The following is a 57,671-nucleotide window of genomic DNA, read 5'->3' as shown; positions in this document are numbered from 1 at the left end:
ACCGTCTTGAAGTAAAAAACGGTGAAAGCTTCGAAGCAAAAATAGCCCGGATGAGCTGTGGCACTGCAAAAGATCACGTTAAAAATAATTTCAAATATTTAAAAAAATAAAATAAACCTCTACAAAACTTTGCGACTCTGCGTCTTTGCGAGCTTTTATTTCACAAGTCCTATATTTTCAATACTTTCGATTTAGCAGAAAATGACAACTCCATTGCTAAAAACAGAAATACTTTTGAAAAAAATATCATCATGGGCTTCAAACATTTCTTAAAAATGCGACAAGGACAGCTATTTATTGGCATCATCCTTTTAGGCTTAGTTATCAAACTAGCCGAATCCGGTTATTTATTTGGTAAATGGTTGTTTAATTTTTTAAACGGATAGGATGAGAAACATTATTACAATACTGCTTTTTTTAATGACTGTTCCTGTCGCTGTGGCCCAAAATTCAAATCTGATAAACGGTTATGTTTATACTCAGGACAAAAAGCCTTTAGCCGGAATCACCGTCGTTTTAGTCACTACAGACAATGAAGATCCGGTAAAAACCAGCATCACTGATTCCAATGGAAAATATGAATTTGAAGGAATAAAGTTAGATCGCTTTCGTGTTCTTATACAGCATCTGGGTTTTGAAAAACATATTTCAGATGCCTATGAACGTAAAGCCGACGGACAAGAATTGCCTTCAATATCCTTACTTGAGTCCAGCAATACGCTTAACGAAGTAACCATTACGGCACAAAAAGCATTTGTTACCCAAAAAATCGATAAAATTGTTGTGCGTCCTGACGCCTTGATTACCAGTGCCGGACTCACAGCTCTTGATGTTTTGGAAAGGGCTCCGTCTGTTACGGTAGATATGAACGGAAATATTTCCATCAGAGGCAAAAATGGAGTAATGGTACTCATTGACGGAAAGCCTTCCTATCTTTCTGCCCAGGATTTGGCTAGCTATTTAAGATCGATTCCTGCATCCAATATTGAAAACATGGAGATTATGACCAATCCATCTGCAAAATATGATGCCTCGGGAAATGCGGGAATTATTAATATAATCCATAAAAAAAATACTGCCAAAGGCTTTAATGGAGGGCTAAATCTTTCTTATGGGCAAGGCAAGTATATGCGTACCAATAACAGTTTTAATTTTAATTACCGCATACAGAAATGGAATTTCTTTTCTAACCTTGGATTGGGAAAAAACAACAGCTACCAGGATCTAACCATCAAAAGAGAATATTTTACTCCGGAAGGCGAAAGAAGCTCTGCTTTCATCCAGAATTCCTATATCACTCCGGAAGGAAAAAGTAACTCGATAAAATTGGGAACCGACTTTTATGCGACCAAAAAAACAACTTTTGGTGCTTCTTTTAGCGGATTTTTAAATCCATCAGAAAGAAATACTGCTAACAATGCTGTTGTATATGATGGACAGATGAATCCTGTAAACACCATACAGGCAAGAAATCCGATGGATGTCAAATTTAGAAACAGGAGTTTTAACCTAAACATGAACCATCTGATCAACGACAAAGGACAGCAACTCACCGTAAACCTTGATAATATTGTTTATCGGTCAGAAATATCGCAAAAACTGCTAAACAAAGTATTTGATACCGATGGACAAACCGTCTCAGACACCCGACTTGATTCAGAACTGCCATCCAAAATAAAAATCTATTCCGGAAAAGTAGATTATTCAGGAATTCCATTGTTGGGCGGTCAAGCAGACCTGGGAGCTAAAAGCAGTTATGTACACACCAGCAATATAGCAGACTTTAGTGATGTTGTTGGCAATACCAGCACACCAAACTATGAGTTTTCAAACGATTTTACCTATAAGGAACAAATCCATGCTATTTACGCCAATTATGCCAAAGACTTTAAAAACATATCCATACAGGCAGGATTACGAATGGAACATACACGTATCAAAGGCCATCAGGCAGGAAATCCTACCGTAGCCGATTCATCATTCACTATAAATTATACCAGCCTATTCCCTACCTTATTCATCCAATATAGAGCCGATACGCTTCAGAACAATGTGATAGGGCTTTCACTTGGCCGAAGAATTGACCGTCCCAATTACAAAGACCTGAATCCTTTTACCTATCCGATGGATCGTTTTACCTTTTATGGTGGAAATCCATATCTAAAACCGACATTTTCTTATAATGCCGAACTCTCGCATACCTATAAACGTTATCTGACAACAACCTTGTTTTACAGCTATATCGATAACCTGATTTCTGAAACCAACGAACAGAGAGGTACCATCTATTACAGCAGGCCCGGTAACTTCGCCACACAGATAGCTTATGGAATTTCTTTAAATGCTACTTTCAAATTATATCCGTGGTGGACATTACAATGTTATGCCGCTGCTTCTGATAATTCATTCAAAAGCAAGATGTATACGGAAGATATTGACGATTCCAAATGGAATTGGGTCGTATCCCCTACAAACCAGTTCACCATCAATGATAAATGGAGTGCCGAGCTTTCAGGACAATACCAAAGCAAGGCCTTATCAGGACAATTTCTAATCTCTCCTATCGGTTCCGTCAGAGCTGGCGTGGCCATGAAAATGCTAAACAACAAAGGAGCACTAAAACTTAATGTTTCCGATGTTTTTTATACCAATCAGGTCGAAGGCGAAATACGAAACATCCAAAACGCCAAAGCTTCCTGGTTCAGCTATCTGGATTCAAGAGTCGTGACACTATCCTTCTCCTACCGATTCAGCAAAGGAGATAATGTAAAAGTCCGTCAATCAGGCAGTGCTGATACTGAGCAAAAACGTGTGAAAGTTTAGTTGTTTCTGGGGTAAAAAGGTACTAAGGCGCTAAGGTTCTGAGGAGCTAAGGTTTTATTTTTATGTATCAAGAGATAACTTTTAAAGTAAACTTTTTGTTTCTCATAACTGCTCAATCTGTGTAATTGTTTTAATCTGTGGCTTAGGTAAAAAGAGGTAATAAGGTGCTGAGTGTATGCTTTTGCATATAAAAGAGTAAGTTATTGAAAGTAATTTTTTTTATATGTTTTTATTTGGAGCAAAATCCTCTGCCACTATCAACTAACCACTATCAACTATTAACTATTAACTATAGAGGTGCTAAGGTTCTGAGGTAATAAGGTTTTGCTTTTTGCATATATAAAGAGTAAGTTATTGAATATATTTTTTATTTGAAGTAAAATTGCCACTATCGACTAACCTCTATCAACTATCAACTATAGATGTAACATTTTAAAATTAGTAAGACCAATAGGGTAAACTACTTTATCATGTTTAACCGGATTTCAGAGCAAAATTTCAAAAAGATAAGTCTGCCCCGTGAGAGCAGTCTGGTAAACTATTCTACTTTTAATGAGCTTTCAACCGATTTGCTTTTCAGGAGCTTTTCTGTAAAATTGGTTTTGGAAGGCTGTGAATCTTATAATGTTGACGGACATACCTTCAACATTCGCAAGGGCGAGTATTTGCTGGCAAACAGCCAGGCAGGCGGAAAACTGACTATTGGCAGTAACAGTCCCGTAAAAGGTTTATGCATTGATATTGCGCCAAAAATCATGACCGAAGCCGTAGTAGGCCTTTTCTATCCGTCGCATACTTCCTATGAACCGGGTTTGGATGATTTTTTTACAACTGCAAATTATCCTGAAAACAAATATGCCATAGATAATAATAGATTGGGAACCTGCCTGCAGCAAATCAGCAGTCAGGTTCTTGCCAATACCACACATGGTTTTGAATTTTCAAACGAATTCTTTTATGGACTGGCCGAAGCCATCGTAGCAGACCAGTATCAGATATATCCGCAAATCAACAATATCCGTTCTGTAAAACTACAAACCCGAAAAGAACTCCTTAGAAAAATGCTTACAGCCAAGAAGTTTATGGATTCCGATTTTGTTTCTATTGATTCTGTTGAAGAAGTAGCCATGGTATCAAACATGTCTGAATATCATTTTTCACGCCTATTCCGCCAGGTCTTTAAAACAAGTCCGCATCAATATCTTCTTCAGAAAAAGCTACAGCTGGCTTGCACACTGCTAAAACAAAAACAACGCCTGAACATTACTGATATAGCTATTGCTGTAGGCTTTAATGATCTGCCAACATTCAGCAAGCGTTTTAAAAAGGAATTTGGCGTTTCTCCCTTGACCTATCATACGATTAGCTAACCAAAATAGCAGGATTTGACAAACCCAAAAATGGCATTCCTCCTAGCTTTACAAAAAAATGTCTCATCCATGAAATACCTCTACCTTATTCTTTTAGCGTTTGCCTGCCATGCTACAAACGCCCAACAACTCCAACGCAAAGGAAGTCTTGGAGTATCCTACTATCAAAATGTTCCTGATACTTTAGCTAAAAAGCTAAACTACACCAAAGGTGCTATTATAAAACAGGCTATTGCGGGCACAACCGCACAAGCTATTGGCCTTAAATCAAATGATATCGTCACGCATATCAACACGGTTGCTATAGAAGTTCCGCAACAGATAGCCCAGATTGCTAAAAATCTTCGAGAAAATCAAGCTATAGAAATAATCGTAATAAGAGACGGCAAACCACTGACTCTTAAAGGCAACGTAATAGGACGTCCAAAAGAAACCAGTCCAACTGCTGATGTGGTGTATGGAGATTTTGCTTATAAAGGCGGTTATGTTCGTACCATATACAAAACCCTAAAAAACAAGAAACCAATCGGGACTATCTATTTCCTACAAGGACTTCCCTGCTATTCGATGGATAATTTTCAGGAAACCGATATTACCAAAAGAGCTATCGATGCTATGGTCGAAAGAGGATTTGCAGTATATCGGATAGAAAAAGGCGATATGGGTGATAATATAAATATGCCGCCTTGCGAGCAGATGGGTTTTGATGATGAAATGGAAATGTATGATGCCGGCTATAAGAATCTTTTAAGCCTGAAAAATGTCGATTCATCCTCCCTATTCCTTTTTGGGCATTCTATGGGCGGAATTACGGCTCCGCTATTGGCTGAGAAATACCAACCAAGAGGTGTGGCAGTATATGGCACAGGCTTTAAACCATGGCAGGAATACCTGTTTGATGCTTTTCTGATACAATCGCAGTATTATGGTGAAGACTTAGGTGAACTGAGAAACATTCTTGAAAAATTCAAACCTCATATCTATGATTACTTCTACAACAATAAATCGGTAGAGGAAATCGTAAAAGATCCCATCGGACTCATGGCTTTCCAACAAGTTATGGGATATGATGCCCGAACAGGTTTGGTAGCTTCAGGAAGACATCCGAAAACCTTTAAGGAAATGAACTCGAAAAAGCTTGTTGAAGCATGGGGCAATTATGAAAATGACGTCCTGGCCATGTATGGAGAAGCTGATATAGCTGCCGTTCATCCAGATGACCACATAGCACTTATCGAGTACATCAATAAGAAACATCCGAAAAAAGGCACCTTTTGGCTGGTACCAAAAACCACCCATAATTTTGAAGAGATCGGAAGCATGGAAGAATTTATAAAATGGCAGGAAAAGCCACAGGAATTTTCTGTGTACGCAACCAACCATTTTAATTATAAGGTTTTTGACTATACCTGCGACTGGATGAAAGAAGTCTTAAAAAAAGAATACAAGAAAAAAGCAGCTCCTTTATTTAGGGATGCCAGTGATAATCTTCCTGACATTGGAGCACGAAGCGCCAGCATGGACGTAAAAGCTATCGATATTGATAAGGACGGTGATTTGGATATTATACTAGCTAATGAATTCCAACCTAATACAATATTGATTAACGATGGCAAAGGAAATTTCACCAACGAATCAGAAAAGAGAATGCCACAACCTATTCATGATAGCGAAGACATTGCTGTAGCTGATTTTAATGGTGACGGACTAATGGATCTTGTTTTTTGCAGTGAAGACGATAAAGTGCATGAATATTACCTCAACACAGGCAATGGGTATTTTAAGGAATCTCCTTTCAGGTTGCCCGATTCAGAAGCCAATGCAGTACTGACAGCAGATTTAAACGGTGATAAAAAGCCGGACCTGATTTTTGGCAATAATGGAAAAAACACAATCCTGATTAACAAAGGCAACGGCGATTTCACTATCGAAACCGACCGTCTACCAGACATTAGCAGAGTTACGCAAGACCTGGCATTGGTTGATATTGACAAAGATGGCGATTTAGACCTGTTTGCAGCCAATGAAGATGGCAATGTTCTGTATCTGAATACTGGCAAAGGTTATTTCAAAGATGTAACCCTCACCCATCTTCCTGCCGGAATTGATATGGAAACCCGTAAGGTAAGTTTTGCCGATGTTGACAAAGATGGTGATATGGATCTTTTCTTGTCCAACGTAAATTTCAGAGGAACAAAAAACCCGCAAAACCGTTTGTATATTAACAATGGAAAAGGAAAATTCACTGATGAAACAAGCAAGCGTCTGCCAGAAGATTCAGACCATACTGCCGATGCAATATTTGAAGATTTAAATAACGACGGCTATCCGGATCTGATTATTGGAAATGTATTTGGCGGTTATGTAAAAATATACCTGAACAATAAAGGTACTTTTTATGATGCAACCGAAACCATCTTAGGAAAACAGTACAAAAGAGATGCATTAGCTATTATTTGCAGTGATTTTAATGGTGACGGATTAAAAGATATTTATATCGCAGACCGTAACAATCCGTTGATTAACAAAAAAGATATATTGCTGATAAGAGAAAGAAAATAAAGTATTGATTGAACAGAAAGCAAATAACCCGTTGACAAATCAACGGGTTATTTTTATATCACTCCTCACCACCTATCTCATCAGCATTTTACAATCTGTTCAATTCCTCAGAATTACCTGACTGGCGCTCGCTTGTTTTCAGATTGCTGTTACCAAAACGGTAGGTCAATGAAAAACGTACACGCTGTGTGTCCCAAACATTTTTAAATTCCTGAGTTACACCATACATATTCTGTTTTGAATATTCACGCCCGTTAAAAATATCGGTTCCGCTAATGGCCAATTCTAATTTTTTATCAAGCATTTGGTATTTTACCGTAGCATAAAATTTAGCATAAGGTTTTAAGCTTGAATTCTGGTAGGTCTCTCCAAAATTCTGGAAATAACTAACACTCAGGAAAAACGTTTTGTTTTTGTTTAATGTAAAATCATTGGTTGTGAAAAAAGACGAAGACGCTCCTTTATTTCTTCTGTCAGAAACCGCAATGTCTGATTCTGAGTAACTCAAGTTAAGGTTGTTTACACTTGTCCACCATGGCGTTGGTTTTGCCGTATAACTCTGTGTAAAACTAAGCATGTCCTCATTCACATAATTCATCCAGATATAGTTGTTCTGTTTCGTCTCCGGATTCAATATAGAAGCCTGGTTTACGCCATCTTTCATACTTGAAAAACTAAGTCGGGAATCCAATGTCTTATACGTAAACGTTACTTCAAAATTATGTGTAAATGATGGTCTTAAAAACGGGTTTCCTTCATTGTAGCTAAATTCGTTATTAATCGTACGGAAAGGATTCAGGCTTTCGTAACTCGGACGACGGATACGACGGGAATAATTAAATCCAAGGCTTTTGTCTTCTGTAAACTGGTGCAAAACATACAACGTAGGAAACAATTTAAAATAATCATTCTTATGTCGGTTATTAGCTTCTCTTGAAAATCCATCAGTTTGGGTAGCTTCTACACGTAAGCCTGCCTGGATATTCCATTTCTCATTGAATTTTTTGTTTCCTGAAATATAAAGCGCTTCATTCTTTTCAGTGTATTCAAAATAATTTGACAGGTTGGTATCATATACCATTTCACCATTTTCATCCTGCTTAAAGGCATTAATCAGGTTATCTGATTTGGAGTTGGAAAATCGGGCACCAGCTGTAAAATCAGCAACTTTAGTAGGTAATTCGAAATCTACTTTAGCTGATAGGTTTTGTATTTTAATATCTACATCATTGATACCAGCATGTCTAGAATTGGCAATCTGTTCGTTTGCCGGCGTGTAGTTAGCGTAAGCATATTCATTGAAAGTTGGCGTGTGATAGTTTACAAAATCAACATCTACCATTACTTTTTTACCCAGAGTATCCAATTTATATTCTGAATATAGATTGTAAATCTGCTGATAGGTTTTATCATTTGAGGCCGCATTATTCTTCATGAATTGCTGAATCGCACCACCTTTTTTATCGAAAATAGTTGTAAGCTGTGGCTGTTCGTCCGTAAACTTAGAAGTATAGGCCGAAACTTTGGTGCCTATTGTCCATTTTTTAGACAGTTGATAATCCAGAGCCAATTGCCCGTTCAAATAGCGGTTATTACCTTTCGAGCTGCTTTCATTCTGCCAAAAAGCATCCGTATAATAAATATCATTATCCCATTTGATTAAAGAGCGTCGTATTCCCGTGCTAAGAGAGCTTCTTAATGTCAGTTTATTCTTTTGCAGATTGAACGCCGTATTGTATTGTTGCGTATTTCTTTTTCCACGTTGATAAGCCCCACCAAATAAGGCATTCCAGCTGTCTTTCTTAACTTTTTTGGTAACAATATTGATAATACCACTGTTGCCTTCTGCCTGATATTTAGCTGGTGGCGTTGTGATTACTTCAATTTTTGATAAATTGGATGCACTGATACTTTCCAGATAATTCATCAATTCCGCCTGTTCCATATAGGTAGGCTTGTCATCGATTAAAACCATAACCGAATTTTTACCCGAAATACTGATGCTTTCCTGTGTTACGGTAACACCCGGTGTAGTTCTAAGAGCGTCTATAGCTGTACCTCCTGCAGACGAAGTTGCATTGGCTACATGATATACAAAACGGTCTGCTTTGCGTTCCATCAGTTTTTTAGGAGCTTCAATTACTACCTCATCCAATTTTGTTTTGCTTTCAAAAGCAATCACTCCCAAATCAGTATCGCTCTTTAACGCAAGCTCTTGCTTATGCACCGCTTCATCAAAATATAAAATTTCTAAGCGGTAATCGCCTGTTTGTGCTTTTAAAGCAAAAGAACCGTTTTCGGCAGTCTTGCCTTTAATAGTATCTTTAGCTATTAATAAGACGTCATAAAATGCTGCAGGTTCGCCATTGGCGTGTGCTATACCTTTTACTTCATGCGTCTGTGCAAAAAGAGAAGTAGTAAGTAAAAATGTAATCCAAACTAAAAAATGTGCTGATGTTTTCATGTGTATTATTTTTCAGCAAATCTTCGACTTTTACCGTTTTTATTTTTTTTATTTCGACCAGCCCGGCAAAAAATCCGACCAATGGGTTGGTCGGAGAAAAACAGGTGTTTGTCGAAAAAAAGTTTTTTCTTATTCGTTAATGCTCTACTTTTCCACTCTCAAAAAATAGCCCATACAATGAAGAAAAAATATGTGATTTTACTACACCTTTTATTTTGGATGTACTATATAATGCAGGATTTGGCTGTATATAACCTCGAAGAAAATACATTTACTTTTCCTATACTGTCTTTCGATTTTAAAACTCCAGGAAACGCATTAACATACTCTTTTACAGGAATTTATATTTTTATTTTTTATTTGAATTACTTAATATTTATGCCAAGGTTCTTCGATGTGAAAAATATAAAACGTATTATACTGTCGTTTTTCGGTCTGTTTGTCATTTTTATCGGAATGCGCTATTTGATAGAAGAAGTTTTGTATGACAAATGGCTTGGTTTCCACAATTATTACAAGGGAGTAACTATTTCTTATTATATCTATGACAATCTATATTATAGTAGCCGCCCTATCATGGCTTCTTCTGTCTTGTGGTTTATTGTAAACATGCTACGCCTGCAAAAAGAACAGATAAGCTTGTTGGAAAGCAAGCGTGAAACAGAAATCAATTTCCTGAAATCGCAAATCAATCCGCATTTTATATTTAATACCCTAAACAATATTTATTATCTGGTATTCGAAAAGTCAGAAAAAGCACTTCCGGCTGTGGAGCAATTGAGCGGCCTGATGCGTTATATGACTTATGAAAGTCAAAACGAAACTATTGCATTGCAACGCGAAGTAACCTATATAGATGATTTTATCTCACTAGAATCAATGCGGATTTCAGGTGATGCGCAAGTAATTTTCAAAAAGAATATGGAAAACCCGGAATGCCGCATACCGCCTTTGTTACTGATTCCGTTTGTAGAAAACGGCTTTAAGCACGGTATTCTGAATAATCCGGAACAGCCATTTACTATTGAACTGACACAAAATAAAAATCAGCTAATTTTACAGACACAAAACAGCATCAACAATTATAAAAAAGACCATCAGTCGGGCGTTGGCATCGAAAATATAAAGAAGCGACTGCAACTGTATTTTCCTGACAAGCATTCCTTAAATATTACCACAAAAGAAAACATGTATTCCGTAAAATTAGACATCACACTATGAAAACCATTCGCTGTGCAATCCTAGACGATGAACCTATGGCAGTGGCTTTGTTGTCAAAATATGTAGAAAAAATTTCCAATTTTGAATTGGTTAAAGCCACAACCAACCCATTCGAGATACTGGAACTTATAGCCAAAACAAACATCGATGTTTTATTTATCGACATACAGATGCCAGAACTTACGGGCATACAGATGATGGAAATGTTGGGCAATAAAACCAAGTTTGTAATTACTTCTGCCTACAGCGAATATGCTCTGAAAGGCTACGAACATAATGTGGTCGATTATTTATTAAAACCGATTTCATTTGACCGTTTTTATAAATGCATACAGAAAATAGAATCCCTTTCACAAGAAAAGCCAACTCCGACTGTAGAAGTTGCGCCAAAAACCGAAGAAAAGCCGGATGAATTTTTATTCATAAAAACCGATGGCAAACTGGTAAAAATAAACCTGAATGACTTACTGCTGGTTGAAGGCTTAAAAGATTATCTGTATTTGCACTTAAAAAACGAAAAACTTATCGTGCTGGACACGCTGAAAGAATTTGAAGCAAAACTGCCGGTATCAGATTTTATGAGGGTACACAAATCTTATATCATTCGGCTTGACCAAATCGAGACCATCGAACGTAATAGGGTATTTATCCAAAAAAATATTGTTCCTATTGGTGAAACCTATAAGACTAAGTTTCAAGATTGGGTCAAAAGCTTCCTTTAATAGTTTATAGTGGATAGTTGGTAGTGTTTAGTTGAACTCACTTTATCAATTATACATTACCAACTATCCACTATCCACTAAAAACTATCCACTGTCCACTATTATCTGTCCACTATTATCTGTCCACTAATTTTTTAATGATGGTAAGTAAGGCTTTGCGGTTTTTGGCTTCGTGATAAAATTTGGGGAGCTTTTCGAGCAGGGTAAAATGTGTGCGGTCTTTGTGTTCGCGTAGTGTTGCTGAAATATACTGTTCGAGATAATTCAGGTGTTCACCGTTAAAAGCAATAAATACATCATTTTTAAATGGATGTTGCAACCAGAGTTCAGCATCAAAATAAAGGTGTGCAGCCATACTGGTAAGAGCTTTTTGACCAGCATATAAAAACTCCATTGATGTTTCCTTATTATAACCACAGCTCAGGCAATACAATCGGGCTGATTTGTTTTCAATATTGGCTTTGGCAATAGCTTTTTTACTGCACGAAGGACAAACTACCCAAACCCCTTCATAGAAGCTGGAAATGGTTTTGTTTTGGTCTGAGAAACGGTTTTGCATAGTTCTTTTTAGTGGATAGTGGATAGTTTATAGTGGATAATGTGTCGGTCAACTAAAAACTATCCACTATCCATTATTATCTATTAACTTAGTGTTAGAATACAGACCTAAAATTAAGAAATTTGAGACTACCTTTATGAATAGTTTTTAGTTGATAGTGGATAATGTGTAGTATAAACTAAAGACTACCAACTAAAAACTATTATCTATCAACTAAAAACTATCAACTAAAAACTATCCACTATCAACTATTATGGTATAAATGCTTATATTAGCCTATAGAGTTCCCATCTCCTACAAATCAACTTAGAATAAACTTTGGCTATATGAAAAGACTAACGTTTTTCTGTCTATTGTTACTATCATGGAACTTAGGTTTTGCACAATCCTCTGAATTAAAAAAAATTCAGACTTCCCTACCGCAAATCCGCGATAGCCTGAAATATGTTGATGCCCTGAACCGCATGGCAATACTACTTTATGAAAAGAATGTCGACAGTACTTTTTATTATACCCGTATCGCCCGTGAAATTGCTGATCGCCATGATTATAAAAAAGGCAGGGCTGATGCCATGAACAATCTGGGAATCTTTTTTGATATCAAAGGCAATTTTCAGATGGCTTTAAAGTATTACAATAAGGGATATACGGAATATAAAAAACTAAAAGATTCTGTCAATTGCGTACAATCCTTGATGAATATTGGCATGGTATATCAGGAAATGGGCAAATACGACCGCTCCCTGCAACGTTATGAATTGGCTTTCAGGCAGTCCAAAAAGCTTCGTAACGACTCTATCAGATCTTTGGTCATTTATAATTATCTGCTGTCCTATCCGAAACAGTTCAGCAAGGATTCCACCTGCTATTATATTGATATTGCCAAGCAAATCGCCACCAAATACAAAGACGAACGAACATTAGTTGCCATAAACCAGCTTGTAGCAGATGATCTGATTAGCCATGGCAAACGAGACGAAGGACTTGCTTTGCTTAAAGAGACCATTACGACTGCCATCGATAAAAAACTGTTTTATGTGTCTATGGATATGCTCATTGATATGGGAAAGCAACTGGAAACTACAAATCCAGAACAAAGTATAGCCTATTTTAAACAAGCTTTGTCTATTGCAGAAAGTAACGACTATATATATTATAGCGAAATCTTAATGCGAAAGTTATTTGAAATTTACGATGCACGTGGTGAATATGCGACGGCGGCAATCTTTAGTAAAAAACTAATTGAAATACACGATAAGGAAGCCGCATTAAACAGTGAATCTGGAATAGATTATATTGACTATGCACTCAAAGACGAACAGGTAAAATCGTTGGAAAATCGTTATTCCTATCAGCTGACTTTGTCAATATTGGCCTGTGTTGCCTTTATATTGGCCATTTCCATGATTTTTTCTATCCGTAAACATTTACAACGCACCAAAGAGCAAAATAGCCAAATGAAAAAGGCCTTAAGTGCATTGGAACATAGCCAGGCAGACAATACCCGTATGATGCGGATTGTGGCACACGACCTTCGCAATCCCATAGGAGGAATATATTCTCTTGCCTCTATGATGTTGGAAGAACCCGACAGAACTGAAGAAGATAGGGCTATGCTCGATTTGATGAAAACATCGGGGCAAAACTCATTAGATTTGGTGGACAACCTGCTACAATTGCAGTTTAGCAGCGAACAGTTAAAAAAAGAACCCGTTGATATTGCAGAAATGCTCAAATATTGCGTAGCACTGTTGAAAAGCAAAGCCGATGTAAAACAACAACAACTCAGCTTAGAAATTGTACCGGCAACAGTAACCGCCAGCCGTGAAAAACTCTGGAGAGTGGTCAGCAATCTGATTGCCAATGCTATTAAATTCAGTCCTAATGGAGCCAAAATCAAAATTAAAATGATGCCAAAAAAACAAGGTGTACGCATTTTGGTAAAAGACGAAGGTATTGGAATACCCGCAGAAATGGGTGAAAAAATCTTCGACTTATTTACTGAAGCTAAAAGACCCGGTACAGCTGGCGAACAGCCTTTTGGTATGGGATTGGCAATTTCAAAACAGATTGTCGAAGCTCATAATGGTAAAATCTGGTTTGAGAACAATGCAAGCAGCGGGACAACATTTTATATAGATCTACCTTTTACTTAGTTGATAGTTGGTAATGGTTAGTTGATAGTGGTTAGTTGATAGTGGTTAGTTGATAGTTGATAGTTGATAATGGTCAGTCGATAGTAGTAAGTAGTTACTTTCTCTTTAACCTTAGTACCTCAGAACCTTAGTACCTTAATTCGAAACAATCAAATAATAATTATCCAAATCTCTCAATGTAAACTGCATTTTAAGCGAATTTTCATTATAATGGATTTCCTTTTCAATAGCAGCATTCACTTTTTGGGCATTTTCAAATACTTCCTCAAGATTGTCGACCCTAAAAAATAATATCAATCCGTTTCCTGCTTTTTCACTGTTATGCATTGTGGGATGATCGTGTTCTCCCCATTTATGCAGACATAGCACTACATTATCCTCACTTGTCAGAATTTCAAAAACATCCCCACCATGACTGCTTTTACAGCCTAATAAGCTTTGATAAAACTCAGAGCTCTTACAGACATCTTTTACTGCGATTATTGTTTCGGTTTGTACCATTCTGATTTTTGTTTTAAAACGATGTCTAATTTACAAAAAATGAAAACAAGGTTAATCTCTACACGGACAAATATCAAACAAATTATTGCGACTAAATTGCAATAATAAAATTATCTTTTTACATTTGTTATATCAAAAAAGCAATCTAATGGCAGAATTTTGGGAAACAAATTTTAACGAAAAGCGGGAAATGTGGGGATTAGAGCCAGCAAACTCGGCCATAATTGTAAAAGATCTTTTTGTAGCAAAATCCATTAAAAAAGTACTCGTTCCGGGAATTGGTTATGGCAGAAATGCACAGGTTTTCAGGGAAAGCGGAATGGATGTAACCGGAATAGAAATATCAAAAACAGCAATTGAATTAGCACAGAAACATTACGGAAATGACATGGTTATCCATCATGGTTCTGTAACCGATATGCCATTTGATGCTATTCAATACGATGGGATTTATTGTCATGCATTAATTCACTTATTAGATGAACAACAAAGAAAAAAGCTGATTCAAGATTGCTTTTTACAATTAGCTAATGGCGGCTATATGGTTTTTACAGCTATCTCTAAACAAGCCCATACCTACGGAACCGGAGCTTATATCAGCAAAGACCGCTACGAAATCTTTCAGGGAGTCCAGATGTTTTTTTATGATGAAGAATCCATACAAGCTGAATTTGGCAAAGCCGGATTATTTGAAATCAGGGAGATAACAGAAAACTTTCCATTTTACTTAATCTTGTGCAAAAAGACACTGTAAAGAGTTTTATAAAGAAACTATTTACTTTTTCTCCATATATACAGTAAAATAGCGCTGTAGACAGATATCAGGGAGCAGACTAAAGCAAACAATTCAAAATTGGTTTCAGGAAATGTTGCTGACCTCACAAGAAAAATCCCGGATACAATCGCTATGATAAATCCTGTACTATAAGACATCAGTATTTTCTGGGTTCTATTACTAAAAATGCTTTGTATAGTAAAATCAGGTTCTTGATTTATAACTAATGCATGAGTTTCATCAAACCGTATATCTAGTTCTTCTTGCAGTTTTGTAAGCGTATAGGAACGTGCGTTTACTTCTCCGTTTTCTATTCTCTGAATAGATCGCAAGCCAATACCGCTACGTTCCGAAAGCTGATTCTGTGTCCATCCTCTAGCAATTCGTTGTATTTTTATAGACTCACCTATTTTGTTTTTATCATAAAACATGCTGACGACATTTGGACGCCATATCAAAATGGCGTGCGATTACTCTAAAACAAAAATATAAATTTGCGACATCTTCATCACTTTTAATTTGCTTATATGCTGGGATTGATCCTATTATTGTCTATAACCTATGGTTTGAGTTATTTTTACCATAAAAGCCTTTCCGATACTATTGGTCTTATACCGAATCGTAAAAAAATGCTTTATTTTTTGGCTGGCTTTCTCCTGGTCTCGACCATAGCCCTGTTCAATTGTTTTATTGAAAGCAGTCTTATTTCTGCCGAATGGAAACTGAATAATCCGATCAATTTTTCTTTGCTAGCAAAAGCGGCCTGGTACTTTTTTATATCGGTATTTACTGAAGAACTCATTTTTCGCGGTATTCTTCTCTATATTTTAATCGAGAAGATTGGGGCCAAAAAAGCTGTCCTTGTTTCTGCAATGATATTTGGTATCTACCATTGGTTTTCTTATGGCATGTTTGGATCTGGTATAATTCCTATGCTTTATATTTTTTTTATCACCACATTAGCAGGCTATGTATGGGGAATTGCTTTTACTAAATCTAAAACCTTACTGTTACCTTTGGGATTTCATTTTGGATGGAACCTCATCAATTCATTGTTTCGGAAATCACAACCTTATGGCGAAATACTATACCATCAGGTCAACAAAGCGACACTTTCTGACCTCAACAATTTATTTGTTTCACTCTTTACGGGAATATTCCCAAGTATTTTGATGTATTTGGCGGTATATCTGATGTTTAGAAAAAAGAAAGTTTTATAAAAAAATCCCTTCACTTTCGCAAAGGGATTTTCAGTTTTTCCAGTTATACCTGATTATTGTTTTACAAATTTTTTATCAAGAGCCTGTCCGTCTTCCATACGAAGTTTTAAAAGGTAAACACCCGATGACAAATCTCCTATCGGAATTTTATTTTCTTCAAACGTTACAGATCGTACCAATTGTCCGGTCATAGTATAAATTTCACCTGACGCTACTTTATTTTGCGAAGCCACAAACAATCCGTTTGTTGCCGGATTCGGGTATAAAGAAATAACGCTTTCCATACCATGCTCCTCTACACCTAAAGTAAGACCGTTCAAGACAATTATTGGACGTGTTCTCTTAGCCTGTACTGAAGTAGCTGCAGTACCTCCTGTATAATTCAATGGAGGATTAAACGGATCTGCATTATCAGCAGCAGTATCTGTTCGAATCATCAATGATGTTACATTAGTAGTGGCCGGAATCTGGTAAAACAACGTTGTATTTCCATCATCGCCAGGTTTGTTTGCATCTACAGTAATAACAAGATTATCTGTTCCATTATAAACAAAAGGCGTACTGAACGTAAACGTAAGCGTAGTTCCAGTTTGTGTAAAAGAACCATTTGTTACTACATGGCTATGGTCTGAAATACTAATCCAATCGGCTCCCGAAGTACCAACTACAGGACTGTAGGATGATCTTGTCGTGTGTCCTATCCATACGTCAATCATTGTATTCGAATTAAGCAAGGAATTGGTGTTATTGACCTTGAAATCAATAGACGTAATTGTTCCCGCAGTACCTATCTCCGAAGCCATATAGATGGTCTGTGACAACGAAGTGGAATAATAAATCGAAATGGGAGTCGATAAACCTGCGTTACTGTCAGTCAATGTTCCGGAACCGATGGTTACCTGTCCAAAAGAAAAAAATCCTGACAAAAGTGTAATAAAAAGTAAAGTTTTTCTCATAATTCACTGTTTGATTGTTAATTAACAGTAAATATAAAAAGTATTTTGATAAACAATAACATAAAATCCTAAATCAAAAACCTTAAATCCTAACTCCTAAATCTCAAATCATAAATCATAAATCTCAAATCATAAATCCCAAATCATAAATTTCATCTCCCAATCTGTACCCATTAAAAAACATATTTCTGTATCTGTAACCAAAAATAAAAGCTTCCTACCTTTACTTTACTAAAGAGTAAAAATCATGGAAACGCCCTTAACACATCAGGAAATACTTCAGTTTACGGAAGTATATCTTTCCGACATTGCTACATTAAAAACAATTTTCTTTCAGGCATTTCCTCAAAACCAGAGCATTACTCCTGCTTTTGGTGTGCCTTTTCTGGTAGCCAAAAAAGAAAACGAAACAGTAGCCTTTGCCAGTCTTACGCTTAACGCTAAAGACGGAATCGACTTTAACATCTATAATAACCCTATAATGACAGAAGAAGAAAAATTAATCTTCGTATCTTTCGTTACTAACTACATTAAAAAGCAGGATACGGGTAACTACCATAATCCTGAGCAATTAAAGAACATGATAAATAAGATACTGCAATGGCTCAACTAAATCACAGTACCACAAGTGGGAAAAAAAGAAAACATGCAGAAAATCTCAAGGAAACGCTATATCTGAAGATTGCCAAAATCATTGAAGAACAGATACAAAACGAAACCCTGCGTTTAGGCGAAAAATTACCGTCAATACGCAGTGCACAGAAACTATACAATGTTAGTATCAATACCGCCAAACAAGCCTATCTGGAACTTGAAAGTCGATCGTTAATCGAATCACGTCCAAAATCAGGCTACTATGTCAGCAAGACTTCACAACGTAAGCTTGCCTTGCCTACTGTAGCTAAAATTAGCGGTACTGAAAAAGAGAAAACACCGGAAGATCTTATCGACAAAGTATTTGGTACTATTGCCAAATCCGATTTTACTCAATTTGCCTTGGGAATACCCGGCAAAAACTTCCTTCCGCTGGCCAAACTCAATAAAAGCCTTATCAACACCATTCGCCGCAGAAACGATGGAGGCACTAACTATGAACCAGTGCAAGGCAATGAGCATTTGCTCCGTGAAGTTGCAAAATGGGCACTTGTTCTGGAAGGCAAAATAACAGAAGATGATTTGGTAATTACCTCTGGCGCTATGAATGCCATCTATAATGCCCTGATGGCCGTAACCAAACCCGGTGATTCTGTAGCTGTAGAAAGTCCTGTTTATTTCGGTTTTTTGCAAGCCATACAATTGCTTGGTTTAAAAGCTGTAGAGATTCCAACCCATCCTATTTTTGGAGTTGACCTCGATGCACTGAAAAAAGTACTTCCCAACATCGCAGCCTGTTGTTTTGTTACTAATTTCAATAATCCACTAGGGTTTCAGATGCCAGACGAGAACAAAAAAGAGTTAGTACGGCTCATTACCGAATATAACGTTCCACTAATAGAAGATGATATTTATGGTAATTTATTTTTTGGAGCCGAACGCCCAAAACCTTGCAAGTTTTATGATGAAGCAGGACTTGTTTTATGGAGCGGATCTGTTTCTAAAACCTTAGCACCAGGTTATCGTGTAGGCTGGATTGCTCCTGGTAAATTTAAAGACAAGATTATTCGTCAAAAACTGGTACAGACAGTATGCAACCCATCGCTCTATTCTGATGTTATTGCTGACTTTTTAGAGCATGGCCGATATGACCATCATCTCCGTACCTTCCGAAACAAGCTATATGCCAACTACCAGCAAATTCAGCGTGCCGTAGAAACTTATTTCCCGGACAATACTAAAATCTCCCAGCCAAAAGGAGGCTTTATGTTGTGGCTTGAATTAGACAAGCGCATCTGTACCGAAGATCTTTATGATGCAGCCGGAAGCCAGAAAATTAATTTTGCACCCGGAAGAATGTTCTCTCAATACAATCAATACAATAACTGCATGCGTCTCAATTATGCTCTGGAATGGACAGACCGGGTTGAAAACGATCTGGAAAAACTAGGAAAACTAATAAAAAACAGCATTTAAAATACACATAAAACTCCCCTAATGAACAATAATAAAGAAAAAGACAACATCAGGATTGTCACTTATGAGCCCCAATACCAAGAAGCTTTCAAATCCTTAAATACAGAGTGGATTTCAAAATATTTTGAAATTGAAGCCGCAGACACTATCGCATTAGACCATCCAAAAGAATATATCCTTGACAAAGGCGGTGAAATTTTTATAGCACTTTTAAATAATGAAGCTGTAGGTGTTTGCGCCATGATTAAAATGCAGGACGACTTTGATTATGAAATGGCAAAAATGGCCGTAAGCCCAAAAGCACAAGGAAAAGGTATTGGATTACTGTTAGGCAGATTCGTAATTGATTGGGCAGCTCAAAATAATGCTACGACAATCTATCTGGAGAGTAATACGCAATTGGAACCCGCAATTAATCTCTATTACAAACTGGGATTTAAGGAAGTAAAGAGAAAAAACTCGCCATACAAACGGGCCAACATACAGATGCTCTTAAACCTGGAGAACAAAGATTAAAACCCTAAACCATGATAGGATAAGTCTTTTATAAAACCTGATCGATTCGTATCAAACGGAACCTTTCATCATTTTTTATAAAATCTTCCATCATTGCAGCATGACCCGCTCCAACGATGATTACGATATTCTTATCCGTTTCTGAAACCTGATTTTGTATGTTCGCATACATGATCAGGTTTCTTTTATACCAGGCAGCGACCAAATCCGGACCAAAAAAATCAGGCGACTGGCTAATTCGATTCAAAAAAGATATATATAAGCCTTTGTTTAGTTCATACTGTTTTGGCGAATTCAAGCATAATAAAACTTCTTCCAGTTTTTTAGAATCCAGACAGGAATTCGTATAATCAGACAATTCGGCAATTTTTGCTTCATAGTCAGAAAAATTAAAAGTCTTACTCTCTGCCAATTTTGATTGAATCAAATCGAATCGGATGGGTACTTCGTCATAATCGATAGCATAAATTGAATCATTACCTGACTTTTTTGCCAAACGGAATCCAAATTGGAACATTTCATTCTCACTATAAAAACGCTTATAAAAATCTTTTTTGATAGTATCTAACTGATAAAAAGGCTTGTCATTTTTATAAAGCGAATACAGTTCGTTAAGTCGTTTACCTTCAGAAAAAGAATACTCTACAAAAACCTTACTTGGATTATATTTTTTAATAATCTTAGCCGTAATCTGTTCCAATGCTTCTTGATTTTCCTTATCCAGAATATTTCGCTCCTTCATTTTTCCCTGATCAAATCCAGGGTTATTAAAATGATAAGTCCCAATTAGCAGGACATTCGTTTTAGCTATTTTCTGGGAAAAACCTGTACTAAAAGATAATAGCAATAAAAAAGCAAAGAAACGCTTCATAGGAATTCTTGTTTTTGTGTGTTTTTGGAGTGCAAAAATATAGACTCCAACCAAAAAACAAAAGGATAAAAACCAGTTATCCGTCAAATAAACCAGTTATCCGTCAAAACGACCAGTTATTACTTTTCAATTGCTTTGGTAGCTTGGAATAAACAACTTTATCGCCGTTTTATTTCAAATAGCCCCTATTTAACTATACGCCCGGTTTTCTTCATCAACCCCTGATAAGAATGCAAATAACACAAGTTACATTGTCCACTAACCCGATCGTTATTGTTATCAAAACGTTCACAAAACAAATTCCTATGAAAAAAATTATGTTTTCTATGATGGTCTTTATTTTTTTAAGTTATCATGCAAATGCGCAGGCACCTCCCAATGACGATTGCACTGGTGCAGTAAATCTAAACGTAAATACAGATCTTTCCTGTACGTTAAAAACTTCCGGAACGCTATCAGGAGCTACAAATTCAAACGTTATAAGTAGTATGGGGTTTACTCCCAGAGATGATGTCTGGTATACTTTCACGGCCACTACTCCCTTTCACAGAATCAGTCTGAAAAATGTAGAAAACAATGCTCAGTTAGCCGTTGAAATTTTTAATGGAGCCTGTGGACAGCTTAACTCTTTAGCCTTTGGTGAAAATAATTCAACTCCTACTCCGCAATTAATCATTGGAACCACTTATTATGTTAGAGTATTCAGTAGAGGAAATCCTTCAAGCAGTACTTTTGAAATTTGTATTAATACACCTCCTCCTATAACAAATGACGAGTGTTTAGATGCCACTGTATTGACCGTAAACTCGGATCTCACCTGCACATCAACGACTTCAGGACATCTTATGGGTGCTACCCTTACAGACACAAACTTTATGGCAAATGGCGACGTGTGGTATTCTTTTACTGCAACAGCACCAACTAACAGAATAAGTCTAAGCTATGAAGATAATGAAGCTATGCTTTCATTCGACTTTTATACAGGAAATTGCGGAGCTTTGACAAATGTTTCAGATAGTACTCCTAATCTGATTCCAGGTGCCACTTATTATATAAGAGTTTTCAGTTATTCAGAAGTACCTATCGCAACAACCTTTGACATTTGCGTCCAAACACCGCCTAGGCCCAATAATGATGACTGTACCAATGCAATAGCCCTTTCAGTAAATACTGACCAATCCTGTACCTTAAAGACCTCAGGCACAGTAATTGGTGCTACACGTTCTGTGGAAAACAGTGCTATTCCCGGAATATTAAATGATGTATGGTATACTTTCACAGCTACTGCCACAACCCATAAAATAAGTTTTTTAAATTTAGAAGAAACAGAAAGAAATGGAGTCGGCTATGAAGTTCTGGAAGGAAATTGCGGGCAATTAATAAGTATTGACAGTTCTCCATCTGGTAAGATTTCGTCACTGACTGTAGGAAACACCTATTATATAAGAGTATTCAGCATCCCGCAATATATATCATGGTCCTTTACTTTTGATATTTGTATCAGCATACCTTTACCTCCACCTGTCAATGATGAATGCTCAAATGCAATTACTCTTGCCATAAATCCTGATACATCGTGTACCCTAAAATCTGCAGGAACAATTGATGAGGCTAAAGATTCAGGGGAAGGAAGTAATATGTTGGGAGCTCCAGACGATGATATATGGTATAAATTTGTGGCTACAGCAACGTCACATACAATCAGTATTCTGGATATTGAAGGTGATCCTGCTTATCTTATTTATGAACTGATGCAAGGAATCTGTGGTGGCCAGTTGGGAAGTATCTATACAACTTTCCGGCAATCAAGCAAAATTTCTGGGCTAACTATTGGCGAGACCTATTATATAAGAGTTTTTAGCAGTGATCAAGGTGTGAACTATACTACTACTTTTAACATTTGTATCGCATTACCTCCTCCTCCTCCTGTAAATGACAATTGTCAAAACGCAATAAATCTTCCAATAAATCCTGATGCATCCTGTACGCAAGTAATTGGCGGAACAATAGCAGGAGCCACAAATTCTTTAGAAGATGGTAGTGGTGAAATTGGTACACCTGATGATGATGTATGGTACAGATTTGTAGCTACATCAACTTCACATAAGATAAAACTTCAAAATGTAGAAGGAGAACAAACTGATCTTATCCTTGAAATACTTCAAGGTTCCTGCGGCGGACAATTGACAAGTATCAACATTAGTGATCGCTATGAAATCTTTATTTCTGACCTCATTATAGGAAATACTTATTATATAAGGGTATTTAGTTCTGATGTTAACACCATAGGTTCTTCCTCTTTTGATATTTGTATCACCACAGAACAGCGTCCTCAAAATGACAACTGTTCAAACGCTATAGCACTGGCTGTAAATACCGATTTATCCTGTACTTCAAAAGTCACTGGTACTTTAGTAAATGCTACCTATGAAGCCAATATTGGACAAGCAAGAGATGATGTATGGTATACATTTGTTCCGACTGCCGAAAACCATGAAATTAAAATTAGTCCACCAGGATATTCATGCCAAGTATATCGTTTTGATGGAGAATGTCAAGCTGAGGGAAATGAAACATTAATCCATGAAAGTCGAGAAGGGGCTGTCATAGCTTATGGTATGACTGTCGGAAACATCTATCTTGTAAAAGTATTTAGCTGGTGGACTATTAGTGATACTTTTGATATATGTATAGGAACACTGGCTCCAGCTCCGCCAAACGATCAATGTATTAATGCTACAAATTTACAAGTCGCAACAAGTCAAGAAGCAGGAGTATTCAATGCTACCACTGAAGGCGCTACTGATTTTTCTTATCTCCCAGCCGATCCTTTCTGTACTGATTATAACGGCGGAGATGTATGGTTTTCTGCCATCATACCTTCTGGTGGAGAACTCAATATACAAACAGGCACTCCCACAAATTCCACCATGTCTCCTTTCGATTCAGGAATGGAAGTTTTTTCTGGAGACTGTAATGTATTAGATTTGATAGAATGTAACGACAATATATCACCTACGGAAGTAAATTCTAAAATCACACTCACTAATAGGACTCCAGGCGAACAGATCTATATAAGAGTATGGGAAATTAGTAATGAAAATCCAAGACCTTTTACAATTTCAGCATGGAGTAATTCACTGAAAACTCCTGATTTTAAGGCAAATAAATTTAAAGCCTATCCAAATCCGGTACAAGATATACTGAATCTATCCTATGACCAGATCATTACAGCTGTCAGGATTTATAATGCTTTAGGACAAATTATAGCTTCTAAAGAAATTAACGACAAAAAGGGCAACATCGACCTATCTAATTTAGCAGCTGGTCCATACTTGGTTCAGATAAACAGTGACGGGATTTCAAGAAGCATGGCAATACTAAAAAAATAACACACAACATTTTGTATGATTAAAGGGCTGCTACTATAGTAGCCCTTTTTTTAATGTAAGTATATTTTGCCAGGAAATATCCCGGAATTGTATTCCCAATAATTTTAAAAAAGCAAAAATAGGTTTCCAAACATCCCATTTTTTTATTTTTTAGCAAATAAAAACAAGTAATAGCCTACACTTTTTGATTCCGTTTGCGTAAATTTGCGCTGTGAAAAAAATGGCATCTATATTCGCACTGTTTATGCTCCTGAAGCCTGTGCTTCCAGTCATCGAATATGCCGTTAATTACGATTACATCGCAACCGTTCTCTGTATTAACAAAGACAAGCCGGAAATGAAATGTAATGGTAAATGTCATCTGATGAAGGAGCTTGCCAAATCTTCTCAGGACGATAGTGATCAGCCGAAAGAAAAAAGATTCATGTCTTCAGAAAGTCATGTCCTTTTTTTTGAAGAAATCCTTGATTTCGGTCTCACTCCTGTAAAAAGCACTTTGGCCAACCAAAGTTCCAACACCTTCTACTCCAATCTGTACACTCACTTGGATGGCAGGTCTATCTTCCGTCCTCCCGTTTTTTAAATCTTTGATACAATCCTGAGAAGCCTGTTCGCAGCCTTCTGACTTATTTCTCCGCAAAAAACTTGCGGGGCCAATACTCTTATATCAAATTTTTAAAAACACATCATGAAATCATATATTAAAAATATAGCAGTACTTTTTGCTTTTACCCTATTTGTAACCTCTTGTTCCAGTGACGATGACAGCAAGCCTGTAGAAGGAACCTTTGGCGATGTCGAATTATTTTTTGACAACGGTGTATCGGGAGACGCACTAACGCTTGGAAACTCTTATACCAATTCCAATGGAGAAACTCTTACGTTAGAACGTTTTAACTATATCGTAAGCAATTTTGTGCTTCTTAAAGAAGACGGCAGCCAATTTGCCTATCCAAAAGAAGACAGCTACTTTATTATTAGTGAAGAAGCCGGAACCTTTACCGTACACTTAGAAAACGTGCCGGTTGGGGATTATAAAAAAATCAAGTTCGGTATTGGTGTTGACCAGCAGCGTTATCTGCAAGGAGAAACTGCTCAGCAAAGTTTCTGGGATTTGGCCGCCATCAATAACATGACATGGACCTGGTCTACAGGATACCGTTTCGTTAACTTTCAAGGTACTTTTACTGCTACCGGAGGCGATGGTGTTTCAAGAAGCTTTATGGTTCATCAGGGAAGCAATACGGCTACTGATAACTATAGAGAAGTCACCCTTAACCTGCCTACAACAGCACGTGTAAGAACAGGAGAAATGCCAAACATTCACCTGAAAAGTGATGCCAATGTTATTCTGGACGGAGACAACAAAATTGCATTACGTCAGAACATGAACCAGGCCGGTACTGCTGCCAGCATTATGGGAGGAGAAAACCTCATCAAGATTGCGGAAAACACTAAAAAAATGTTTACGGTAGACCATGTACATAATGGTGCCGGAACACACCACTAGACCTTCGCATTACTAAACTAAAAAAGAAGAGTCCGGTCGGGGAATTATCCCCGGCCGGATACTCCCTATATGCTAATCTGGAAAATTCCAGGCAAAAACTAATACAATGAAAAGAATAGCGTTCTTTCTGATACTGCTATCCGTTTTTTCATGTCAAAACGACGATAGCAATTATACTGAAATTAATCAGCCGTTGGATTTTATAGTCCCGGCTAACTTTCCTGAGCTTGCACAAGACATCAGCCGCAATTTTCCTACTCAAAAAGGATTTGAATTGGGAAGAAAACTCTTTTATGACGGGCGGCTTTCAAGAGACGGCACTGTTTCCTGTTCTTTCTGTCATGAACAGTCATCAGCTTTTACCCATCATGGGCACGATTTCAGCCATGGTATTGATGACCAGGCCGGAATCAGAAACGCTCCTGCCGTGCAGAACATGGCTTTCCAAAGTGAATATTTTTATGACGGCGCCTCTAACAGTATCGAAATGCTCTCGATAGTGCCCATACATAATCCTGTTGAAATGGATGAAACACTGGAAACTATTGTATCAAAACTCAGACAAGATCCTGTTTATGTAAAGCTGTTCGCACAGGCGTTTGAAAATAAAGAAGTCAGTTCAGGCAATATGCTCAAGGCACTCGGCCAATTCATGACGATGATGGTTTCTGCTAATTCAAGATACGATAAATTCGTACGCAATGAGCCACGTGGTACGCTTAGCAGCCAGGAATTGCAAGGACGTGCTTTATTTCAGTCCAACTGTGCCACTTGCCACAAGACCGATCTTTTTACAGACAATTCGTTTCGCAATAACGGTTTGCAGCCCAATCCTAACTTAAATGACTTAGGCAGGGAAATCGTGACCGGATTTCCTCAGGATCGTTACAAATTTAAAGTTCCAAGTCTTAGGAATGTGGACCTAACCGCTCCTTATATGCACGATGGTCGTTTTGGTTCGTTGCAATCGGTATTGAATTTTTATTCCAGTGGAGTACAAAATACGCCTAATCTGGATCCACAGTTGCAACAACATCCAACGTTGGGCATACCGCTCAACCAGACAGAAAAAGAAGCCATCATTGCATTTCTGAAAACATTAACCGATGAAGAGTTTATTCAAAACCCGCTCTTCTATTTCCGTACTTAAAAACGGAAACAAAAATAATAGTATAATGAAAAACACATTCCTTATCCTCGTGCTATTCTTTCTTATGGGGAATATAGCCGAGGCACACACCGAAAAAGATTCTATTTATTATCCGTTCAGAAACTACAGTATTTTTTTGGGAGATGACTGCGATGCCTGCGGATGCTCAGCCAATGGCGGAAGCATGGGATTCAGTTCTATGCTCAATAACAATTTCGTAGGCATACGCTATATCCATCAAAGTTATAAGAGTCGTGACGGTGTCTTTAACAATTCTCCCTGGATAGACGAAAACTTCAATACTGCCCAAATCTGGACAAGAATACCCTTAGGAAAACGAATTGAAGTGATGGGCTTGGTTCCTTATCACTTTAACAATCGTGAAAAGACTACCGGAAAAGAAGGTATTGACGGAATAGGCGATATAACCGTAATGGGGTTTTATACGCTTTTTGGAACTAAAACGGACAGTGCAACTGTACTCCACAAATTCCAATTAGGAGCGGGTATAAAAGCACCTACCGGAAAATACGACAGTGCCAATAATGGCAGTATTAATCCGAGTTTTCAGCTTGGAACCGGAAGTTGGGACTATATGCTGGCTTCTGAATATACCGTAAAAAAGAACAATTTGGGACTTAATGCCATACTCAACTACATTTTTAAAACCGAAAATGAGAAAAATTACCAGTTTGGTAATCAGTTTAATTACGCAGCAACATTGTTTTATAGCGCAAAGATTGACAACCTCAACGTAGTACCACAATTGGGACTTGCCGGTGAAAAATATGAAGATAACAAAGACCATGGCGAAAATGTTCCGCTTACGGCTGGTGACATCTTGTTTGGTAAAATGGGTGTAGAAGTAGGATTCAAAAAATTATCCTTGGGGCTAAACACCATGCTTCCTATCAACCAAAACCTGACGGGTGGCAGAGTTGAAGCCAACTATCGTTGGTCAGTCAACCTGAACTACTCTCTTTAGTAGCATACTGCTTAAATCCTGGCTGTTGATTTCTCTGCACAGAATCAATAGCTGGGATTTTTTTAATTCTCTATCATCTGTTTTAAGATTACTGTAGCTTCGTCTTTTAAAAATCTTTATTTTAGCTATATAATTTGGCAATTGCATAAAACTCTACGGTGATGAGAAACAAGTCCTTACTGATTTGCCTGCTTTTTTTCTTTTGCACTTCGGCATGGTCACAAGCCACGATAAGCAATTATAAAGTCTTTCTGGCAACTGCCAGTTCCGGGTCAAAAAACCTGCTCATCATCCGAAAATTCGAGCAATACGGAAACACCAATTATCTTGCTGTAGACCTCAACACCATGGAAACACAAATCCTTAGAGGCGACAAGCTAAAAACCAATGGTATCAACTGGCAAAAATTATATTCCGACTATGCCTCTACTTCTTATATAAAAGCATTGGCTTATGCCAAAAATCAGTCTTTTGCGTTACAGGATGCCGGAATAATACACGGCTGGCCTAAAGAAAAAGGCATAACGTTGACCATCGATTTGTGTCCGTCTCACAAACCTCTTGACAGAATCATCTTTACTTCGCTAATCTCTGAATTCGGGAAAATTGAAAAGCCGGTACCCATAGCACTTTCTATTACAGGCCGGTTTATGCTCGATCATTCCGATGATATTGAATGGCTCAAAAGTTTGGAAACAAAAGGCGATATCGATATTACCTGGGTAAACCACACCTATAATCACCATTATGACCCAAAAATACCATTAGCAGAAAACTTCCTTTTGGAACCGGGCACTAATATTGACTTTGAAGTTTTGCAGACAGAAATTGCCCTGATTGAGCGCCAACTATTGCCATCGGTCTTTTTTAGGTTTCCGGGACTTGTTTCAGACAACAGTGTTACCAACAGTATCATCAATTACGGACTGATTCCAATAGGCAGCGATGCCTGGTTAGCAAAAGGACAAAAGGCAAATGCAGGAAGCATCGTCCTGATTCATGGAAATGGGAACGAACCTGTAGGCGTAACTGATTTTATCAAGCTGCTTCAATCCGAAAAACAAGAAGTATTTAATAAACAATGGCTGCTATACGACCTGAAAGAAAGCATAAGCGAGGAATTTAAACAATAACCTTTAACAGAAGAATATGTCAACCGATTTTGAAATAATCATCCGATTCCTGCTCGCCATCTTATGGGGCGGCATTGTTGGTGCCGAAAGAGAATACAAAGGAAAAGCAGCCGGATTCCGAACCACTATCATGATTTCTTTTGGGGCCTGTTTCTTTACAATAATGTCGATTGCTATTGGCGGTGATGCTAATCCTGACCGGATAGCTTCCAATATTGTAACCGGTCTCGGTTTCTTATGTGCCGGTGTCATATTCAAATCCGATAACCATATCAACGGAATAACCACAGCAGCCACCGTTTGGGCTGTTGCCGCAGTAGGAATGGGAATTGGTGGTGGTTATTATATTGCTTCTGCAAGTGGCAGTCTGCTCATACTGTTTATCCTATTGATACTTCCCTATTTTCAAAAAATAATAGACAAAAAGAATCAGTTTCGAATACTTTCTATTGAATACCAGCAAAATTCTAATGCCCTTGAAATATGCCAGGATTTAATGAAAAAGCACAAAATACGCCATCAGATGGTTAAACAGATTCGGGAAAAAGAAAACATGACTACCGTTTGGGAAATGCATGCCAGTCAAGCCAATCTTATATTGTTTAGCAATACGATAATGGCAGAACCATCTATTGACCGGGTGGAAACATTACGCTAACAAATCAGAGTTTAGGTGATTACCTTGCTGTAAAGAGATCCGCCAATAGCTACAAAAATTGTAGAAATCACAAGTAAAATTACGATGTCGATAGTAAGGCTAAAACCTGAAACATTGCCAATCATAAGTGTACGTAATGCGTCGACCATATATGTCAGCGGATTAACCTGAGCAATCATCTTTAACCAGCCAGGCATAATCTCAATTGGATAGATGGCATTACTCGCAAAAAACAAAGGCATTGTCATCAATTGCCCAATTCCCATGAAACGCTCTCGTGTTTTTACCAGACAGGCAATAATCAGCGAAAAGGTAGAAAAGAATATGGCTCCTAGCATGACGACAACAAAAACACTCAACAAATTCAGCGGATTCCATAAAATCTTGACATTTAGCAAGAGTGCCAAAATATAGATAATAACCGCAATAGGAAGCGTTCGCAATCCGGCAGAAATAGCTTTTCCTAAAACAATTGCGGCATGAGGCGTAGGTGTTGCCAGCAATTTATGGACAAGTCCCAAATCACGTTCCCAGATAACTGCAATGCCTGAAAAAATGGATACGAACAAAACACTTTGAGCCAGGATGCCCGGAGTCATAAAATCAATATAATCTGTTTTTCCCGGCAGGGCGTGCATTTTAGCAAATACTTGTCCAAAAATAAGAAGCCACAATGCTGGCTGTACAGAACGCATTATGATTTCGGTTGGGTCGTGAAATATTTTTCGAACTTCCAATTCCGCTATTACAAACGCTTTTCGTATAAAATTAGTTATCTCCATATCTTCTTATTTTAACCCAGGCGACTGGAAGTTTTACGCCCTCTAGCAACATCCCGGAAACTGCTTCCCGATTCCTTAAGATTATCAGCCGTATAATGAATAAATACATCTTCCAGAGTAGCTCCTTCTTTTTCTATAGAAGCTTTTAAGTCTGCTGGCGAACCTATAATGGCCAACTTTCCACGTGTCATTAACGCAATCCTATCGCAAATACTGTCCGCTTCTTCCATCAGGTGCGTAGTCATGATTATCGTAGTTCCAAATTGTTTCCGAAGTGCGGTGATATGTTCCCATACCACATTTCTTCCAATAGGATCAAGTCCGGTAGTAGGCTCATCCAAAAACAAGACTAAAGGACGGTGCAAGGTAGATTGGGCAATTTCCAATCTCCGTATCATTCCGCCGGAATATTCTTTTGCCAATTTATGCATCACTTCTTCCAGTCCCATAAATTTTAAAGCTTCCTCTACTCTTTGCTTACGACCGTTTCTAGGAATATCATACAACTTAGCAAAAAGCATCAGGTTCTCATAGCCCGTAAGCGATCCGTCCGCAGAAATCATTTGGGGCACATAACCAATGATTCTCCGTATGTCATTTTTCTGCGTCTTTATATTATAACCGTTAATCCAGGCATCGCCAGTAGTGGGAGCCAATAATGTAGTCAGCATTTTTATCGTAGTACTTTTTCCCGATCCGTTTGGACCCAGAAGCGCAAATATTTCGCCTTCTGCTATCGTCAAATCAAGATCGTCGACGGCTTTAAAATCACCATAAGAACGAGACAATTTTTTAGTTTCAAGAATACTCATGTTGGTGTAATAAAAGAATCATTGCACTATTGCCTATAATTTAATCGTAACATAAAGATAATCAATATAGAATTATGTCGTAAGAACAACTCTCCCAATATTTTTCTAAAAAAATCTATTCTTTTTTTTAAATGAATGAATATTCATTTATATATTTGCGCCATGAGAATGAGAGATGCAGACAAGATTAGTCTTGTCAGGCAAAAAGCAATTGAATTAATTGCTACACATGGTCTGGAAGGCTTTAGTATGAACAAGCTTGCAAAAGCCTGCGGTATTTCAGTAGCTACCCTTTACATCTACTATAAAGATCGGGACGACCTTATCCTGAAAATTGCAGTAGAAGAAGGAAACATAATGGGGGCTGCCATGATTGTCGGATTTGACCCTGAAATGTCGCTCGAAGAAGGCTTGCGCAAGCAATGGGAAAACCGTTGCAACTATTCTATGAAAAATCCTAAGACGTCGCTTTTTTTTGAACAGCTTCGTAGCTCGTCTTATCAGGAAGAATTTCTTGCTTCATTTCTAAAAGAATTTAAGTCTGTGGTTGGCAAATTCATGCACAATATCATTGAAAGAGGGGAAATTGAAAGGATGCCCTTTGAAGTATATTGGTCAGTAGCTTTTGCCCCGCTCTACAATCTCATCCGCTTTCATAACGAAGGAAAAAGCAAAGGTGGAAGACCTTTTAAGCTGACAGACGAAGTACTATGGCTGACCTTCGACTTTGTAATAAAAGCGTTGAAAAAATAATAGTTACGCTAATTAATTAACAAATCATCAATTCATCAAAAATATGGACAAACAACAATCCATGTCTTTTACGGGTTATCAAAAATTCGTAATCTTTATATTGGCCATAACACAGTTTACGGTCATATTGGATTTTATGGTCATGTCGCCTTTGGGTGATATGCTTATGAAATCGCTTGATTTAAAACCTTCAGCATTTGGGATAGCCGTATCTGCTTATGCTTTTAGTGCTGGAATATCAGGACTACTAACAGCCGGTTTTGCCGATAAATTCGATAGGAAAAAATTATTACTGTTCTTTTACATCGGTTTTATTATCGGGACTATTTTTTGTGGTCTGGCAGAAAGTTATGCGACTCTAGTAGCAGCACGTATTTTTACCGGACTTTTTGGAGGTGTTATCGGTTCGATATCTATGGCTATTATCACTGATATATTTGCGCTACAGCAACGTGGTCGTGTTATGGGATTCATCCAGATGGGCTTTGGAGCCAGTCAGGTTTTAGGAGTGCCAATTGGTATTTATATTGCTACGTTATGGAAATGGGAAGCTCCATTCTGGATGGTCGCCGTTCTGAGTATCTTCATTGCCATTGCTATTGCCGTCTATTTAAAACCATTGACAGCGCACCTTTCTTTACAGCGTGATAAGTCGGCATTTGCCCACTTATGGCATACGGTTTCAAAACGTGATTATCGTATTGCTTTTACGGCAACAGCATTACTTTCAATAGGAGGATTTATGATGATGCCATTCGGAAGTGCCTTTGCGGTCAATAACCTGGGTGTCAATTACAACCAGCTTACGATGTTGCTAATGGTTTCGGGTGTCAGCTCGCTTCTCATTATGCCGGTCATAGGAAAACTAAGTGACAAGATTAACAAATACACCCTATTTGCCGGAGCATCTGTATGGATGATGGTAATGTGTGTGGTCTATACTAATCTTGGTGTTACACCGCTACCACTTGTTATGGTTTTTAACATTTTGATGATGATGGGTATCATGAGTCGTATGATTCCATCTTCAGCATTAACAAGTGCTGTTCCTGATATGGCAGATCGTGGAGCTTTTATGAGTATCAACTCATCATTGCAACAGATAGCGGGAGGAATTGCTGCTGCCGTTGCCGGAATGATCGTTACGCAAGAAAGTAAAGGTAGTCCATTACAGCACTACAATACGGTAGGCTATGTAATTGTAGTTATTTCCGTTATCAGTATTATCCTGATGTGGCGTGTCAATAAGTTAATAACCAAAAAACAGAAGTACACTCAGGTCACTCCTTTACAAGAGGAGGCACCTCAAAATTTAAATGAAGCTCTTTAAAAATAAAAAGCGGAAAGGTTTTCTTTCCGCTTTTTTATTGTCTAAATCAGCTTTATGATTTATGAAGGAACTGCCTTAATACATACTGCAATATGCCTTCGTTTCTGTAGTATTCGATTTCAATCTTGGAATCCAGTCTGGCAATAGCCTTAAATTGGATTTTTTCTCCATTTTTTTTCAGGGCTGTGACTTCAACTTCTTTTAAAGGTTTGATGTCATTAGCAATACCGGATATACTGAATTGCTCCGTTCCGGTTAATCCTAAACTTTCTGCATTCTGGCCTGGCAAATATTGCAAAGGCAATACGCCCATTCCAACCAGATTACTTCTGTGGATTCTTTCATAGCTTTCTGCCAATACGGCTTTTACGCCCAATAAAAAAGTCCCTTTTGCTGCCCAGTCTCTCGAGGAGCCACTTCCGTATTCTTTTCCTGCCAGAATCACCAATGGAGTCTGTGTTTCTTTGTATTTGATTGAAGCATCATACACTGTCATTTCCTCGCCTGTTGGCAAATATTTGGTATAACCGCCTTCTCTATCGGCCAATTTGTTTTTAATACGGACATTGGCAAAAGTCCCTCGAATCATAACCTCATCATGTCCACGGCGTGAACCGTAGGAATTAAATTCTTCCTTAGGTACTCCACGGTTTAGCAGGTATTTCCCGGCTGCCGATGATTCGTTATAAGAACCTGCCGGCGAAATATGATCGGTTGTGATGCTGTCTCCCAAAACCAACAAAGCAGTTGCATTTTCAATATCTTTCAAAGGTTGCGGATGGTCGGGAAGATTTTTAAAGAAGGGCGCTTCTTTGATATAAGTAGACTCCTCATCCCAAACATATATTTTCTCATTAGGCACTTCAAGATTCTGCCATATTTCATTACCGTCAAAAATAGTCCCATAACTGTTGGCAAACTGTTTAGGCGAAAGTACCGAGTTCATGATGCTATTAATTTCATCATTTGAAGGCCATATATCTTTCAAATAGACCGGCTGCTGGTTTGGATCATAACTAATCGGCTCATTTAACAGGTCGACATCAACACGGCCGGCAATGGCATAAGCCACGACCAGCATTGGCGACATCAGGAAGTTCATTTTTATTTGCGGATGTATTCTGGCTTCAAAATTCCTGTTGCCCGAAAGCACAGAAGCCATTACCAAATCATGGTCATCAATGGCTTTGGCAATATGGGAAGGAAGCGGACCTGAATTTCCAATACAGGAAGTACAGCCATAACCCACGATATGGAATTTCATTGATTGCAGGTCGTCTAATAAATCGGCTTTGATCAGATAGTCCGTAACCACTTTAGAACCCGGAGCCAGTGAGGTTTTTACCCAAGGTTTTACATTCAGTCCACGTTCTCTTGCTTTTCTGGCTACCAGTCCGGCTCCAATCATTACATACGGATTGGAAGTATTGGTACAGGAAGTTATGGCAGCAATGACAACAGCACCATCTGACAGCATGAATTGTTCTTGCCCTACGGTTACGGTAACAATTTTCATCCCGTCTTCCATTTTTTCCTCAATCTTTGTATCGGGCACCATTGCAGTTTCCTTGTGCGACTGTAGGCTACTTCCTCCTTCTGCAAACCATCGTGTCAGCTGTTCCTGTGGCTTGATGTATTTTCGGCCAAACGACTGATTCAGTACATCTATAAAAGTGGTTTGGAAATTTTTAAGCAATATCTTATCCTGCGGTCTTTTTGGGCCAGCTACTGTAGGTTCTATCGTGGAAAGATCCAATTCCAACACATGAGTATAGGTAATTTCTTCATTTCCGGTACGCCACAATAAATTAGCCTTACAATAATCTTCTACGAGTTGAACTTCATTCTCCGAACGGTTGGTCATCCGCATGTATTCTAACGTTTTCTCATCAATAGGAAAATAGGTAACGGTACAACCAAATTCAGGCGACATATTGCCAATCGTAGCTCTATCAGGAACCGTAAGATTATCTAATCCGGAACCAAAAACCTCAACAAACTTTCCTACCACGCCATATTTGCGAAGCAGTTCGGCAATGGTCAAAACCATATCGGTTGCTGTTGATCCCAACGGAATTTTTCCTGTCAGGCGTAATCCGATAACTTCCGGCATGATGAAATAAATAGGCTGTCCCAAAATCGCAGCCTCTGCCTCTATTCCACCAACGCCCCATGCAATAACTCCTATACCGTTTACCATTGGCGTGTGACTGTCTGTTCCTACCAGCGTATCCGGAAATACTTCTCCATTGCGTTGAATAACTCCTTTTGACAAATATTCCAGATTAACCTGATGGCAAATACCCATACCTGGCGGTACGACACTAAAATTGCCAAACGACTGCTGTGCCCATTTCAAAAACTGGTAACGTTCTTTGTTACGTTTGTATTCTTCATCCATATTACGATCGTAGGAATACTCCGTTCCAAAATAATCAACCTGTACCGAATGGTCAATAACCAGATCCACCGGAATCAACGGGTTGATCTCATCCGGATTTTTACCTTTCCGGGCGATTTCAGCTCGAAGTGAAGCAATGTCGACAACAGCAGGAACTCCTGTAAAATCCTGCATTAGGACTCTGGCAGGCTTAAACGGAATGTCTTTATCTGACGCTTCCGGTTTCCAATTCAGCAAAGTTTCAATATTTTCCTTAGTGATGGCAAAATCATCAAAGTTACGCAATGCATTTTCCAACAGTATCCTGATAGAAAATGGCATCTTTTTGATATTGTATCCATGCTTTTCCATTTCAGGCAGGCTATAATAAGTAAATGTGCCATTTTTAGTATTCAGCAATTTCTTAATCTGATAAATGTCGTTTGTCATAAGCTGCACGTATTAGTTAATTGAAAGTACTATAAAGATAAGGCTTATCCATGATATTGCAATGACTTAGAATCCTGATTTTCATAAAACAAAAAAGCGGAGAACAGTTCTCCGCTTTTTCTACCAGCATTTTATTTTTCTTTTTCATTAGAAATTTTTCCCGTTATCCTCTAAGCTGATTTCCATAAATCGCATTCGTGGGTCCAATATAATTTTTGCTGGTTTTTGTGAAAGGAGCGTTTTCAACTGTAGCTGATTTTTCTCCATTCTAATAATTTGTTTTTTTTCATTTTCAAAGGAAATCTCAACTTCTATCGGGTCGTCAAAATCAATTTCTGCACTTTTACCTTTGCCGTCTTCGCTATATTTTTTAGCAATAACAGCAACATTCAGTTCGTATTTTTCGTCTTTTGTCTTTGTAACGACCGCTTTATCCAACTGCAAATCATGAATAATAATCTGCTTAAACAGTTCATCGATTTTTGGATGCAGTGCTTTATCGCTGACTGCATAAAATTCGTTGATAAGATCTAAAGAAGTAGGCGGTTGTAACGGATAGGCATGCTTTTGTAATAAGCTTCGGAGTGCCTTATTTATTTTCTCCTCTCCAAGAAGCATTTCCAATTGGTACATAACAACAGCTCCTTTATCATAACAAAGAAACGGTTTGTTCGGATCGGATTTGTATAAAGGTTCTTCTCCCCAAAAAGCACGTTCGCCCAAATAAATATCTTTATGTACCTGAACCCGTGACAAAATATTTTCATTGCCATAAACGGTTTTATATAACATCTGTTCCGTATACATGGCCAATGTTTCCGTCAACAACTTACAGCCTTCACGATAATCGGTGTCAATTGTAGCATTGCCCCACCAGGTATGAGACAATTCATGGCTAATCAGTTCGTTCAATATGTCTTTTTCGGGATCCTGCTTTATTTTATTCTGGAAACCAAAAGATTCATTCATAAAATAAGACGTGGGATAAGCCGTAGCCGCAAACCCTTTCACATAAGATGATATTTCCGCAAACCGAATCACCTCATAGGGATAGTTACTAAAATTTTGCTTGCAATACCGCAATGTCTGTTTTACATTTCGCACGATATGCCCAACATTTTGTTGATGTTCCGGATGATAATACACTTCAACAGCAATTCCGTCATACATCACTTTTTGAACCGCATAGCGGGCTGAAGAAACAGCAAAGCGAAACGGTATAGGCGATGGTGTTTTATATCGGAAATAATTACGGTCATCTTTTTGCCATTGATCTTTCATGTCGCCAATTCCGATAGCTGTCTGATCGCCCGAAGTAGAAATTACAGCATCAAGAGTAACATGATCGTAGTAATAAGGCATTTGTATTTTTTCTTCCAGAGGAACCACTATAGACGAAGCCGGCATGTTTCGTCTTGTACGCTCTTTTGGGTCATCTATTTCGTTGTCTCCTATATAGCCTAGTCTTGGGAAAAAGTTACTGATACGGATAAAACTACCATTTTTTAGGATGGCATTAAACGGCTTAAATCCGTTAAATGGCGAAGCTTCATAAGCAAAACCAAACTTCATTGTACTGGATTCGCCTGGCTGTAAAGGCCGGAGTAACCTATACCAATAATGTCCGTATTGCTTGTCTTCCAATACCAATTTAGCTCCATCAATTACAAAACCTTTCCATTGCAGTTCTTTATCCGCATAAACCAAAATAGAATCAATAGCCTTATCGCCTTTGTTCTCTAAAATATAACTACCTTCTACAGTATAGCTGTTTTGTTCCGGAAATAAATCGATATTGGTCTTGACATCGGTTATGGATGGCTGCAACAGGCGACTGAATTTTTTATAGCGTTCCTCATACGCTTGCTTCCAATCATTGCGCTCGTTATTTTTAGATTGCTCTATTTCCTTTAGCAATATTACTCCGGAAAATGCGGCTCCAACCAGAAAAGTAAACAACATGATAACAGGCAATATTTTTAATTTCCCGACAGCCATTCTTTTGTTATTAAACCAGATAGCAACCCATAGAATTATTGCGGCAATACAAGTCCAATAGATCATTTTAATGTGAAAAGCATCCAGAAAAAAGTCAAATCCGTTCATTTCGCTGTAAATACCCTGAAAAACATTGGCATATTGCACTACCGGATGTTTAATCCCGACCATTCCTCCTAAAGAAGTATTCGTAAAAAGCAACAGGATTGTAGCAACAGTCAAACCAACATATCTGTTTCGGCAGATGGCCTGTATGCTAATTATTAAAGCCGAACAAAGCAGTAATGGCAAGCCAATAAGATAAAAAAGCGATAAATAAAGTCCGAAGTCGATATGGGCTGAGCCAAATGACAGTTGAAGTATCACGCCTATCAAACAATTGCACGCTATTAGCAAGACTGTTATAATTGCTAATGAAAACCATTTTGATAGGATAACTACAGCTGATGACACTGGGCTACTTTTTTCCAAAGATTCAAAACGGGCGCTGTGGCTTCTCCAAAAAACTTCGCTGCCATAAAAAATCAAGACTAAAATGCCTACAATCGGAAAAAGCTTCAGTATTTCGTTCACCATTAGGGCTGTGGTGGCAAGACGCTCCGGCAATCGCCTTCCGGCATTAATCATGCTTACCATTTCTATACTTGCAAAAGAGCACCAACCCAGGATTATAATCCATATCGGAACACTTTTGATTATAGAACGTATATCAATCTTTACAAAGCTGAAAAACGCTGTGAAAAAATAGGCACAGCCACTGTTTTTTGTAGTTACCGGATGATAATCACCTTGAAAATTTGATTTTTTTTCCTGAATTCTTTTATGAGATTTTTTCTCATTTCCGGTTACAAAGCTCAATTTTCGATAGGCATACAACATGAGCAGGAATGAAATCGCAAGACAGGCAATACGATTCACTAAAAATGATCCTTTTAATTCCAGCAATTGGGTATTGCGTTGTTCGGCTGACCAATATTGTGTCTGCTCAAAAAATGCCGACAGCCCAAAAGGATCTAATTTTGCCATAAGCTGCATGCTTTCTGCTGAAATCGGTGACGAATTGGCTATGAGTGGAGAATTAGAAAATAGGGCTATGCCCCAATAAAAGAAATAAATAAAAAGACCGGAAATATAGATGGCTATTCTATTTTTTGCCAAAACGCCAATACTGCAAATAATGCCGGTACAGAACAAAATATTAGGTACGGCTAATAGTAAAAATGGCTGGATATAATGCCATAAATACAACTCCATATATTCATCTCTGTTCGTACGAAATAGCTGATGACCTAGAAGCAGCCCGATGCTATACAATGCAAATGAAATAATAGCAATACCGCAGATTACCAGAAATCGGCTGCCTAAATAATACTTTTTCTGTAGAGGTGTTGCATAAAGAATTAAATCAAAATGAGCCTCTTTTTCCCGCATAAGGCTTTGTGCCGTGAGTAGCGATACGGTAAAAAGACACATCAGCGACATAATACCGGTAATATAGGTTATTATATAAGGCGAATTCTTATACGTCTCCGGAAAAGGGAAATTAGCACCAACCGCAGTAAATATTCCTAATCCTAAAAGGAAAAGAAGCAGCAGCAAAAAGGATTTTTTCTTTGCGAAAAAAATCCAGTCAAAATGTAAGATACCTGTAAACATATCACTTGGCATTATGGAGTTGCGCAAAATAAACAGCTTCAAGATCGGCTTGCTTCGTTACAAAACCGTTATCAGGATTCTTTTTAGAATAAATCTGCAGGTATAGTTTTCCGGCATTCAACTGCGTGGCTATCACCTCAAATTTTTCCTTATAAGTAGGCAGTTCGCTTTTATCAATACTTTTTGTCCAGATACATGCTTCCAACTCTTTAATAAAGACTTCCGGATTTCCATAGGCCAACACTTTCCCTTTATTGATAATTGCCATTTTCGTGCACAAATTCCTAACATCTTCAACCAAATGGGTTGAAAGAATGACGATCACCTGCTCTCCTATTTCGCTTAATAAATTATTGAATCTATTGCGTTCTTCTGGGTCAAGACCTGCTGTAGGTTCATCAACTATAATAATCTGAGGATTTCCAAGTAATGATTGCGCTACGCCAAAACGCTGTCGCATTCCGCCAGAAAAAGAACTTACTGCCTTATTTCGTTCATTAAACAAATTGGTTTTTTCAAGAAGTGCATAAATCTGCTCTTTTCTTGATTTTTTATCTCCTACTCCTTTTAATACAGCCAGATGCTCTAATAAATCATAAGCGCTGATTTTAGGATAAACCCCAAAATCTTGCGGCAGATATCCTAATTGCTGTTTGACAAACCCCGGGTCTGCTACGATATCAACATCATTAAAGAGGATCCTTCCCGTATCAGGAGTCTGCAATCCTGCAATTGTTTTCATGAGAGTAGATTTTCCTGCACCATTAGGGCCAAGCAATCCAAAAATACCGTTGCCTATTTCCAAAGAAATATCCTGCATAGCCTCTACGCCATTGCCATACGTTTTGTTTAAGTTTTTGATTTGTAAACTGTTCATTTTTTGATTTTTTGATGATTTTATTAGACAATAGATTTCCTGCACCCGTTTTGGGCGTGCTTTTTTATGCGCTAATTATGATTGAAAGTTATTCCTCCCTGTACTCTAAAATATCTCCGGGTTGGCAATCCAAAGCCTTGCAGATTGCCTCTAAAGATTCAAAACGTATACCTTTAGCCTTTCCTGTTTTTAGAATAGATAAATTGGCCGGAGTGATATCCAGTATCTCAGCCAATTCTTTGCTCTGCATTTTACGCTTTGCGAGCATTACATCAATATTTACAATAATAGGCATGGTTTATATATATAAGTCTTGTTCGGTTTGCAGATTCAGCCCCTGCTTGAATATCACGGCCATGAAATAGGCAAATATACCTACAACAAAATGCAATGCTGCTAAAGTGACAAGAATTTCAACTTCATAGGAAAAAATAATATGCCCGATTAAAAAAGGCAATGGAACAATAAAGTTGAGCAGGTAAAAAATACGCAGCCTTTTCACTCCTTGATGAGTAAACAATTTCTTCTCTCTAAAAGTGGTGAAAATATTGCCCAGTAACCAGAAAAACAGGCCATATAATCCTATAAAGGCAATCATCTCGAAAATGTAATAAAAGGCATAATCATCGCCTAGCAAAAAACGCCTATTGGTAAAAGGATATAAGATTACAAACTTCTTTCCTTCATCAACCAACTGCAATGACCCGATAGGAAATAAAAAGCTGATAATACAATACGCTGATGTCGCCAAATATGGGATAGCTATTACTCTTGAAAGATAAAACAAACAAGAGGCAACAAGACGAACTTCTTTCATTTTATTAAATTATTTTCTGCAAATATATAATTAATTATTGTTTTACGATAATTAATCAAGAAAAAAAATATTTTCCAACTTATGAATTATGAGTCCTAAATAGCATCCGTTTTTTTTTACAGATCGCTATTTGATATAAAGCATGTTATTCTATATTTGCATCCAATTAACAGACGATTTTACTTACTTAAACTTAAATAAATACTGAAAATGAAACGAGCACTGCTTCTATTTTTTTTAATGACAATAGGCTACTGTAATGCGCAGGACATTCTTGCTGATAAAGGAGTCATGACATTAGCAACTAATGAAAAAATAAAATTTGAAACATTAGAGCTTGCAGGAAAACAGTTTCGTTATATAGAACCAGCAACGGGTGAAAAGAAAGAAATTGCGATGAACACAGTCAAATCTGTTGATGATGAAAAGCACAACAGAGTCTTTACAAACCGAAACATCATTATTTCAAACGAGCTTTCTCAGGGAATACTCGTAGAGAAAACTAAGGCAGATACTATTGCCAAAAAACCAGCTCCTAAAAAAGAAGATCCGGCTTTTACACCAAACGGATATCCGAATGGTATTTATCATACTAAAGAAGATTTCATAAACAAAATGCCAAGCTCCACAGCTCTTGTAATTCCTAAAGAATTAGTTGGTTTTGAAAAGGAGGAAATTGTAGATCATATTCCTAGTGATTGCTATTTTTATCTAAAAAATGAAGACAAAAAGCTAAAAAAAGTGTTTGCTGTTTGCTACAAAGGAGAAATGTATTTCCAGACCCAGGCAATTTTGAGTAACCGAAATAAGACTGACAGAGCTCAAACCAATTATTACCCTAATGGTTTTGTCAGAGTTAAGACTATGGGAGAAAATTATTATTATACAGAGGCAAGTCTCGCTAATAAATGGGCACGAGGTTTTGCTCTGAATGGAGGTGCCGTGGGAGGTGCAATTGGCAGTACTTTAGAAAACCTAAAAGGTATTGTCTGGGATGTAAAAAATAAAGAATTCAATATCTTTAAAAATTGCAATGACTATAATGATTTTATAAGAGTACTTTATCCAGAAGGCGTACAAGAATGCAAAAAACATCAGCCAGATCTTTCTAAAGTAAGAGAAGCTATAAACATAATAAAATAGTGCTAATTACAACAAAAGCCCCATTTTCATGGGGCTCATTGCTTGCATAATTTAAGTAACTAATTCAAATCCTATATAATTGAAAACAATTATAAGTTCAAGCAATATATTGATATCGAACTATTTAAACTTAAGTGTTTACAAATATAGAAATTAGAACTTATTATTCCGAATTAAAGTAGCAGGCTTTTCTGAAACTTACCTTTATTTCTTTTCAGACAATTCCTTGATTTTGCCTAACGCTACCGGCCAGGTTTCATTAAAAAAATCCTCATATTCTTCGGTTACACCCATATCAACCATAAGCAGTGTTTTACCATTTACTGTTTTCAGGGTGTAGTTTTCAAGTGCTCCTGCCCAGTCGTTACTCTTTTCATTTTCTGTATGCTCGATTCCATCCATCATAACACCTATATGTTCAATGGACATATATTCATTAGGAATATTTTTAGCAATTCTGGCTACCATACCTTCATTATCGGCATTCAGGAAAAGCACCTTACTACCTTCTTTCCAATCGGTTTCTGCTCTTGATCCTTCGCTAAATGGAGCTGTCCATTGCGGATATGTTTCTTTTCCCCATAAGATATCCCATACTTTTTCACGTGGTGCATCTAATTCTATCGAAAATTCTTGCCTTTTCATAGTTGTATTGTTTTTTAGTTGTTGTGGACTGATTATCAGACCATCCATTACAAATATCCGTCCTTTTTGATTAGTTTAAAGGGGCAAAATGCGACAATATCGAGGGTCATTTGGGTAAGATTATTATTTTTTTTCACGGCCTATGCAACCATTTTCAAACGAGTAGCGTCTATGCTAATAGAAGTCGGTTTTTAATCGGCACCCAAAACACAAACTTTAAAACATATAAAAATGAAACGTATTTTACTTCTAGCTATCTTATTGCCAACATTCAGTTTTGCGCAAGAAAAACAAAATGACAACACAGAAACATCTGGGCTAAAACCAAGATTCACTATTTCTGGTAATTCCACCTTTTCAGATCCTTCACAAGCCGGATTGAGTATTGAGTATAAAAGCAAAAATTTAGACAGCGGAAGAAACTCTTCCAACATATTGAATCTTTCTTATGGGATGATGAATTATGACAACGATATTATAGATGTAGACGGAACCGGTTTTGTAATTGAATTGGGAAGTAGAACCTATATTGAAAAAGGAAAATGGGACGGTTTTTATGCTGAAAATTTTATTTCTTATGGAAATATAAAATTTGACGAAAATATTGGCGGTTTAGGAAAGTTTGATGGAACTTATTCTTACTGGAGTATCATTAATCCAAACGTAGGTTACAAATTCATGATTGGAAAAAGTGTAAGCATCGACCCATATATCGGAGCTAACTGGAAATGGGAAGTAAAAGGTAAAGGTGATGTAGACAACAAAAACATCGATAACTTTGTATTCAGAGCAGGACTAAGAATCGGATATAGCTTCTAATATTACATTTGATTGTCAGGGCTAAAATAGGGTAAATTTACCGTACTTTTAGCCCTTAATATACCTATCCAGTCAAAAACTGTAACAGCAAAATACCAAATCATCAATGAAAAAATCATTTTTCCTTCTTTTTTTAATCGGCTTCACAACACTAAGCAGCTGCAGGATAACCAAAACAATAACTATGGTTAATGCCAAATCCAATGCAGCCGAAACCGAAGTTGACTTTATAAAACATAAGATCAGTTCTATTTCATTTCTTCCGTTAAGTGGAGAACAGGAAGAATTGGCCATCGCTATTTGGAAAAAGGAAAAGGACAATCTTGGAAAAATCAAACTGAAAAATTCTGAGATTGCACCTGTTATCTTTCAATCTGAAAATGAATTCAGAAGCATACTAACACCAGAACAGCTAAAGGAATATAAGAAGGAATATAGCGACTCTATGATAACAAAATATTTCCTGAGCAATCGCGCCATGCAGGAAATCAAAAGAATTTATAATATAGAAGCAGAAATCAAGTAAACCCTATCGGGCAAGCACACGTTCAAGTTCTCTTCTGTAAGTAATACCTACCGGAATTTTTTGGCTGTTCACGACGAGTACATCTCTTTCATTTTCTTCAATCTTGTCTACAGCCACTATATAGGATTTATGAACACGTAAAAACTGTCCTTCCGGCAGGTTTGCTTCCAATTCGTTAGTAGTCATGGAAGCCAGATACGTTTTTCCCAATGTAAAAATCTTGACATAGTTGCCATAACTCTGTGCAAAAAGTATTTTCCTCACATCAAGATCAATCAGGCCACCATCTGCCTTTATGCTGATAAATAAATTGGAAACCATCGTCTTTTTTTCGGCATAAAAAGAAAAAAAGCGTTCGATAGATTTCAGAAAACGGGGAAAATAAATAGGTTTAAGCAAATAATCAATTACACCATAATCATAACTTTCCAGAGCAAATTCTGAATAGGCCGTAGTCAGAATAGTCTTAGGCTGTGACGGAAGAATCTTTAGCAGTTCTAATCCTGTTATTTCAGGCATATCAATATCGAGAAACATCAAATCGACTGGGTTTTCCCGAATATAATTCATCGCTTCAATACCATTATAACATTGATGTACGAGTTCCAGTTCCGGATTCTGCCGGATATAATTCGTCAGCACATAATGGGCCGCAGGCTCATCATCAACGATAATGCATTTTTTAGGATCCTTTATCATTCGGCCAGTTTTTTCAAGGGAAGTTCTAAATCGACACTATATTCCTTGCCCGTATTATTGATATCCAGCTTATGTTCATTGCCGTAAATAATTTTTAGGCGCTCTGTAGTATTCTTGAGTCCAATTCCCGTCGAAACCACATTTACTTTTTTTTCAGGTATGGAATTTCGGATTTTCAAACAGAGCTTTCCTTTTTCTACGACTATGGTAATATGTACATAGCAGTTTTCAATGGCGCAAGTTCCGTGTTTGAATGCATTTTCTACAAAAGCAATTAGCAACATCGGAGAAATTTTATACGCATTTTCATTATCGATTCTACTTTCATAAGTAATCTCGCAACGATAGCCTACACGCTCTTTCTCCAGCTGTATATAACTGTTGATAAACGACAATTCCTCATCTAAAGATACGCATTGTTTTGCATTGCTTTCCAGCTGGTAGCGCATCAGCTGCGATACTTTCATGATAAGATCCGGAGTTCTTTCCGGGAATTCAAGACTGATTCCGTAAAGCGTATTAAAAGTATTAAAAAGAAAATGCGGGTTCAATTGACTTCTTAGCGAGTTGAGCTGCATTTGGTTAAACAGCAAGGCTTCTTCCCTCTTCCTTTTTTCTTCTCTGTAAAATTTAAGAAACATAACTGGTCCTAAAATACAGATTAGCGTACCTACGACTGTTGCCAGCTGATATTGGTAGCTTTTCTGGTGTGAGAATTCATATAAAGACGAAGCTTTAGTAATCCAAACTGATGAAATCTGATACACAATAACCGAAAAAATAAGAGCCAGAAGTATGGTCAATCCCAGATATAAAAGCCCTTTGTGCTTTTTTACCAATATAGGCAGTAAAAAAAAGCGGTTGGCCTGAGCATGAAAATACAGCATCAGATAATAGCCTACACCGGTTAAGACAGCAATTGGAGAATTAAATAAGATCCAATCGTTCTTTAAAGAAAAAATAGAGAATGAAAACAGCAATATTGCAACTTCCTGCCACCATTTATTATCCAACACATTATCGACTTTCCATTTCATTTTTTGCAATTGAGGCTACAAATTAACGATTTATTATTAAATTCTTATGGTATTTAATGACCAATTGAATTCGTCATTTTTTATCCACGATTTATCATTTAAAATACCTTGCTGAAACGTGTCTGCTGTAAATTTGCGCTTTCAAACTTATATCAGGCTTAAAAAATGACTACAAAAAAAATAAGTCTTTTCCTTCTATCCCTCTTTTTCTTTCAAGGGTTTTCCCAAACCCTTAGCCTGAAAGAAGCTGTAGAAACGGGAATGGCTAATTATGGAACCCTAAAAGCAAAAAGCAAATATGCAGAGGCTTCCAAAGAAAGCGTAAAACAAGCACGCAGAGACTATCTGCCTAACTTAAATCTAGCTGCCCAACAAGATTATGGAACTGTAAATGGTCAAAACGGACCTTTATACGGTTTTGGTGGACTTGGTGTAGCTTCTTCCGGACTGCCACTACCGGAACAAAACTGGAATGCGGCTTTTGGAGCTTTGTATCTGGTTAATATGAACTGGGATTTCTTCACCTTTGGAAAGGCTAAACAACGCATCAACCTGGCAAAGGCAGATGCAGAACGCTCTGAAAAAGATTTTGAACAGGAACAGTTCCAGCATAAAGTAAAAATTTCTGCTGCCTACCTCAACTTATTGGCGAGCCAAAGACTGCTGATTTCTCAGGAAAAAAATCTTGACCGTGCCATCGTTTTCCAAAAAATAGCGGCTGCACGAGTAAAAAACGGATTACTTCCTGGCGTAGATTCAACTTTGGCTTCTGCTGAAGTATCACGGGCTAAGATTATGCTAAACCAAGGAAAAGATCAGGTTAAAGATTTGAATAATAAGCTGGTTGCCCTAATGGGAACTGACATTAAAGACTTTGTTCTTGACAGCACATTCGTAAAACAGATTCCAAAATCAATATTAGGACTCGAAACGGCAAACGATACGCTAAATCCTATCTTGCAATACTATAAAAGCAGAATCGATTTCAGCAAACAGCAAGTCAAACTATTCAAAAGAGAGTATTATCCAACTTTCAGCCTTTTTGGTGTGTATCAGACCCGTGCTTCCGGATTCAATTCGAATTATGCAGTCGACCAGAATTCGTATACCCGTAATTACTTCGATGGCGTTAGTCCAGATCGTCAGAACTACCTTCTTGGTGTTGGTGTAAGTTGGAATCTTACGTCCATAGCCCGCTCAAGCAAGAAAGTAAGTGCTCAAAAGCTGATATCTGAAGGGTTGCAGGAAGAATACAATGTGATTGACCAGCAACTCAAAACGCAATCTGATGCAGCCGATGCCAAGATTAAATATGCAATGGATAATTATGTCGAAGCTCCAAAACAAGTAAAAGCTGCCGAACAGGCCTATCTTCAAAAAACAACGCTCTATAAAAACGGGCTGACCAATCTTGTTGATGTGACACAAACGCTTTATACGCTAAACCGTGCCGAAATTGACCGGGATATTATTTATACCAACGTATGGCAGTCACTTTTGATGAAAGCCGCTGCTACAGGAGATTTTGAATTATTTATTAATGAATTTTAATTTTTACGACTGATGAATTTAATACGTTTTGCACTTCGCAAACCTATCTCCATATTGGTACTCGTAGCCGGACTATTCTTCTTCGGTATTGGTGCCGTCCGTGATGTAAAAGTAGACATCTTGCCAAAGATGAACCTTCCGGTAATTTATCTGGCCCACCCTTTTGGAGGTTATACTCCAAACCAGATGGAATCCTATTTTGCAAAAAACTATGTCAACGTCATGCTTTTTGCCAATGGTGTCAAGTCGATTGAAACTAAAAACATACAAGGATTGACATTGATGAAAGTGACCTATTATGAGGACACTAACATGGCACAAGCTGCTGCCGAATTAAGTGCGCTTTCCAACAGGATTCAGGCTGCTTTCCCTCCTGGATCTCAGCCACCGTTTATTATCCGTTTTGACGCTTCTTCCCTTCCTGTCGGACAATTGGTATTAAGCAGTAAAACACGTTCCAACAATGAATTGCAGGATTTGGCTAACGTATATGTGCGTGCTTCTTTTACTTCGATTCCCGGATTACTATCGCCTCCGCCTTTTGGAGGAAGTCCAAGAACTATCGAAATAAATGTCGACCCTGATATGCTACGCTCGCACAATCTTACACCTGATCAGATTGTAGATGCCATCCGTATCAATAACCAGACAGCTCCTTCAGGAAACGTAAGGATTGGCGACCAGAATTATATCACGCCAACTAATAATACGATCAAGGAAATTAAGGATTTTGAGAAAATTCCATTATTCAAGGGTGGTATTCAAAACTTGTATCTTGGCGATGTAGCTACTGTAAAAGACGGTGCCGATATTACTGCAGGATATGCTTTGGTTAACGGAAAACGCTCTGTTTATGTGAGTATTGCAAAAGCTGGAGACGCTTCTACCTGGGATGTCGTACAAAAATTAAAGGCCGATTTGCCAAAAATACAAAGCACGCTTCCTGAAGATGTAAAACTGTCTTATGAATTTGACCAATCAGTTTATGTAATCAATTCCGTTAAAAGCTTGGTTACAGAAGGAATTATTGGTGCGGTACTGACAGGATTGATGGTACTTCTATTTTTAGGAGACCGTAGGGCAGCGATTATCGTAATCCTTACTATTCCTATTTCTATTATTTCGGGCGTACTGTTCTTAAAATTATTTGGACAAACCATCAACCTGATGTCGCTCAGCGGATTGGCATTGGCGATTGGTATTCTGGTTGATGAAAGTACGGTGACTATTGAAAACATACACCAGCATCTCGATATGGGAAAACCCAAGGCTCTTGCCATATGGGATGCCTGTAAAGAAATCGCCTTACCAAAATTACTGATCCTGCTTTGTATCCTGGCCGTTTTCGCCCCTGCATTTACGATGAAAGGAATACCGGGAGCTTTGTTCTTACCTCTGGCTCTGGCTATTGGTTTCTCGATGATTATTTCCTTCCTGCTGTCACAGACATTTGTTCCGGTTATGGCAAACTGGCTGATGAAAAGTCATCCTAAACAAAAACATGGCCCAGAAATAACAGACGATGAAGCTGAATTTATCGCTTCTGGACTTACACCGGAATCAGAAGAAGACACATTCAACCAAAAGAAAGTATTAGTTGAAAGAAATGATTTTAATAATGACGGTAAAATCAGCCGTTTTGAACGATTCAGAAACCGATTCATGCGAATGCTGGAACGTTTATTCCCGCTTCGAAAACCGGTTACGCTTTTCTATTTGTTTGGTATTACCGGATTAGCAATACTTCTGATTAACGTAATTGGACAAGATGTATTTCCTAAAGTCAATTCGAGCCAATTCCAAATGCGACTTCGCGCTGCTGATGGAACTCGTCTGGAACGTACAGAAGAAAAAGCCCAAAAAGCTTTAAAGGAACTTGAAAATATGGTAGGCAAAGAACACCTTGCTATCTCCTCGATTTATGTAGGGCAACACCCTTCCCTATTTTCTGTATCACCAATTTATCTGTTTACGGCTGGTCCGCATGAAGCCGTTTTCCAAATCGGACTTAAAGATTATCATGCCGATATGGATGAATTTAAGGACAGTTTCCGCAAAAGGATTAAAAAAATCTTACCTGATGTGAAGATTTCATTCGAGCCTATCGAACTAACGGATAAGGTATTGAGCCAGGGTTCGCCTACTCCAATTGAAGTCCGAATTGCCGGAAAGAATAAAAAGCTAAATGAAGAATATGCTAATAAGATAATCGCCAAACTGAACAAAATTAGCTATTTCAGAGATGTTCAGATTGCTCAGCCTATCAAATATCCGTCTTTAGATATCAATATTGACAGAACCCGTGCAGCCCAGGTAGGTGTTGACATGAATGAGATTTCACGTTCCTTGATTGCATCGACCTCATCTTCCCGATATACTGAAAAGAATACCTGGATTGATGAAAAGGCAGGATTGTCTTATAGCGTACAAGTACAGGTTCCTTTAAATAAGATGAAAAGCGTTCATGATATGGGTGAAATTCCATTGCTTAAAAATTCGACAAGACCTGTCTTAAGCGATGTGGCTACAATCACGCCATCTATGACCTATGGTGAAAATGATAACTTAGGTGCAATGCCTTATATTTCTGTAACTGCCAATATTCACCAAACCGATTTAGGAACAGCCTCTAAAGACGTTCAGAAAACCATCGCTTCTTTAGGAGAATTGCCTAGAGGTCTGTTTATTGAGCCTATCGGATTAAGTAAAGTATTGGGAGAAACGATGAGCAGCTTGCAAACAGGATTATTAGTAGCCATTGTTGTTATCTTCTTGATGCTTTCTGCCAATTTCCAATCGTTCCGTATCTCATTGGTTATCCTGACAACTGTTCCAGCTGTAGTTCTCGGTTCTTTATTACTTCTGATAATTACCGGTTCAACATTAAACCTGCAATCGTATATGGGAATCATTATGTCGGTAGGAGTTTCGATTGCCAATGCCGTACTTTTGGTCACGAATGCAGAACAGCTACGAAAACACAATGGCGATGCGCTCTTATCAGCCAGAGAAGCAGCTTCATTAAGGCTTCGTCCTATCCTGATGACCAGCGTTGCCATGATTGCGGGAATGCTACCAATGGCTATAGGCCATGGTGAAGGTGGCGACCAGGTTTCGCCTTTAGGAAGAGCCGTTATTGGAGGTTTATTATTTTCTACTTTTACGGTGCTGATTATCTTGCCCCTGATTTTTGCATGGGTACAAGGCAAGACCTCAACACAATCCGTATCACTTGATCCAGAAGACAAAGAAAGCAAACATTATATATCATCATTACACCCTCACAATGAAAAATAATTTATACAGAACATCGGCCTTATTATTGCTACTGGCTGTCTTAAATAGCTGTGGTACATCAGACAAGGCTGAAGCAGCTCCAATGGAAGAAACAGCACCTGCTGCTATTGAAACTTTTCAAATCAGCAAAGAGCAATTATCTACTGAACTTCGAATTCCTGCTGAACTTACAGGTTTCCAGCAGGTTGATATTTACGCTAAAGTAAGCAGCTTTGTGAAAGAGCTTAAAGTAGATATTGGTAGCCAGGTAAAAAAAGGACAACTTTTGATGGTTTTAGAAGCACCGGAAATCAGCTCGCAGCTTGCCGCTTCAGAATCAAGACTCCGTTCTCAGGAAGCAGTCTATATGACCAGTAACAGTACTTACAAAAGAATACTGGAAACCAGCAAAGTTGAAGGAACAATTTCTAAAAACGACCTGGAACAAGCTGAAGGCAGAAAAAATTCTGATTATGCTCAATTGCAAGCTGCCAAAGCTTCTTACAAAGAAATACAGAACATTCAGGGCTACCTACAAATCCGTGCTCCATTTGATGGCGTCGTTGCTGCCCGTAACGTTAACCTTGGCGCTTATGTTGGCCCATCAGGAAAAGGTTCAGAACTACCTTTGTTTACATTACAGGAACAAAGCAAACTGCGTCTTTCTGTATATGTTCCTGAATTGTATACAGGCTACCTGAAAAACGGAGATGAAATTAGTTTCACCGTCAAATCAATGCCTGGGCAGATTCTGAAGGCAAAAGTAGCTCGTATGTCGGGTGCTTTAGACAGTCGCTTGCGTTCAGAACGTGTTGAAATGGATGTTATCAATACGACTAAAAAATTATTGCCGGGAATGGTGGCCGAAGTTCTGTTGCCACTTAAAGCGCAAGACAGCAACTATGTTATCCCTAAAACGGCATTGGTCACTTCAAGCGAAGGAACTTTTGTACTACAGGTTGAAAATGGCAAGACTATCAGAAAGCAAGTTCAAAAAGGCCGCGAAATAGAAGACCGTGTTGAAATCTTTGGCGATATTCCTGAAAATGCACAATTGGTTAAAATAGCTTCCGAAGAAATTAAAGACGGAACTCCAGTAAAATAAAATTTCCTCCCCTTTCTAAATAACCCTTGGCTCTCGGAATCTTTTCCGGGGGCTTTTTTTATAATTTTAGTATCACAAAACCTTAGCCACTTAGCACCTTTGTAACTTAGCATCTAAATAATCGCTTTTATTTCCTAAATTCGTAACTGCTCTATCCCAAAGCCCATGACCGATCTCTTTAAAAAATACATTATTGATACTCAATGTGCTACCGAAAGCCAATACGAAGAAGTTGAGCATCTTGTACATACTGTCAATATTACTAAAGGTCAATTGCTATTAAAGGAAGGCGAAATTTGCGATAAAGCTTATTTTGTATGCAAAGGAATCCTTCGTTCCTATACGATGGATGAATCGGGCAAAGAACACACCATTCAATTTGCTCCGGAAAACTGGATTATTGCAGACCGAAGCAGCTTTTATTTTAACGAACCTTCAGAAATGTATATTGATGCTTTGGAAAATACCGAAGCCGTTTATGTACAAAAAGAATTCTTCGATATTGCTTCCAAAAAATTTGAAAATTTTACCATAGTCAATACGCTTGCACTCCATAATAACATCAGGCATATGGAAAAAAGAATCAATTATCTTCTAAGCGCATCGGCAGAAAAAAGATATTTGAAATTCATTGAAACATACCGTGACTTATCGCTCAGGGTTCCTCAACTGCTCATTGCTTCTTACTTGGGCATTACTCCAGAAGGTTTAAGCAGAGTTCGAAAAGAACTGGCAAACAAAAACTTCAACAGGGATTAACCACCACGCATTTCTTAACCTAGGTCAAGAGCCATGATTTTGATACTGCTTACCTTTACAGTATTAAAAAATATTTCAATCATGGACTATACAATCACACACAATGAAAGCCGTAAACGATTCGAAATCAGTTTAGACGGAAAAACAGCGTATGTAAAATACGAACTTTTTGACGGAGGCATTGCTTATATGCACACCATCGTTCCTGCCGAACTGGAAGGTAAAGGTATAGCTTCTGCTTTGGCGAAATATGTCCTGGATTATGCTAAAGATAACAGCTTAAAAGTAAAGCCTTATTGTCCGTTTATCAATGCTTATATCGACAGACATCCTGAATATCAGGAAAATTCACTTTTTCACACTAAAAATTGAGTATCATGACAACAAAAAAAATAGAACGCATAATTACACCACCGGCTCCACATATGGTTGGAGACGGTTTCAGAGTGCATAACTTTATTCCGTCTGCTCAGGGTTTGAGCATGCAGCGCATGAGTCCTTTTATTATGATGGACTATAATTCTAAGTTTTACTTTCCTCCTACACAGGAATTAAGAGGTGTTGGCGTCCATCCGCATAGAGGATTTGAAACGGTAACTATTGCCTACAAAGGAAAAGTAGCGCATCATGACAGCGCTGGCAACAGTGGTGTTATTGGTGAAGGCGATGTGCAATGGATGACAGCCGCATCTGGTATTCTTCACAAAGAATATCATGAAGAGCAATTTAGTAAAAACGGCGGTGATTTTCAGATGGTACAGCTTTGGGTGAATTTACCGGCAAAAGACAAGATGTCGGCTCCCAAATACCAAGGGATTACGAATAACGCAATCAACAAATTCCAGTTGCCTAATGACGAAGGATTTGTAGAAGTAATTGCGGGAACCTACAATGGAGTTTCCGGAACCGCCTCTACATTTACGCCTGTTAATCTGTTGAATGCAAAATTACATAAAGGTGCTACTGCTACATTTAATTTCCCGGCTTCTTATAATACGGCACTTTTAGTAGTGGAAGGAAGTATCAAAGTCAATGGCAGTGAGAAAATCGCAACAGATAACTTTGTATTATTTGCCAATGAAGGCGAAGAATTTACAGTTGAGGCATCAGAAGATGCAGTAGTATTGGTTTTAGGCGGTGAGCCTATTAACGAACCGATAGCGGCACATGGCCCATTTGTAATGAATACGCAACAAGAAATAATCCAAGCGTTTAATGATTTTAATATCGGCCGTTTTGGATATCTTGAATAAAAAAAAGCCCGGCATTGAGTCCGGGCTTTTTTTATTAGAATTCGGTTTCAAAACCTATGTGTTCCTGGTTTCCGTTAATCCAATATCGTGAAATATAATTCTCGTCATCTCGAAAACATTGTAAGGCCTTATCGGTTATCAAGGCATCATAAATCTTATAATCCTGTATTTGATGTTCGTCAAGGATAAGGATAATCTCAACAAAAGTTGCCGGTTCTTTCTTTGCTTCGTTCTCTACTTCTGACTGGCTTTCTATATCGCAAAACGATTCCACCCTATACAATTCGGCTTTACCGGATTTCAGGCTGTCTACTATCTTATCAATAATGCCTCTTGTTGTCTCATCATCCAGGTTTTCACCTGCAATTTTCAATTTCTCTGGCATCTTAAACTGGCACATTGCAACCATTGTGAGCTTTTTTAAATTGTTTTTCAGATTCTAATAAATTTAAGCCATTTCGGATAAAAAGCCATTATACAATTGCCGTTAGGATTTATATATTTCAACGTTAAAGTAAAGCTAAACACCTTCATTTAGGAATTACATTTTCTATCTTTGGAATACAAACTAATTTGAATTCTGCTTGTAATTAATTTTAAATCAAAAATTTAGTATTAAATATGAGACTATTCGAAGAAAAGATTAACATTGTATTGGCCGATGACGACCGGGATGAATACGACTTATTTAAAGAAGCTGTAAGCGAAATTAATGAGAACTACAATCTTGTTTTTTTTCCAAACGGAAAAGAGCTCATTGATTACCTAAACAGTGAAGAAATTACAGACCCTGACATCATCTTTCTGGACCTCAACATGCCCTTCATGTCCGGAATAGACTGTTTGAGATTGATACGTGCCAACGAGAAATATTCCGATACCGCAATTGCCATATATTCAACCTCATCTGCTGAACAGGATCAGGAAGATACTTTTACATTAGGTGCCAATGTGTATATCAAAAAACCTAACGATTATGCTGCAATGAAAAAAGTACTGCAGCATATTTTCAAAACCTATTGGCAATATCATACCTCTGACATGAACAGGGATACTTTTCTAATTTCTGTCTAGCTATACAATTCAAACATTTTGAAATATTGAAAAAGCCGACTTGAAATAAGTCGGCTTTTTTTATGATAGGGAAAAATTGTTTGTTTTATGCAGAACGATAAGCCGAAGGCGCTACCTGCATCTGCTTTTTGAAAAAGTTATTAAAATGGGCCGGCTCTTCAAATCCCAGGCAGTAACTGATTTCCGAAATGTTCCAATCCGTATGTTTTAATAATGCCTGTGCTTCATTGACCAATCGTTGTGAAATCAAATCGGTTGTTGTCTTTCCGGTAGTCGTTTTTATGGCACGGTTCAGGTGATTGACATGGACATACAGCTTTTCCGCAAAATCCTTGGCAGAACGGAGCGTGAACCGCTGTGACGGTGATTCAATAGGAAACTGTCTTTCCAGCAATTCGGTAAAAACAGAAGTAATCCTTGAATTCGCATCCGGATGCTGGTACAGTTTTTCAGACGGCTCAATTTTCATTGCACTATGGATCATTTCTGTAACGTAATTCCGAATCAGGTCGTATTTGTAAACATAATCCGAATTGATTTCGTTAATCATCCTTAAAAAAATATCACTAATCTGCTTGTCCTGCTCTTCATTAAGGATATAAGCCGGCTTACCTCCTATTTTAAACATGGGCAGGCTGGAAATGCTGTTTCGTAAGGACTCCGTAAAAAACGATTCTTTGAAAATACAGAAATAGCCTGATCGGTCGTCAGACAACGATTCAACGGTATAAGGCACCTGTGGGTTGAAAAAAATAAGTGCCGATCCGTTGACCTCAAGACTTTTGTCGGCATAATGGAAAACATTTTTTCCTCTTGCCAGACTTATTTTATAAAAATCTCTTCTTGTATAACTTATCGGGACATATACATCGTTTTTATAGCAGTCTTCGGCTCTAATAACGTTGAAATAACCCAATCCTTGCTGTAAATCCTCAGGTAAGTAATTGAGCTTTTGTTTGTAAAAATCCTCTATCGTTTCGGTCTTCGGCATAATTTTATTTTTTAGGGAACCAGCCTTTTTACAGGCTGGTTATATATAGTAAGTTTCAATTGTAAAATTCAAATACGGCTATTATTCCTGAAAATCGGTAGAAAGGCTGGTATCTTTCCAATCTTCTAACATCTGCGTAAGCATTCCTAATTTTGCTGACGCTCTTCTATAAGCATCGCTTCCAAGATATAATCTTACAGGAGGATTATCGCTTTCAGCCAGATTAATCATTACCTCTGCAGCTTTTTCAGGGTCGCCTAACTGATTGCCATTCATCGTATGGAACTTATCGTGTGACGCATGAACATCTTCATAGTCTTCAATTGAGTTTTCTGCAAATACCAACGATTCTTTTGTCAAAAACTGCGTCCTGAATGCTCCCGGAGCAATTGCTGTGACTTTGGTTCCAAGCTGTCTTACATCATCTGCTAACGATTCTGATAAGCCAATGATGGCGTGTTTTGCCGCCGCATAAATAGACCATCCCGTTGCAGGCGCAAAGCCAGCTATAGAAGAAATATTGATAATATATCCGGAACGTTGTGCTCTTAGATAAGGCATGGCGTATTTGATGACATTGATAGTCCCGAAAACATTGATATTAAAGGCTTCCGAAATTTCTTCTTGCGACAATTCTTCAATAGCACCTCCTATTCCATAACCGGCATTGTTCACAATCACGTCAATCTTTCCATAAACTTCCTGTGTTTTCCTAATGGATTCAGCCACAGACTGCTCATCTACAAGATCTACCTCCAAAGGTAAGAAATTTTCTGAAGATCCGGCGCCTACTGCTTCGCTTAAAGCTTCGCTATTTCTTGATGTTGCGGCAACTTTATAACCTGTTGCCAATAATTTTTTAACTAATGTAAGTCCCAGTCCTTTTGAGGCTCCTGTTACATACCAAATTTTATCTGTTTTCATTTTTTTTCGTTTGTGTTTAATAAATAAGGCTTGCGTCGTAAAAGAATGTATTAGTTGTCGAATCCGGTAGCTGCGGCATACTCCCGAACCGCTTCCATATTTTCTTTTACTGCTTGTATTTTGATTTCGGCCATTGCATAAGCATCCTGTCCTAAAAACAAGTGAACCGGAGGATTTTCCATTTCGGCTGTTCTGATAAAAGCCAATGCTGCTTTATTTGGATCACCTTGCTGGTTGCCATTGATTTCGTTTTCATGAGCTGATTGGACCTCTCTAACTGTCTTGTATTCCTGAAGTTGGTTTTTAGGCACACTCAACGAGCTGTCTTTTAAGAAATCCGTTCTGAAATAACCTGGAGAAACAATAGTCGCTTTTATCCCGAAAGGTTTTACTTCTTCTG

At 37.9% G+C, this 57,671-nt stretch carries 51 protein-coding genes (2 of these 51 cut by a window edge); 31 read left to right on the top strand and 20 right to left on the bottom strand.

The features are described 5' to 3' along the window. From FJA49_RS04905 to FJA49_RS04890, 4 genes are all read left to right on the top strand, one after another. On the top strand, nucleotides 1-110 hold the 3' portion of the coding sequence (locus FJA49_RS04905; protein ID WP_139999455.1) for a tetratricopeptide repeat protein. The gene continues 1,969 nt to the left of window position 1, outside the view; 110 of the gene's 2,079 nt are visible here — the last part of the coding sequence; the start codon falls outside the window, past its left edge; its stop codon occupies nucleotides 108-110. Between the two features lie 277 nt (nucleotides 111-387). Next, a complete protein-coding gene (locus FJA49_RS04900; RefSeq protein ID WP_139999453.1) occupies nucleotides 388-2,823 on the top strand; it encodes a TonB-dependent receptor in 2,436 nt (811 codons plus the stop codon). A 470-nt stretch (nucleotides 2,824-3,293) separates the two neighbouring features. Next, complete coding sequence (locus tag FJA49_RS04895; RefSeq protein WP_139999451.1) at nucleotides 3,294-4,193, top strand: helix-turn-helix domain-containing protein; 900 nt, start codon at nucleotides 3,294-3,296, stop codon at nucleotides 4,191-4,193. Between the two features lie 69 nt (nucleotides 4,194-4,262). Continuing rightward, nucleotides 4,263-6,755, top strand: coding sequence for an FG-GAP-like repeat-containing protein (locus tag FJA49_RS04890; protein ID WP_158629443.1), 2,493 nt, complete (start codon nucleotides 4,263-4,265; stop codon nucleotides 6,753-6,755). Between the two features lie 88 nt (nucleotides 6,756-6,843). Here FJA49_RS04890 and FJA49_RS04885 read toward each other — a convergent pair whose 3' ends face one another. Further along, entirely contained in the window at nucleotides 6,844-9,219 is a 2,376-nt protein-coding gene (locus FJA49_RS04885) for an outer membrane beta-barrel family protein (protein WP_139999447.1), read from the bottom strand. 378 nt (nucleotides 9,220-9,597) lie between these two features. On the opposite strand from FJA49_RS04885, the gene FJA49_RS04880 reads away from it, so the two are divergent. Beyond that, the gene (locus tag FJA49_RS04880; protein WP_139999445.1) at nucleotides 9,598-10,440 is read left to right on the top strand and encodes a sensor histidine kinase; all 843 of its coding nucleotides are present in this window, start codon (nucleotides 9,598-9,600) and stop codon (nucleotides 10,438-10,440) included. Continuing rightward, nucleotides 10,437-11,162: a LytR/AlgR family response regulator transcription factor gene (locus FJA49_RS04875; protein WP_139999443.1), complete on the top strand. Its 726-nt coding sequence runs from the start codon at nucleotides 10,437-10,439 to the stop codon at nucleotides 11,160-11,162. Before FJA49_RS04880 ends, FJA49_RS04875 begins: the two co-directional genes overlap by 4 nt. Before the next feature lie 115 nt (nucleotides 11,163-11,277). Here the strand turns inward: FJA49_RS04875 and FJA49_RS04870 are convergent, their stop codons facing one another. Next, complete coding sequence (locus FJA49_RS04870; protein WP_139999441.1) at nucleotides 11,278-11,721, bottom strand: hypothetical protein; 444 nt, start codon at nucleotides 11,719-11,721, stop codon at nucleotides 11,278-11,280. Between the two features lie 326 nt (nucleotides 11,722-12,047). On the opposite strand from FJA49_RS04870, the gene FJA49_RS04865 reads away from it, so the two are divergent. Next, on the top strand, nucleotides 12,048-13,877 hold the full coding sequence (locus FJA49_RS04865; protein WP_139999439.1) for an ATP-binding protein: 1,830 nt from the start codon (nucleotides 12,048-12,050) through the stop codon (nucleotides 13,875-13,877). A gap of 135 nt (nucleotides 13,878-14,012) precedes the next feature. On the opposite strand, the gene FJA49_RS04860 is transcribed toward FJA49_RS04865, so the two are convergent. Continuing rightward, on the bottom strand, nucleotides 14,013-14,378 hold the full coding sequence (locus tag FJA49_RS04860; protein ID WP_139999437.1) for a VOC family protein: 366 nt from the start codon (nucleotides 14,376-14,378) through the stop codon (nucleotides 14,013-14,015). 148 nt (nucleotides 14,379-14,526) lie between these two features. On the opposite strand from FJA49_RS04860, the gene FJA49_RS04855 reads away from it, so the two are divergent. Beyond that, nucleotides 14,527-15,132 carry a class I SAM-dependent methyltransferase gene (locus tag FJA49_RS04855; RefSeq protein ID WP_139999435.1) on the top strand — a complete coding sequence of 202 codons (606 nt, stop codon included), beginning with the start codon at nucleotides 14,527-14,529 and terminating at the stop codon, nucleotides 15,130-15,132. Between the two features lie 17 nt (nucleotides 15,133-15,149). Here the strand turns inward: FJA49_RS04855 and FJA49_RS04850 are convergent, their stop codons facing one another. Next, nucleotides 15,150-15,584 carry a helix-turn-helix domain-containing protein gene (locus FJA49_RS04850; protein ID WP_139999433.1) on the bottom strand — a complete coding sequence of 145 codons (435 nt, stop codon included), beginning with the start codon at nucleotides 15,582-15,584 and terminating at the stop codon, nucleotides 15,150-15,152. Between the two features lie 96 nt (nucleotides 15,585-15,680). On the opposite strand from FJA49_RS04850, the gene FJA49_RS04845 reads away from it, so the two are divergent. After that, entirely contained in the window at nucleotides 15,681-16,373 is a 693-nt protein-coding gene (locus FJA49_RS04845; protein ID WP_139999431.1) for a CPBP family intramembrane glutamic endopeptidase, read from the top strand. A gap of 53 nt (nucleotides 16,374-16,426) precedes the next feature. Here the strand turns inward: FJA49_RS04845 and FJA49_RS04840 are convergent, their stop codons facing one another. Next, entirely contained in the window at nucleotides 16,427-17,329 is a 903-nt protein-coding gene (locus FJA49_RS04840; protein WP_139999429.1) for a T9SS type A sorting domain-containing protein, read from the bottom strand. A gap of 247 nt (nucleotides 17,330-17,576) precedes the next feature. Between FJA49_RS04840 and FJA49_RS04835 the strand changes: the two genes are divergently transcribed. The 3 genes from FJA49_RS04835 to FJA49_RS04825 are packed head-to-tail and all read left to right on the top strand — an operon-like array spanning nucleotide 17,577 to nucleotide 19,915. Then, the gene (locus FJA49_RS04835; protein ID WP_139999427.1) at nucleotides 17,577-17,942 is read left to right on the top strand and encodes a hypothetical protein; all 366 of its coding nucleotides are present in this window, start codon (nucleotides 17,577-17,579) and stop codon (nucleotides 17,940-17,942) included. Next, the gene (locus FJA49_RS04830; RefSeq protein ID WP_139999425.1) at nucleotides 17,930-19,399 is read left to right on the top strand and encodes an aminotransferase-like domain-containing protein; all 1,470 of its coding nucleotides are present in this window, start codon (nucleotides 17,930-17,932) and stop codon (nucleotides 19,397-19,399) included. Before FJA49_RS04835 ends, FJA49_RS04830 begins: the two co-directional genes overlap by 13 nt. 21 nt (nucleotides 19,400-19,420) lie before the next feature. Further along, the gene (locus FJA49_RS04825) at nucleotides 19,421-19,915 is read left to right on the top strand and encodes a GNAT family N-acetyltransferase (protein ID WP_139999423.1); all 495 of its coding nucleotides are present in this window, start codon (nucleotides 19,421-19,423) and stop codon (nucleotides 19,913-19,915) included. A 28-nt stretch (nucleotides 19,916-19,943) separates the two neighbouring features. On the opposite strand, the gene FJA49_RS04820 is transcribed toward FJA49_RS04825, so the two are convergent. Continuing rightward, the gene (locus tag FJA49_RS04820) at nucleotides 19,944-20,786 is read right to left on the bottom strand and encodes a DUF5694 domain-containing protein (RefSeq protein ID WP_139999421.1); all 843 of its coding nucleotides are present in this window, start codon (nucleotides 20,784-20,786) and stop codon (nucleotides 19,944-19,946) included. Nucleotides 20,787-21,091: 305 nt separating this feature from the next. Between FJA49_RS04820 and FJA49_RS04815 the strand changes: the two genes are divergently transcribed. From FJA49_RS04815 to FJA49_RS04785, 7 genes are all read left to right on the top strand, one after another. Next, entirely contained in the window at nucleotides 21,092-24,178 is a 3,087-nt protein-coding gene (locus FJA49_RS04815; RefSeq protein WP_158629442.1) for a T9SS type A sorting domain-containing protein, read from the top strand. Nucleotides 24,179-24,422: 244 nt separating this feature from the next. After that, a complete protein-coding gene (locus tag FJA49_RS04810) occupies nucleotides 24,423-24,761 on the top strand; it encodes a hypothetical protein (RefSeq protein ID WP_139999417.1) in 339 nt (112 codons plus the stop codon). A gap of 105 nt (nucleotides 24,762-24,866) precedes the next feature. Continuing rightward, nucleotides 24,867-25,688: an MbnP family protein gene (locus FJA49_RS04805; RefSeq protein WP_233590070.1), complete on the top strand. Its 822-nt coding sequence runs from the start codon at nucleotides 24,867-24,869 to the stop codon at nucleotides 25,686-25,688. 106 nt (nucleotides 25,689-25,794) lie between these two features. Further along, on the top strand, nucleotides 25,795-26,838 hold the full coding sequence (locus FJA49_RS04800; RefSeq protein WP_139999413.1) for a cytochrome-c peroxidase: 1,044 nt from the start codon (nucleotides 25,795-25,797) through the stop codon (nucleotides 26,836-26,838). Nucleotides 26,839-26,863: 25 nt separating this feature from the next. Then, nucleotides 26,864-27,823, top strand: coding sequence for a transporter family protein (locus FJA49_RS04795; protein WP_139999411.1), 960 nt, complete (start codon nucleotides 26,864-26,866; stop codon nucleotides 27,821-27,823). Nucleotides 27,824-27,984: 161 nt separating this feature from the next. Further along, nucleotides 27,985-28,956 carry a polysaccharide deacetylase family protein gene (locus FJA49_RS04790; RefSeq protein WP_139999409.1) on the top strand — a complete coding sequence of 324 codons (972 nt, stop codon included), beginning with the start codon at nucleotides 27,985-27,987 and terminating at the stop codon, nucleotides 28,954-28,956. 16 nt (nucleotides 28,957-28,972) lie between these two features. Continuing rightward, entirely contained in the window at nucleotides 28,973-29,614 is a 642-nt protein-coding gene (locus FJA49_RS04785; protein WP_139999407.1) for an MgtC/SapB family protein, read from the top strand. 11 nt (nucleotides 29,615-29,625) lie between these two features. Here the strand turns inward: FJA49_RS04785 and FJA49_RS04780 are convergent, their stop codons facing one another. Continuing rightward, complete coding sequence (locus FJA49_RS04780; protein ID WP_139999406.1) at nucleotides 29,626-30,396, bottom strand: ABC transporter permease; 771 nt, start codon at nucleotides 30,394-30,396, stop codon at nucleotides 29,626-29,628. Between the two features lie 11 nt (nucleotides 30,397-30,407). Further along, complete coding sequence (locus FJA49_RS04775) at nucleotides 30,408-31,208, bottom strand: ABC transporter ATP-binding protein (protein ID WP_139999404.1); 801 nt, start codon at nucleotides 31,206-31,208, stop codon at nucleotides 30,408-30,410. Between the two features lie 135 nt (nucleotides 31,209-31,343). Between FJA49_RS04775 and FJA49_RS04770 the strand changes: the two genes are divergently transcribed. Together FJA49_RS04770 and FJA49_RS04765 are read left to right on the top strand one after the other, a co-directional pair. Next, a complete protein-coding gene (locus FJA49_RS04770) occupies nucleotides 31,344-31,961 on the top strand; it encodes a TetR/AcrR family transcriptional regulator (RefSeq protein WP_233590069.1) in 618 nt (205 codons plus the stop codon). Nucleotides 31,962-32,004: 43 nt separating this feature from the next. Continuing rightward, nucleotides 32,005-33,291: an MFS transporter gene (locus FJA49_RS04765; protein ID WP_139999399.1), complete on the top strand. Its 1,287-nt coding sequence runs from the start codon at nucleotides 32,005-32,007 to the stop codon at nucleotides 33,289-33,291. 52 nt (nucleotides 33,292-33,343) lie between these two features. Here the strand turns inward: FJA49_RS04765 and acnA are convergent, their stop codons facing one another. The 5 genes from acnA to FJA49_RS04740 all read right to left on the bottom strand — a co-directional run bounded on the left by acnA (nucleotide 33,344) and on the right by FJA49_RS04740 (nucleotide 41,469). Continuing rightward, nucleotides 33,344-36,121: an aconitate hydratase AcnA gene (gene acnA / locus FJA49_RS04760; RefSeq protein ID WP_139999397.1), complete on the bottom strand. Its 2,778-nt coding sequence runs from the start codon at nucleotides 36,119-36,121 to the stop codon at nucleotides 33,344-33,346. Nucleotides 36,122-36,268: 147 nt separating this feature from the next. After that, a complete protein-coding gene (locus FJA49_RS04755; RefSeq protein ID WP_158629441.1) occupies nucleotides 36,269-39,775 on the bottom strand; it encodes an ABC transporter permease/M1 family aminopeptidase in 3,507 nt (1,168 codons plus the stop codon). 1 nt (nucleotide 39,776) lies between these two features. After that, nucleotides 39,777-40,652 carry an ABC transporter ATP-binding protein gene (locus FJA49_RS04750; RefSeq protein ID WP_139999393.1) on the bottom strand — a complete coding sequence of 292 codons (876 nt, stop codon included), beginning with the start codon at nucleotides 40,650-40,652 and terminating at the stop codon, nucleotides 39,777-39,779. Between the two features lie 88 nt (nucleotides 40,653-40,740). After that, entirely contained in the window at nucleotides 40,741-40,947 is a 207-nt protein-coding gene (locus FJA49_RS04745) for a helix-turn-helix domain-containing protein (protein ID WP_139999391.1), read from the bottom strand. A gap of 3 nt (nucleotides 40,948-40,950) precedes the next feature. Next, nucleotides 40,951-41,469 carry a DUF2975 domain-containing protein gene (locus tag FJA49_RS04740; protein ID WP_139999389.1) on the bottom strand — a complete coding sequence of 173 codons (519 nt, stop codon included), beginning with the start codon at nucleotides 41,467-41,469 and terminating at the stop codon, nucleotides 40,951-40,953. Nucleotides 41,470-41,679: 210 nt separating this feature from the next. On the opposite strand from FJA49_RS04740, the gene FJA49_RS04735 reads away from it, so the two are divergent. Next, the gene (locus FJA49_RS04735; RefSeq protein WP_139999387.1) at nucleotides 41,680-42,612 is read left to right on the top strand and encodes a hypothetical protein; all 933 of its coding nucleotides are present in this window, start codon (nucleotides 41,680-41,682) and stop codon (nucleotides 42,610-42,612) included. Nucleotides 42,613-42,816: 204 nt separating this feature from the next. Here the strand turns inward: FJA49_RS04735 and FJA49_RS04730 are convergent, their stop codons facing one another. Continuing rightward, nucleotides 42,817-43,257 (bottom strand): SRPBCC family protein, encoded by a 441-nt coding sequence (locus FJA49_RS04730; protein WP_139999385.1) that lies wholly within the window; start codon nucleotides 43,255-43,257, stop codon nucleotides 42,817-42,819. A 231-nt stretch (nucleotides 43,258-43,488) separates the two neighbouring features. Between FJA49_RS04730 and FJA49_RS04725 the strand changes: the two genes are divergently transcribed. Together FJA49_RS04725 and FJA49_RS04720 are read left to right on the top strand one after the other, a co-directional pair. After that, the gene (locus FJA49_RS04725; RefSeq protein WP_139999383.1) at nucleotides 43,489-44,076 is read left to right on the top strand and encodes an autotransporter domain-containing protein; all 588 of its coding nucleotides are present in this window, start codon (nucleotides 43,489-43,491) and stop codon (nucleotides 44,074-44,076) included. 106 nt (nucleotides 44,077-44,182) lie between these two features. After that, nucleotides 44,183-44,602: a hypothetical protein gene (locus FJA49_RS04720; RefSeq protein ID WP_139999381.1), complete on the top strand. Its 420-nt coding sequence runs from the start codon at nucleotides 44,183-44,185 to the stop codon at nucleotides 44,600-44,602. A 3-nt stretch (nucleotides 44,603-44,605) separates the two neighbouring features. Here FJA49_RS04720 and FJA49_RS04715 read toward each other — a convergent pair whose 3' ends face one another. Then, nucleotides 44,606-45,298 carry a LytR/AlgR family response regulator transcription factor gene (locus FJA49_RS04715; RefSeq protein ID WP_139999690.1) on the bottom strand — a complete coding sequence of 231 codons (693 nt, stop codon included), beginning with the start codon at nucleotides 45,296-45,298 and terminating at the stop codon, nucleotides 44,606-44,608. Continuing rightward, nucleotides 45,298-46,338, bottom strand: a complete 1,041-nt coding sequence (locus tag FJA49_RS04710; RefSeq protein ID WP_139999379.1) for a sensor histidine kinase — start codon at nucleotides 46,336-46,338, stop codon at nucleotides 45,298-45,300. Before FJA49_RS04710 ends, FJA49_RS04715 begins: the two co-directional genes overlap by 1 nt. Nucleotides 46,339-46,503: 165 nt before the next feature. On the opposite strand from FJA49_RS04710, the gene FJA49_RS04705 reads away from it, so the two are divergent. From FJA49_RS04705 to FJA49_RS04680, 6 genes are all read left to right on the top strand, one after another. Further along, nucleotides 46,504-47,889: a TolC family protein gene (locus tag FJA49_RS04705; protein ID WP_139999377.1), complete on the top strand. Its 1,386-nt coding sequence runs from the start codon at nucleotides 46,504-46,506 to the stop codon at nucleotides 47,887-47,889. 12 nt (nucleotides 47,890-47,901) lie between these two features. Continuing rightward, on the top strand, nucleotides 47,902-51,186 hold the full coding sequence (locus tag FJA49_RS04700; RefSeq protein ID WP_139999375.1) for an efflux RND transporter permease subunit: 3,285 nt from the start codon (nucleotides 47,902-47,904) through the stop codon (nucleotides 51,184-51,186). Then, a complete protein-coding gene (locus FJA49_RS04695) occupies nucleotides 51,176-52,270 on the top strand; it encodes an efflux RND transporter periplasmic adaptor subunit (protein ID WP_139999373.1) in 1,095 nt (364 codons plus the stop codon). Before FJA49_RS04700 ends, FJA49_RS04695 begins: the two co-directional genes overlap by 11 nt. A gap of 165 nt (nucleotides 52,271-52,435) precedes the next feature. After that, entirely contained in the window at nucleotides 52,436-53,029 is a 594-nt protein-coding gene (locus tag FJA49_RS04690; protein WP_139999371.1) for a Crp/Fnr family transcriptional regulator, read from the top strand. Nucleotides 53,030-53,110: 81 nt separating this feature from the next. After that, complete coding sequence (locus tag FJA49_RS04685) at nucleotides 53,111-53,401, top strand: GNAT family N-acetyltransferase (RefSeq protein WP_139999369.1); 291 nt, start codon at nucleotides 53,111-53,113, stop codon at nucleotides 53,399-53,401. A 5-nt stretch (nucleotides 53,402-53,406) separates the two neighbouring features. Then, nucleotides 53,407-54,282, top strand: a complete 876-nt coding sequence (locus FJA49_RS04680) for a pirin family protein (protein WP_139999367.1) — start codon at nucleotides 53,407-53,409, stop codon at nucleotides 54,280-54,282. A gap of 34 nt (nucleotides 54,283-54,316) precedes the next feature. Here FJA49_RS04680 and FJA49_RS04675 read toward each other — a convergent pair whose 3' ends face one another. Continuing rightward, the gene (locus FJA49_RS04675) at nucleotides 54,317-54,691 is read right to left on the bottom strand and encodes a hypothetical protein (protein ID WP_139999365.1); all 375 of its coding nucleotides are present in this window, start codon (nucleotides 54,689-54,691) and stop codon (nucleotides 54,317-54,319) included. 212 nt (nucleotides 54,692-54,903) lie between these two features. On the opposite strand from FJA49_RS04675, the gene FJA49_RS04670 reads away from it, so the two are divergent. Next, entirely contained in the window at nucleotides 54,904-55,356 is a 453-nt protein-coding gene (locus FJA49_RS04670) for a response regulator (RefSeq protein ID WP_139999363.1), read from the top strand. Nucleotides 55,357-55,441: 85 nt separating this feature from the next. On the opposite strand, the gene FJA49_RS04665 is transcribed toward FJA49_RS04670, so the two are convergent. The 3 genes from FJA49_RS04665 to FJA49_RS04655 all read right to left on the bottom strand — a co-directional run. Next, complete coding sequence (locus FJA49_RS04665; RefSeq protein WP_139999361.1) at nucleotides 55,442-56,347, bottom strand: AraC family transcriptional regulator; 906 nt, start codon at nucleotides 56,345-56,347, stop codon at nucleotides 55,442-55,444. An 81-nt stretch (nucleotides 56,348-56,428) separates the two neighbouring features. After that, entirely contained in the window at nucleotides 56,429-57,271 is an 843-nt protein-coding gene (locus tag FJA49_RS04660) for an SDR family NAD(P)-dependent oxidoreductase (protein WP_139999359.1), read from the bottom strand. A 50-nt stretch (nucleotides 57,272-57,321) separates the two neighbouring features. Beyond that, nucleotides 57,322-57,671 carry the end of an SDR family oxidoreductase gene (locus tag FJA49_RS04655; RefSeq protein WP_139999357.1) on the bottom strand. 499 nt of this gene lie beyond the right edge of the window, so the window shows 350 of its 849 coding nt (coding positions 500-849); the start codon falls outside the window, past its right edge; it ends in the stop codon at nucleotides 57,322-57,324.

Source organism: Flavobacterium microcysteis (assembly GCF_006385255.1).
In the GTDB taxonomy this organism is placed as follows: domain Bacteria; phylum Bacteroidota; class Bacteroidia; order Flavobacteriales; family Flavobacteriaceae; genus Flavobacterium; species Flavobacterium microcysteis.
Note: the sequence above shows the minus strand (reverse complement) of the source record. Positions and strands in the feature narration are given on the sequence as shown.

What these genes read in the sequence shown, in the direction of transcription:
- FJA49_RS04790 (WP_139999409.1), top strand. Translation starts at nt 27,985, where the DNA reads ATGAGAAACAAGTCCTTACTGATTTGCCTGCTTTTTTTCTTTTGCACT.
- FJA49_RS04875 (WP_139999443.1), top strand. Translation starts at nt 10,437, where the DNA reads ATGAAAACCATTCGCTGTGCAATCCTAGACGATGAACCTATGGCAGTG.
- FJA49_RS04840 (WP_139999429.1), bottom strand. Translation starts at nt 17,329, where the DNA reads ATGAGAAAAACTTTACTTTTTATTACACTTTTGTCAGGATTTTTTTCT.
- FJA49_RS04830 (WP_139999425.1), top strand. Translation starts at nt 17,930, where the DNA reads ATGGCTCAACTAAATCACAGTACCACAAGTGGGAAAAAAAGAAAACAT.
- FJA49_RS04810 (WP_139999417.1), top strand. Translation starts at nt 24,423, where the DNA reads ATGCTCCTGAAGCCTGTGCTTCCAGTCATCGAATATGCCGTTAATTAC.
- FJA49_RS04895 (WP_139999451.1), top strand. Translation starts at nt 3,294, where the DNA reads ATGTTTAACCGGATTTCAGAGCAAAATTTCAAAAAGATAAGTCTGCCC.
- FJA49_RS04855 (WP_139999435.1), top strand. Translation starts at nt 14,527, where the DNA reads ATGGCAGAATTTTGGGAAACAAATTTTAACGAAAAGCGGGAAATGTGG.
- FJA49_RS04850 (WP_139999433.1), bottom strand. Translation starts at nt 15,584, where the DNA reads ATGTTTTATGATAAAAACAAAATAGGTGAGTCTATAAAAATACAACGA.
- FJA49_RS04795 (WP_139999411.1), top strand. Translation starts at nt 26,864, where the DNA reads ATGAAAAACACATTCCTTATCCTCGTGCTATTCTTTCTTATGGGGAAT.
- FJA49_RS04890 (WP_158629443.1), top strand. Translation starts at nt 4,263, where the DNA reads ATGAAATACCTCTACCTTATTCTTTTAGCGTTTGCCTGCCATGCTACA.
- FJA49_RS04775 (WP_139999404.1), bottom strand. Translation starts at nt 31,208, where the DNA reads ATGAGTATTCTTGAAACTAAAAAATTGTCTCGTTCTTATGGTGATTTT.
- FJA49_RS04820 (WP_139999421.1), bottom strand. Translation starts at nt 20,786, where the DNA reads ATGAAGCGTTTCTTTGCTTTTTTATTGCTATTATCTTTTAGTACAGGT.
- FJA49_RS04870 (WP_139999441.1), bottom strand. Translation starts at nt 11,721, where the DNA reads ATGCAAAACCGTTTCTCAGACCAAAACAAAACCATTTCCAGCTTCTAT.
- FJA49_RS04705 (WP_139999377.1), top strand. Translation starts at nt 46,504, where the DNA reads ATGACTACAAAAAAAATAAGTCTTTTCCTTCTATCCCTCTTTTTCTTT.
- FJA49_RS04700 (WP_139999375.1), top strand. Translation starts at nt 47,902, where the DNA reads ATGAATTTAATACGTTTTGCACTTCGCAAACCTATCTCCATATTGGTA.
- FJA49_RS04675 (WP_139999365.1), bottom strand. Translation starts at nt 54,691, where the DNA reads ATGGTTGCAATGTGCCAGTTTAAGATGCCAGAGAAATTGAAAATTGCA.
- FJA49_RS04720 (WP_139999381.1), top strand. Translation starts at nt 44,183, where the DNA reads ATGAAAAAATCATTTTTCCTTCTTTTTTTAATCGGCTTCACAACACTA.
- FJA49_RS04780 (WP_139999406.1), bottom strand. Translation starts at nt 30,396, where the DNA reads ATGGAGATAACTAATTTTATACGAAAAGCGTTTGTAATAGCGGAATTG.
- FJA49_RS04770 (WP_233590069.1), top strand. Translation starts at nt 31,344, where the DNA reads ATGAATATTCATTTATATATTTGCGCCATGAGAATGAGAGATGCAGAC.
- FJA49_RS04680 (WP_139999367.1), top strand. Translation starts at nt 53,407, where the DNA reads ATGACAACAAAAAAAATAGAACGCATAATTACACCACCGGCTCCACAT.
- FJA49_RS04725 (WP_139999383.1), top strand. Translation starts at nt 43,489, where the DNA reads ATGAAACGTATTTTACTTCTAGCTATCTTATTGCCAACATTCAGTTTT.
- FJA49_RS04880 (WP_139999445.1), top strand. Translation starts at nt 9,598, where the DNA reads ATGCCAAGGTTCTTCGATGTGAAAAATATAAAACGTATTATACTGTCG.
- FJA49_RS04900 (WP_139999453.1), top strand. Translation starts at nt 388, where the DNA reads ATGAGAAACATTATTACAATACTGCTTTTTTTAATGACTGTTCCTGTC.
- FJA49_RS04825 (WP_139999423.1), top strand. Translation starts at nt 19,421, where the DNA reads ATGAACAATAATAAAGAAAAAGACAACATCAGGATTGTCACTTATGAG.
- FJA49_RS04835 (WP_139999427.1), top strand. Translation starts at nt 17,577, where the DNA reads ATGGAAACGCCCTTAACACATCAGGAAATACTTCAGTTTACGGAAGTA.
- FJA49_RS04665 (WP_139999361.1), bottom strand. Translation starts at nt 56,347, where the DNA reads ATGCCGAAGACCGAAACGATAGAGGATTTTTACAAACAAAAGCTCAAT.
- FJA49_RS04865 (WP_139999439.1), top strand. Translation starts at nt 12,048, where the DNA reads ATGAAAAGACTAACGTTTTTCTGTCTATTGTTACTATCATGGAACTTA.
- FJA49_RS04670 (WP_139999363.1), top strand. Translation starts at nt 54,904, where the DNA reads ATGAGACTATTCGAAGAAAAGATTAACATTGTATTGGCCGATGACGAC.
- FJA49_RS04860 (WP_139999437.1), bottom strand. Translation starts at nt 14,378, where the DNA reads ATGGTACAAACCGAAACAATAATCGCAGTAAAAGATGTCTGTAAGAGC.
- FJA49_RS04815 (WP_158629442.1), top strand. Translation starts at nt 21,092, where the DNA reads ATGAAAAAAATTATGTTTTCTATGATGGTCTTTATTTTTTTAAGTTAT.
- FJA49_RS04740 (WP_139999389.1), bottom strand. Translation starts at nt 41,469, where the DNA reads ATGAAAGAAGTTCGTCTTGTTGCCTCTTGTTTGTTTTATCTTTCAAGA.
- FJA49_RS04690 (WP_139999371.1), top strand. Translation starts at nt 52,436, where the DNA reads ATGACCGATCTCTTTAAAAAATACATTATTGATACTCAATGTGCTACC.
- FJA49_RS04695 (WP_139999373.1), top strand. Translation starts at nt 51,176, where the DNA reads ATGAAAAATAATTTATACAGAACATCGGCCTTATTATTGCTACTGGCT.
- FJA49_RS04750 (WP_139999393.1), bottom strand. Translation starts at nt 40,652, where the DNA reads ATGAACAGTTTACAAATCAAAAACTTAAACAAAACGTATGGCAATGGC.
- FJA49_RS04710 (WP_139999379.1), bottom strand. Translation starts at nt 46,338, where the DNA reads ATGAAATGGAAAGTCGATAATGTGTTGGATAATAAATGGTGGCAGGAA.
- FJA49_RS04800 (WP_139999413.1), top strand. Translation starts at nt 25,795, where the DNA reads ATGAAAAGAATAGCGTTCTTTCTGATACTGCTATCCGTTTTTTCATGT.
- FJA49_RS04730 (WP_139999385.1), bottom strand. Translation starts at nt 43,257, where the DNA reads ATGAAAAGGCAAGAATTTTCGATAGAATTAGATGCACCACGTGAAAAA.
- FJA49_RS04805 (WP_233590070.1), top strand. Translation starts at nt 24,867, where the DNA reads ATGAAATCATATATTAAAAATATAGCAGTACTTTTTGCTTTTACCCTA.
- FJA49_RS04785 (WP_139999407.1), top strand. Translation starts at nt 28,973, where the DNA reads ATGTCAACCGATTTTGAAATAATCATCCGATTCCTGCTCGCCATCTTA.
- FJA49_RS04735 (WP_139999387.1), top strand. Translation starts at nt 41,680, where the DNA reads ATGAAACGAGCACTGCTTCTATTTTTTTTAATGACAATAGGCTACTGT.
- FJA49_RS04765 (WP_139999399.1), top strand. Translation starts at nt 32,005, where the DNA reads ATGGACAAACAACAATCCATGTCTTTTACGGGTTATCAAAAATTCGTA.
- FJA49_RS04845 (WP_139999431.1), top strand. Translation starts at nt 15,681, where the DNA reads ATGCTGGGATTGATCCTATTATTGTCTATAACCTATGGTTTGAGTTAT.
- FJA49_RS04755 (WP_158629441.1), bottom strand. Translation starts at nt 39,775, where the DNA reads ATGTTTACAGGTATCTTACATTTTGACTGGATTTTTTTCGCAAAGAAA.
- acnA (WP_139999397.1), bottom strand. Translation starts at nt 36,121, where the DNA reads ATGACAAACGACATTTATCAGATTAAGAAATTGCTGAATACTAAAAAT.
- FJA49_RS04885 (WP_139999447.1), bottom strand. Translation starts at nt 9,219, where the DNA reads ATGAAAACATCAGCACATTTTTTAGTTTGGATTACATTTTTACTTACT.
- FJA49_RS04660 (WP_139999359.1), bottom strand. Translation starts at nt 57,271, where the DNA reads ATGAAAACAGATAAAATTTGGTATGTAACAGGAGCCTCAAAAGGACTG.
- FJA49_RS04745 (WP_139999391.1), bottom strand. Translation starts at nt 40,947, where the DNA reads ATGCCTATTATTGTAAATATTGATGTAATGCTCGCAAAGCGTAAAATG.
- FJA49_RS04685 (WP_139999369.1), top strand. Translation starts at nt 53,111, where the DNA reads ATGGACTATACAATCACACACAATGAAAGCCGTAAACGATTCGAAATC.